This window comes from Coralloluteibacterium stylophorae, assembly GCF_018122625.2.
Lineage (GTDB): Bacteria > Pseudomonadota > Gammaproteobacteria > Xanthomonadales > Xanthomonadaceae > Coralloluteibacterium > Coralloluteibacterium stylophorae.
In genome coordinates, this window is record NZ_JAGQFT020000005.1 from 226,705 (window position 1) to 284,375 (window position 57,671).

At 73.4% G+C, this 57,671-nt stretch carries 42 protein-coding genes (2 of these 42 only partly in view); 31 read left to right on the forward strand and 11 right to left on the reverse strand.

Annotated features, from left to right (window positions below):
• Nucleotides 1-435: the 5' portion of a M13 family metallopeptidase gene (locus KB893_RS09520; protein WP_338026922.1), read on the reverse strand. 1,689 nt of this gene lie to the left of the window's left edge; the window shows 435 of its 2,124 coding nt (coding positions 1-435); it begins with the start codon at nucleotides 433-435; its stop codon lies off the left edge, out of view.
• Between the two features lie 347 nt (nucleotides 436-782).
• Here KB893_RS09520 and KB893_RS09525 point away from each other — a divergent pair, with 347 nt between their 5' ends.
• Nucleotides 783-1,274 carry an REP-associated tyrosine transposase gene (locus KB893_RS09525; RefSeq protein WP_213173634.1) on the forward strand — a complete coding sequence of 164 codons (492 nt, stop codon included), beginning with the start codon at nucleotides 783-785 and terminating at the stop codon, nucleotides 1,272-1,274.
• A gap of 78 nt (nucleotides 1,275-1,352) precedes the next feature.
• Here KB893_RS09525 and KB893_RS09530 read toward each other — a convergent pair whose 3' ends face one another.
• Together KB893_RS09530 and gltB are read right to left on the reverse strand one after the other, a co-directional pair.
• A complete protein-coding gene (locus KB893_RS09530) occupies nucleotides 1,353-2,750 on the reverse strand; it encodes an FAD-dependent oxidoreductase (protein WP_211925479.1) in 1,398 nt (465 codons plus the stop codon).
• Between the two features lie 1,220 nt (nucleotides 2,751-3,970).
• The gene (gene gltB / locus KB893_RS09535; protein ID WP_213173635.1) at nucleotides 3,971-8,458 is read right to left on the reverse strand and encodes a glutamate synthase large subunit; all 4,488 of its coding nucleotides are present in this window, start codon (nucleotides 8,456-8,458) and stop codon (nucleotides 3,971-3,973) included.
• Nucleotides 8,459-8,701: 243 nt separating this feature from the next.
• On the opposite strand from gltB, the gene KB893_RS09540 reads away from it, so the two are divergent.
• The 10 genes from KB893_RS09540 (at nucleotide 8,702) to KB893_RS09585 (ending at nucleotide 18,257) form a co-directional block, all read left to right on the forward strand.
• Nucleotides 8,702-9,337, forward strand: coding sequence for a ParA family protein (locus KB893_RS09540; protein ID WP_211925481.1), 636 nt, complete (start codon nucleotides 8,702-8,704; stop codon nucleotides 9,335-9,337).
• A gap of 73 nt (nucleotides 9,338-9,410) precedes the next feature.
• Complete coding sequence (locus tag KB893_RS09545) at nucleotides 9,411-9,887, forward strand: SixA phosphatase family protein (RefSeq protein ID WP_211925482.1); 477 nt, start codon at nucleotides 9,411-9,413, stop codon at nucleotides 9,885-9,887.
• A 3-nt stretch (nucleotides 9,888-9,890) separates the two neighbouring features.
• A complete protein-coding gene (locus KB893_RS09550; RefSeq protein WP_263858567.1) occupies nucleotides 9,891-10,472 on the forward strand; it encodes a YceI family protein in 582 nt (193 codons plus the stop codon).
• The gene (locus KB893_RS09555; protein WP_211925484.1) at nucleotides 10,469-12,412 is read left to right on the forward strand and encodes a phospholipase D family protein; all 1,944 of its coding nucleotides are present in this window, start codon (nucleotides 10,469-10,471) and stop codon (nucleotides 12,410-12,412) included. Before KB893_RS09550 ends, KB893_RS09555 begins: the two co-directional genes overlap by 4 nt.
• A 95-nt stretch (nucleotides 12,413-12,507) precedes the next feature.
• Nucleotides 12,508-13,119, forward strand: coding sequence for a YkvA family protein (locus tag KB893_RS09560; RefSeq protein ID WP_211925485.1), 612 nt, complete (start codon nucleotides 12,508-12,510; stop codon nucleotides 13,117-13,119).
• Nucleotides 13,120-13,125: 6 nt separating this feature from the next.
• On the forward strand, nucleotides 13,126-13,566 hold the full coding sequence (locus tag KB893_RS09565) for a hotdog fold thioesterase (protein WP_211925486.1): 441 nt from the start codon (nucleotides 13,126-13,128) through the stop codon (nucleotides 13,564-13,566).
• A gap of 29 nt (nucleotides 13,567-13,595) precedes the next feature.
• Complete coding sequence (locus KB893_RS09570; RefSeq protein WP_377730099.1) at nucleotides 13,596-14,426, forward strand: lysophospholipid acyltransferase family protein; 831 nt, start codon at nucleotides 13,596-13,598, stop codon at nucleotides 14,424-14,426.
• Nucleotides 14,423-15,415 carry a YheT family hydrolase gene (locus KB893_RS09575; protein ID WP_211925488.1) on the forward strand — a complete coding sequence of 331 codons (993 nt, stop codon included), beginning with the start codon at nucleotides 14,423-14,425 and terminating at the stop codon, nucleotides 15,413-15,415. Before KB893_RS09570 ends, KB893_RS09575 begins: the two co-directional genes overlap by 4 nt.
• Before the next feature lie 66 nt (nucleotides 15,416-15,481).
• Nucleotides 15,482-17,572 (forward strand): tetratricopeptide repeat protein, encoded by a 2,091-nt coding sequence (locus KB893_RS09580; protein WP_211925489.1) that lies wholly within the window; start codon nucleotides 15,482-15,484, stop codon nucleotides 17,570-17,572.
• Between the two features lie 67 nt (nucleotides 17,573-17,639).
• A complete protein-coding gene (locus KB893_RS09585; protein WP_211925490.1) occupies nucleotides 17,640-18,257 on the forward strand; it encodes a YbhB/YbcL family Raf kinase inhibitor-like protein in 618 nt (205 codons plus the stop codon).
• 8 nt (nucleotides 18,258-18,265) lie between these two features.
• Here the strand turns inward: KB893_RS09585 and KB893_RS09590 are convergent, their stop codons facing one another.
• A complete protein-coding gene (locus tag KB893_RS09590) occupies nucleotides 18,266-19,060 on the reverse strand; it encodes an undecaprenyl-diphosphate phosphatase (RefSeq protein WP_211925491.1) in 795 nt (264 codons plus the stop codon).
• Between the two features lie 209 nt (nucleotides 19,061-19,269).
• Between KB893_RS09590 and glnA the strand changes: the two genes are divergently transcribed.
• The 7 genes from glnA (at nucleotide 19,270) to KB893_RS09625 (ending at nucleotide 26,651) form a co-directional block, all read left to right on the forward strand.
• Entirely contained in the window at nucleotides 19,270-20,679 is a 1,410-nt protein-coding gene (gene glnA, locus KB893_RS09595) for a type I glutamate--ammonia ligase (RefSeq protein ID WP_211925492.1), read from the forward strand.
• A gap of 249 nt (nucleotides 20,680-20,928) precedes the next feature.
• Entirely contained in the window at nucleotides 20,929-21,267 is a 339-nt protein-coding gene (locus KB893_RS09600; protein ID WP_211925493.1) for a P-II family nitrogen regulator, read from the forward strand.
• A 95-nt stretch (nucleotides 21,268-21,362) separates the two neighbouring features.
• Nucleotides 21,363-22,646, forward strand: a complete 1,284-nt coding sequence (locus tag KB893_RS09605; protein WP_377730146.1) for an ammonium transporter — start codon at nucleotides 21,363-21,365, stop codon at nucleotides 22,644-22,646.
• 235 nt (nucleotides 22,647-22,881) lie between these two features.
• Nucleotides 22,882-23,934 carry a two-component system sensor histidine kinase NtrB gene (locus tag KB893_RS09610; protein WP_211925504.1) on the forward strand — a complete coding sequence of 351 codons (1,053 nt, stop codon included), beginning with the start codon at nucleotides 22,882-22,884 and terminating at the stop codon, nucleotides 23,932-23,934.
• A complete protein-coding gene (ntrC, locus tag KB893_RS09615; protein WP_211925495.1) occupies nucleotides 23,921-25,324 on the forward strand; it encodes a nitrogen regulation protein NR(I) in 1,404 nt (467 codons plus the stop codon). The genes KB893_RS09610 and ntrC overlap by 14 nt, the downstream gene beginning before the upstream one ends.
• 64 nt (nucleotides 25,325-25,388) lie before the next feature.
• Nucleotides 25,389-26,054 carry a superoxide dismutase family protein gene (locus tag KB893_RS09620; RefSeq protein WP_211925496.1) on the forward strand — a complete coding sequence of 222 codons (666 nt, stop codon included), beginning with the start codon at nucleotides 25,389-25,391 and terminating at the stop codon, nucleotides 26,052-26,054.
• A gap of 81 nt (nucleotides 26,055-26,135) precedes the next feature.
• Nucleotides 26,136-26,651, forward strand: a complete 516-nt coding sequence (locus tag KB893_RS09625; RefSeq protein WP_211925497.1) for a GNAT family N-acetyltransferase — start codon at nucleotides 26,136-26,138, stop codon at nucleotides 26,649-26,651.
• A gap of 148 nt (nucleotides 26,652-26,799) precedes the next feature.
• Here the strand turns inward: KB893_RS09625 and KB893_RS09630 are convergent, their stop codons facing one another.
• Nucleotides 26,800-27,681, reverse strand: coding sequence for a hypothetical protein (locus tag KB893_RS09630; protein ID WP_211925498.1), 882 nt, complete (start codon nucleotides 27,679-27,681; stop codon nucleotides 26,800-26,802).
• Nucleotides 27,682-27,849: 168 nt separating this feature from the next.
• On the opposite strand from KB893_RS09630, the gene KB893_RS09635 reads away from it, so the two are divergent.
• From KB893_RS09635 to KB893_RS09655, 5 genes are all read left to right on the forward strand, one after another.
• Nucleotides 27,850-29,127 (forward strand): acetyl-CoA C-acetyltransferase, encoded by a 1,278-nt coding sequence (locus KB893_RS09635; protein WP_211925499.1) that lies wholly within the window; start codon nucleotides 27,850-27,852, stop codon nucleotides 29,125-29,127.
• Nucleotides 29,128-29,863: 736 nt separating this feature from the next.
• Nucleotides 29,864-37,279, forward strand: coding sequence for an Ig-like domain-containing protein (locus tag KB893_RS09640; protein ID WP_211925500.1), 7,416 nt, complete (start codon nucleotides 29,864-29,866; stop codon nucleotides 37,277-37,279).
• 79 nt (nucleotides 37,280-37,358) lie between these two features.
• Entirely contained in the window at nucleotides 37,359-38,582 is a 1,224-nt protein-coding gene (locus KB893_RS09645; RefSeq protein ID WP_213173636.1) for a TolC family protein, read from the forward strand.
• On the forward strand, nucleotides 38,579-40,726 hold the full coding sequence (locus KB893_RS09650; RefSeq protein WP_211925502.1) for a type I secretion system permease/ATPase: 2,148 nt from the start codon (nucleotides 38,579-38,581) through the stop codon (nucleotides 40,724-40,726). Before KB893_RS09645 ends, KB893_RS09650 begins: the two co-directional genes overlap by 4 nt.
• Entirely contained in the window at nucleotides 40,713-41,903 is a 1,191-nt protein-coding gene (locus KB893_RS09655; protein ID WP_213173637.1) for a beta-barrel domain-containing protein, read from the forward strand. The genes KB893_RS09650 and KB893_RS09655 overlap by 14 nt, the downstream gene beginning before the upstream one ends.
• An 18-nt stretch (nucleotides 41,904-41,921) precedes the next feature.
• On the opposite strand, the gene ligD is transcribed toward KB893_RS09655, so the two are convergent.
• Nucleotides 41,922-44,489, reverse strand: coding sequence for a DNA ligase D (gene ligD, locus KB893_RS09660; protein WP_211926678.1), 2,568 nt, complete (start codon nucleotides 44,487-44,489; stop codon nucleotides 41,922-41,924).
• 3 nt (nucleotides 44,490-44,492) lie between these two features.
• A complete protein-coding gene (gene ku, locus KB893_RS09665; protein ID WP_211926679.1) occupies nucleotides 44,493-45,458 on the reverse strand; it encodes a non-homologous end joining protein Ku in 966 nt (321 codons plus the stop codon).
• A gap of 137 nt (nucleotides 45,459-45,595) precedes the next feature.
• Here ku and KB893_RS09670 point away from each other — a divergent pair, with 137 nt between their 5' ends.
• From KB893_RS09670 to KB893_RS09690, 5 genes are all read left to right on the forward strand, one after another.
• Nucleotides 45,596-46,480: an SDR family oxidoreductase gene (locus KB893_RS09670; protein WP_246505545.1), complete on the forward strand. Its 885-nt coding sequence runs from the start codon at nucleotides 45,596-45,598 to the stop codon at nucleotides 46,478-46,480.
• Nucleotides 46,477-46,713 carry a hypothetical protein gene (locus KB893_RS09675; RefSeq protein ID WP_211926681.1) on the forward strand — a complete coding sequence of 79 codons (237 nt, stop codon included), beginning with the start codon at nucleotides 46,477-46,479 and terminating at the stop codon, nucleotides 46,711-46,713. Before KB893_RS09670 ends, KB893_RS09675 begins: the two co-directional genes overlap by 4 nt.
• Before the next feature lie 140 nt (nucleotides 46,714-46,853).
• On the forward strand, nucleotides 46,854-48,191 hold the full coding sequence (gene egtB, locus KB893_RS09680) for an ergothioneine biosynthesis protein EgtB (protein WP_211926682.1): 1,338 nt from the start codon (nucleotides 46,854-46,856) through the stop codon (nucleotides 48,189-48,191).
• Entirely contained in the window at nucleotides 48,188-49,180 is a 993-nt protein-coding gene (gene egtD, locus KB893_RS09685) for an L-histidine N(alpha)-methyltransferase (RefSeq protein ID WP_211926683.1), read from the forward strand. Before egtB ends, egtD begins: the two co-directional genes overlap by 4 nt.
• Complete coding sequence (locus tag KB893_RS09690) at nucleotides 49,177-49,413, forward strand: hypothetical protein (RefSeq protein ID WP_211926684.1); 237 nt, start codon at nucleotides 49,177-49,179, stop codon at nucleotides 49,411-49,413. Before egtD ends, KB893_RS09690 begins: the two co-directional genes overlap by 4 nt.
• A 13-nt stretch (nucleotides 49,414-49,426) precedes the next feature.
• Here the strand turns inward: KB893_RS09690 and KB893_RS09695 are convergent, their stop codons facing one another.
• Both KB893_RS09695 and KB893_RS09700 read right to left on the reverse strand, forming a co-directional pair.
• Nucleotides 49,427-50,134: an RES family NAD+ phosphorylase gene (locus tag KB893_RS09695; RefSeq protein ID WP_211926685.1), complete on the reverse strand. Its 708-nt coding sequence runs from the start codon at nucleotides 50,132-50,134 to the stop codon at nucleotides 49,427-49,429.
• Between the two features lie 76 nt (nucleotides 50,135-50,210).
• A complete protein-coding gene (locus tag KB893_RS09700) occupies nucleotides 50,211-50,621 on the reverse strand; it encodes an MbcA/ParS/Xre antitoxin family protein (protein WP_211926686.1) in 411 nt (136 codons plus the stop codon).
• 125 nt (nucleotides 50,622-50,746) lie between these two features.
• On the opposite strand from KB893_RS09700, the gene KB893_RS09705 reads away from it, so the two are divergent.
• The 3 genes from KB893_RS09705 to KB893_RS09715 all read left to right on the forward strand — a co-directional run bounded on the left by KB893_RS09705 (nucleotide 50,747) and on the right by KB893_RS09715 (nucleotide 54,121).
• Nucleotides 50,747-51,853, forward strand: a complete 1,107-nt coding sequence (locus KB893_RS09705; RefSeq protein WP_213173638.1) for a L,D-transpeptidase family protein — start codon at nucleotides 50,747-50,749, stop codon at nucleotides 51,851-51,853.
• 224 nt (nucleotides 51,854-52,077) lie between these two features.
• Nucleotides 52,078-52,926, forward strand: a complete 849-nt coding sequence (locus KB893_RS09710) for a murein L,D-transpeptidase catalytic domain family protein (RefSeq protein WP_377730114.1) — start codon at nucleotides 52,078-52,080, stop codon at nucleotides 52,924-52,926.
• A gap of 67 nt (nucleotides 52,927-52,993) precedes the next feature.
• On the forward strand, nucleotides 52,994-54,121 hold the full coding sequence (locus tag KB893_RS09715; RefSeq protein ID WP_211926688.1) for a L,D-transpeptidase: 1,128 nt from the start codon (nucleotides 52,994-52,996) through the stop codon (nucleotides 54,119-54,121).
• Between the two features lie 159 nt (nucleotides 54,122-54,280).
• Here the strand turns inward: KB893_RS09715 and KB893_RS09720 are convergent, their stop codons facing one another.
• A complete protein-coding gene (locus KB893_RS09720) occupies nucleotides 54,281-55,330 on the reverse strand; it encodes a ribonuclease H-like domain-containing protein (protein ID WP_211926689.1) in 1,050 nt (349 codons plus the stop codon).
• A protein-coding gene (locus KB893_RS09725) for a DEAD/DEAH box helicase (RefSeq protein WP_213173639.1) crosses the window boundary here: on the reverse strand, nucleotides 55,327-57,671 show its 3' portion. It continues 76 nt past the right edge of the window; the window shows 2,345 of its 2,421 coding nt (coding positions 77-2,421); the start codon falls outside the window, past its right edge; it ends in the stop codon at nucleotides 55,327-55,329. The genes KB893_RS09720 and KB893_RS09725 overlap by 4 nt, the downstream gene beginning before the upstream one ends.

Below are 57,671 nucleotides of genomic sequence, written 5' to 3' on the forward strand. Positions count from 1 at the left end.
GGCCTGGTCCATGCCGGTGGCCCAGATGTCGCCGATCTTGGCCTCGATGCTGCCGGCCTCCGGCTCGGCGGCGGCGGTGGCCTTGACCAGCTCGTGCTGGATCTCGAGCGAACGGTCGCCGAGCAGCTCGAAGCTGCCCCAGGTGGTGCGGTCGGCCGGCACCGGATTGGCGGCCAGCCACTTGGCGTTGACGTAGCCGTTGAGGTCGGAGCAGGCGGCGATGGCGGGATCGACGTCGCCGGCGGCCAGCGCGGCGCTCGGCGTGGTCGGCTGGAACTCGCGCACCGCGTCGACCGCGGAAGGCGGTGCGGTGTCGGCGGCCGGCGTCCCGTCCGTGGACGCAGTCTGTGCGGGCTCGTCGCCACCGCAGGCGCCCAGCGAGAGGGCGACGGCGAGCGTCAGCGGCAGCAGGCGGAAGGATGCGTTGGGCTTCACTGGAACTCCTGGACGACAAATCGGGATGCCACGGCCGCGAGGGCCGACCGCCGACCTTAGCAGAGGGGCGGCGGCGGGGCGCAGAGCACGCCTGGACCGCGGTGCGGCGGTGCCGGATGGCGCTTCTTGCACCGGGGGCCGGATCGGGGCTGAAGCCCCTCCCACAGAAGCAGGTGACGGCAGGCGGTGCTCGTCTTTGGGAGGGGCTTCTGTGGGAAAGGCCCCCATGAGGGGCATCTGTGGGAGGGGCTTCAGCCCCGACGAAGCGCCTGGAGAGGCGCTTTCCTACCGGCCGGTGTTTCGCCCGTCCGGCGCCATCGGCCCGGAACTCGCCCAGGGTGCCGGGAATGAGCGTCGCATCCGCTCGCCGGGGCTACCGCCTCCTGCGCCGCGGGCGCTTGGGGGAAGCCGGGAGGATCTACCTCCTCACCACGGTCACGCATCGTCGCCAGCCGCTGTTCTCCAGGTGGCACCTCGCCGCTGCGGCGTCTCGCGCACTCGGCGGGCCGGGCAGCTGGTGCGACGCCCGCCTGCTGTGCTGGGTGCTGATGCCGGACCATTGGCACGGCCTGGTCGAACTGGGCGGCGGGGAATCGCTTGCCGCTTCGATGCAGCGTGCCAAGGGGCGCTCGGCACGCGCCGTCAACGCGGTGCGTGGAGGCTCGGGCCCGGTCTGGGCACCCGGTTTCCATGACCGCGCGTTACGCCGGGAGGAAGCACTGCTCGACGCCGCACGGTACATCGTCGCCAATCCGGTGCGCGCGGGGCTGGTGCGGCGGGTGGGCGATTACCCGTTCTGGGATGCGGTGTGGCTGCCCGGGGGTGGCAGTCGGGGCTGAAGCCCCTCCCACAGAATGCGACGCGACCGGAAGGACTGTGGGAGGGGCTTCAGCCCCGACTGCGGCAGGGCAGCGTGCTCATGCCAACGCCCGCGCGATCGCCTCGCCGGCCTCGCGGCCCTCGAACACGGCGGTGACCACGAGGTCGGCGCCGCGCACGGCGTCGCCGCCGGCGAAGATCTTCGCGTGGGCGGTGCCGAAGCGGCGCGACTGGTCGGTGTCGATGCGGCCGTCGGCGGTCAGGGCCACGCCGTGCTCGGCCAGCCACGCCGGCGGGCTGGCGCGGAAGCCGAAGGCGATGATCACCGCGTCCGCCGCCAGCACCGACTCGCTGCCCTCCATCGCCACCGTCGCGCTGCTGCGCCCGGCGCCGTGGCTGGTCTGGGTCTCGACCACGCGCACGCCGGTGACGCCGTCGGCGTCGCCCTCGATCGCCAGCGGCTGGCGGTTGAAGTGGAAGTGCACGCCCTCGTCGCGCGCGTTCTTCACCTCGCGCCGGGAGCCGGGCATCGCCGCCTCCTCGCGCCGGTAGACCAGGTGCACCTCGGCCGCGCCGAGGCGCACGGCGGTGCGCACGCAGTCCATCGAGGTGTCGCCGCCGCCGAGCACCACCACGCGCCGCCCGGCAAGTTCGGGCAGCGCCGCGGCGTCGGCGGTGCCGAGTACGCGGCGGCCGTTGGCGACGAGGAAGGGCAGGGCCGCATGCACGCCGGGACGGTCCTGGCCGGGCAGGCGGCCGTCGACCTCGGCGTAGGCGCCGGTGCCGACGAAGACCGCGTCGTGGTCGCGCATCAGCGCCGCGAACTCGACGTCGCGGCCGACCTCGGTGCCGAGGTGGAAGACCACGCCCATGTGCTCGAGCACGGCGCGGCGGGTGGCGATCACCGCCTTGTCGAGCTTGAACGGGGGGATGCCGAAGGTGAGCAGGCCGCCGATCTCCTCGTAGCGGTCGTAGACGTGCGCGGCGATGCCGGCGCGGGCGAGGCGGTCGGCGCAGGCCAGGCCCGCGGGGCCGGCGCCGATCACCGCGACGGTCTTGCCGGTCGGCGCCACGCCGGACAGATCCGGCCGCCAGCCCTGGCGGAAGGCCTCGTCGACGATGTACTTCTCGACCGCGCCGATGGTGACCGCGCCGAAGCCGTCCTCAAGCGTGCAGTCGCCTTCGCACAGCCGGTCCTGCGGGCACACCCGGCCGCAGACCTCGGGCAGCGGGTTGGTCTCGTGCGCGAGCGCGGCGGCCTCGAACAGGCGCCCCTCGCGGACCAGCTTCAGCCAGTTCGGGATGTAGTTGTGGACCGGGCACTTCCACTCGCAGTACGGATTGCCGCACTCGATGCAGCGCCCGGCCTGCTCGGCGGCCTGCGGCGGCTCGAAGCCGTCGTAGATCTCGCGCCAGCCGAGCACGCGCACCGCCACCGGCAGCTCACGCGGGGTCTGGCGGGGGATCTCGAGGAACTGGAAGGCGTTCTTCTGCATCGTGGTCTGGCTCGGGCGCCGGGGGCGCCGTTGGCGGGGTCAGGCGGCGATCGCACCGCCGCTTCGGCTGTTGCTTGGGCCGTTGCCCTCGGGGTCCCCGTGAGGCGCGGCAGGCGCGCGGAGGATCAGCCCCGAAGGGGTCGCGGACAGGGACGTCCGCGACGTTTTCCCCGCGGCAGGATGCCGCGTGGAAAACGCCCGCAGCGCGACTGCGGACCCGCAGCACCGAAGGTGCGGAGGGCGCGCCGCCCGGGGTGCCCTTCTCTTTTGCCTACTTTTCTCTTGGGCAAGCAAGAGAAAAGTAGGTCGGGCGCCGCAGGCGACCGAGAGCTCGTGCCGTTGCGTCCGCGCAGCGTCGGCTGCGGCCTGCCGCGTGCGCAAGGCGCCAGTCGCAGTGCGACGGTGGCGCGGCTTCCGCGCGCGGTTGCCTGCGGAGCAGGGGCAAGAGCTTCCGAAGCCCTGCGGGCTCCGGGTCACTTCTTCTTTGCTTGCCCAAAGAAGAAGTAACCAAGAAGAAAGGGCACCCCGGGCGGCACGCCCGCAGCGCTGTGCGCTGCGGGTGCGCGATCGCCTTCCGGGCGTTTTCCACGCGGCATCCTGCCGCGAGGAAAACGTCGCGGGCGTCCATGCCCGCGCCCGCTTCGCGGCTGATCCTCCAGGCGCTCGCCGTGCCTCACGGGGACCCGAAGAGCGAACGGCAACGGCAACAGCCGAAGCAACGGCGGACGCGGCGGCGCCTTCGCCGCAGAGCGCAGGGCTTCCGGAGCCCTGCAGGCTCCGGCGCGCAGCGTCGGCTGCGGCCTGCCGCGTGCGCAAGGCGCCGGTCGCAGTGCGACTGTGGCGCGGCTTCCGCGCGCGGTTGCCTGCGGAGCAGGGGCAAGAGCTTCCGAAGCCCTGCGGGCTCCGGGTCACTTCTTCTTTGCTTGCCCAAAGAAGAAGTAACCAAGAAGAAAGGGCACCCCGGGCGGCACGCCCGCAGCGCTGCGCGCTGCGGGTGCGCGATCGCCTTCCGGGCGTTTTCCACGCGGCATCCTGCCGCGAGGAAAACGTCGCGGGCGTCCATGCCCGCGCCCGCTTCGCGGCTGATCCTCCAGGCGCTCGCCGTGCCTCACGGGGACCCGAAGAGCGAACGGCAACGGCAACGGCACAAGCAACGGCAACGGCCGAAGCAACGGCAACGGCGACGGCCCGGGCCGACGCGTCGGGCGCGCCGTGCGGCGTCACGCCGCCTCCCTGAGCGTCTCGATCAGCGACTCGATCGACGCCGCCTTCGGCTTCACCAGCCAGAAGCGGCCGAGATAGTCGCGGAAGTCCTCGAGGATCTCGGTGCCGAAGCGGCTGCCGGTCAGGTCGACGTGGCGGCCGATCAGGCCGCGCAGGTGCTGGAGGTGGTTCTCCATGCCCGACTGCGAGATGCGGTGGATGTCGATGAGCTCGTGGTTGTAGCGGTCGACGAAGCCGCGGTCGGTGTCGAGCACGTAGGCGAAGCCGCCGGTGAAGCCGGCGCCGAAGTTGAGGCCGGTGCGGCCGAGCACGACCACGATGCCGCCGGTCATGTACTCGCAGCCGTGGTCGCCGACGCCTTCCACCACCGCCAGCGCGCCCGAGTTGCGTACCGCGAAGCGCTCGCCGGCCTGGCCCGCGGCGAACAGCTCGCCGCCGGTCGCGCCGTACAGGCAGGCGTTGCCCATGATCGCGGTGTCGCGGGCGGCGTAGCGCGCGGCGGCGGGCGGGCGGATGGCGATGCGGCCGCCGGCCATGCCCTTGCCGACGCCGTCGTTGGCCTCGCCCTCCAGCTCCAGGTGCAGGCCGCCGGCGTTCCACACGCCGAAGCTCTGCCCGGCCGCGCCGGTCAGGCGCACGCGCCAGGTCGCGTCGGCGTGGCCGGCGTTGCCCCAGCGCCGCGCGATCGCGCCGGAGACGCGGGCGCCGACCGCGCGGTCGCGGTTGGTGATCACGTGCGCGACCTCGGCGCTGCGGCCGGCCTCGACCGCGTCGGCGAGGTCGCCGAGCAGGCGCAGGTTGAGCGCGCCCTCGTCCCAGCACGGGTTGCGCGGCTGCGAGACCACGCGCGGGCCGCTGCCGACCGAAGCCAGCAGCGGGCCGAGGTCGATCGGCTCGCGCAGCGTCACGTCGCCGCGCGGGCGCAGGCGCTCGGGGCGGCCGATGATCTCCTCCAGCGCGCGCACGCCGAGCCGCGCCATCCAGCGGCGCACGTCCTCGGCGACGAAGCGGAAGTAGCGCATCGCGCGTTCGGGCAGGCCGACGAAGTGGTGCGCGCGCAGGTGCGCGTTCTGCGTGGCGACGCCGGTGGCGCAGTTGTTGAGGTGGCAGATGCGCAGGTACTTGCAGCCCAGCGCGATCATCGGCGCGGTGCCGAAGCCGAAGCTCTCCGCGCCGAGCATCGCCGCCTTGACCACGTCGAGCCCGGTCTTGAGCCCGCCGTCGGTCTGCAGGCGCACGCGGCCGCGCAGGTCGTTGAGGCGGAGCGTCTGCTGCGCCTCGGCCAGGCCCAGCTCCCACGGCACGCCGGCATAGCGGATCGAGGACACCGGCGAGGCGCCGGTGCCGCCGTCGTGGCCGGAGATGGTGATGAGGTCGGCATAGGCCTTGGCCACGCCGGCGGCGATGGTGCCGACGCCGGCGTGCGAGACCAGCTTCACCGAGACCAGGGCCTCGGGGTTGACCTGCTTGAGGTCGAAGATCAGCTGCGCCAGGTCCTCGATCGAGTAGATGTCGTGGTGCGGCGGCGGCGAGATCAGGCCGATGCCCGGCTTGGCGTAGCGCAGCCGGGCGATCAGCGCGTCGACCTTGTGCCCGGGCAGCTGGCCGCCCTCGCCGGGCTTGGCGCCCTGCGCGATCTTGATCTGCAGCACCTCGGCGCCGGCCAGGTATTCGGGGGTGACGCCGAAGCGGCCGGAGGCGACCTGGCGGATCTTCGAGCGCCGCTCGGTGCCGTAGCGCGCCGGGTCCTCGCCGCCCTCGCCGGAATTGCTGCGGCAGCCGAGCCGGTTCATGGCGATGGCCAGCGCCTCGTGCGCCTCGGGCGAGAGCGCACCGAGGCTCATGCCGGCGGAGTCGAAGCGGGCGAGGATCGCCTCCACCGGCTCGACCTCGTCCAGCGGGATCGGCCCGCCTTCGGCCGCGAGCGGCTCCAGCAGGTCGCGCAGCGCCGACGGCGGGCGCGTGTCGACCGCGGCGGCGAAGGCCTCCCAGTCGGCCGGCGCGTCGCTCACCACCGCGCGCTGCAGGCTGCGCACCACGCCGGGGTCGTACATGTGCGCCTCGCCGCCCTGCATGTACTTGAGCAGGCCCCCTGGCGCGAGCGGGGCCATGTCGTCGGCGGCGCGCGCGGCGAGTTCGCGCTGGTCGGCCTCCAGCCGGTCGAAGCCGGCGCCGCCGATGCGGCTGGGCGTGCCGGCGAAGCAGAGCCCGACCACCGCCGGGTCCAGCCCGAGGATCTCGAACAGCTGTGCGCCGCGGTAGCTGCCGACGGTTGCGATGCCCATCTTCGACAGGATCTTGAGCAGGCCCTTGCGCAGGCCGATGCGGTAGCTGCGCCCCACCTCCAGCCGCTCGCCGCGCTCGTCGCTGGCGCGCGCGGCGATCACGCCCTTGCGCTGCAGGTCGAAGAGCGTCTGGTAGGCCAGCCACGGGTACACCGCGGTCGCGCCGTAGCCGATCAGGCAGGCGATGTGGTGCGGGTCGCGCGCGGTCGCGGTCTCCACGATGAGGTTGCAGGCGCAGCGCTGGCCGCTCTCGACCAGGTGGCGGTGGATCGCGCCGGTGGCCAGCAGCGCATGCACCGGCAGGCGCGTGGAATCGGGCTCGAAGTCCGACAGCCACAGCACGCTGGCGCCGTTGCGCACCGCCTCTGCGGCGTTGCGGCACAGCCGGCGCAGCGCGGCCTCGAGGTCCTCCCCGGCCTCCTGGAACAGGGCGATGCGCTGGTGCGGCCCGGTCACCTCGGGCATCGCCAGGAGCTGCTTGAGCTTGCGCCGCGACAGCACCGGCGAGTTCAGCAGCGCCTGCCGGGCGGCGTCGGGCGAGAGCTCGAAGATGTTGCCCTCGCGTCCGATCTGGGTCGCCAGCGACATCACCACCGTCTCGCGCAGCGGGTCGATCGGCGGATTGGTGACCTGGGCGAAGGCCTGGCGGAAGCGGTCGTAGAGCGGGCGCACCTGCTGCGAGAGCGCGGCGATGGGGGTGTCGTCGCCCATCGAGCCGACGGCCTCGGTCTCGGTCTCGGCGAGCACGCGCAGGACCTGCTCGGCCTCCTCGCGCGACAGCCCGAAGCGCTTCTGCTGCACGCGCAGGGTGTCGGCGGCCAGCGGTTCGGCGGAGAGCGCGGGATCGATCAGGTCGGAGTGGAGGTAGCTGACGCCGGCCTTGAGCCACTTCTTGAACGGTGCGCGCGCGGTGTTGATCGCGTCGATCGCGGCGGAATCGAGCAGCCTGCCGGCGTCGAGGTCGACCGCGAGCATCTCGCCCGGCCCGAGCCGGCCCTGGGCGACGATCCTCTCCGCCGGGCAGTCGCGCACGCCGACCTCGGAGGCGACCACCAGCAGGCCGTCGTCGTCGAGCGTCCAGCGCGAGGGGCGCAGGCCGTTGCGGTCGAGCACGCAGCCGGCGTAGCGGCCCTCGCAGAACACCACCCCGGCGGGGCCGTCCCAGGGGTCGGTGTGCAGCGCGTAGTACTCGTAGAAGGCGGCGAGGTCGGGGTCGAGCTGGGCCAGCGAATGCGCCGCCGGCGGGATCAGCACGCGCAGCGCGGCCAGCGGGTCCATGCCGCCGACGGTCAGCACCTCCAGCATGTTGTCCAGGCTCTGCGAATCGGAGCCGTCGATCGACACCAGCGGGTCGAACTCGGACAGGTCCAGCAGCGGGCTCTTCCACATGTGCCGCCGCGCCTGCGCCCAGCGCCGGTTGCCCTGGATGGTGTTGATCTCGCCGTTGTGCGCAAGCATGCGGAACGGCTGCGCCAGCGCCCAGCGCGGCGCGGTGTTGGTCGAGAAGCGCTGGTGGAAGATCGCGGCGGCGCCGGCGAGGTCGTCGCGCCGGAGGTCCGGGAAGAAGTCCGGCAGCGCCTGCGGGCGCAGCATCGCCTTGTAGCCGAGGGTGTCGGCGGAGAGCCCGAGGAGGTAGGCGCCCGGCAGCTCCGGGCGCGGCGAGGCGAGGTCGCGCAGCGCGACCTCGGCGCGGCGCCGCGCGACGAAGAGGTCGCGGCGGAAGCCGGCATCGTCGGTGCGCCCGTCGGCGACCGCGAACACCTGGCGCACGCGCGGCGGGCGGACCTGCGGCCCGCAGGCGGCCGCGTCGATCGGCACTTCGCGCCAGCCGGCCGCGCGCAGCCCGCGCGAGGCGAGCGCCGCATCGAGCGCCTCGCGCACGCGCGCCTCGGCGGCATCGTCGTCGGGCACGAACACGGTGCCGGCGCCGAACTGGTCGGGCAGGGCGATGCCGGCCTCGACCGCGACGCTGCGCAGGAACGCGCGCGGGCGGTGGATCAGGATGCCCGCGCCGTCGCCGGTCACGCCGTCGGCGCTGACCGCGCCGCGGTGGGCGAGGCGGGCGAGCGCCTGCAGCGCGGCGGCCACGACCTCGCGCGAGGCCGCGCCGTCGGTGCGCGCGATCAGGCCGAAGCCACAGCTGTCGTGTTCGTAGTCCGGCGCGTACAGGCCGGTCCCGGATGCCCTGCTCGGTGCCATCGAACCTCCGCTGCACGCACCGGTTCGCGGCGCCGCCGCGCGACGCACTGCCCTTGCACCGGTGCGGCCGGTCAATAGAGCACAGTTTGTTGCGGAGCCGCAATTTCATTCCTGCACCGCCGGTGTGCCATGGATGCAACCCCGCCGCGGGCGGCGGCGCGACGTCCATCGCACCGCCGGATGCGAACGGCGGCGCGCGCACATCGGGTAGATTCCGGGCACGGCAACGGAGGGAGTGATTCGATGCGCACGATCCTGGTGGCCTCTTCCAAGGGCGGCGCCGGCAAGACCACGCTGGCGACGCACCTGGCCGGACACGCCGCCCTCCACGGCAGGAAGAGCGTGCTGGTGGACGCGGACCCGCAGGGCTCGTCGCAGCGCTGGTGCGAACGCCGCGCCGGACTCGAATCCGCCGTGCTGCCGGTGCCGGCCGTGCGCGGGCGCTGGCCGAAGCAGGTTCCCGCCGACGCCGACCAGGTGGTGGTCGACGGCGCCGCGGGCGCCTTCGCCGGCGACCTCGAGGGCGTCCTGGAGCGCGCCGACGCCGTGGTGGTGCCGGTCCTGCCGTCGATGATCGACGTCGAGGCGACGGTGCCGTTCCTGGATTCGCTGGCGGCCCATCCGCGCGTGCGCAGCGGGCAGCTGCCGGTCGGCCTGGTCGCCAACCGCCTGCGGCCGCACACCCGCGCCAGCCAGGACGCGCTCGGCTGGCTGGCGCAATGGCCGTATCCGGTGGTCGCCGAACTGCGCGACAGCCAGGCCTACGTGCTGCTGGTGGGCCTGGGCCGCACCCTGTTCGACTACCACTCCGAAGCGGTGCGCGGGCACCAGGCGGACTGGGCGCCGCTGCTGCGCTGGCTGCAGCGCGCGCGCGGCTGACGCGCATGCGCGCACTTCGCACACACATCACCACGGCGGATAATCCGTGGCCGCCGACGCGACGGAGTCCTCCGTGACCGACCTCATCCTGCTGCGACACGCCCACGCCGAGCCGGCCGCACCGGCCAAGCCCGACAGCGACCGACCGCTGTCCGAGGTCGGCTGGGCCGAGGCCGAGGCGGCGGCGCGCTGGCTCGCCGCACAGGGCGCGCGCCCGGCGCGGATCCTGTGCTCGCCGGCGCGGCGCACGCGCGAGACCTGCCGCCCGGTGGTCGCGGCGCTGGGTGAGGTCGAGGTGCGCGAGGAGCCCTCCATCTACGAGGCGATGCCCGGCACCCTGCTGGCGCTGGCCGAGGAACACGCCGATGCCGGCTGCCTGTTGCTGGTCGGCCACAATCCCGGCCTCGAACACCTCCTCGCGCTGCTGACCACCGGCCGCTCCGGGGACGCGCGCGGCATGGCCCCGGCGAGCGTGGCCTGGCTGCGCCTGGCCGACGGCACGCGCTGGGAGCCGGGCGCGGCGGAACTCGTGCGCTTCTGGTCGCCCTGACCGATGCGGTCGGCGGCCCTGCTGTGGCTGGCGCTTGCCGCCCCGGCAACGCCGCCCCCGCAGGTCCCTTCCGAGCCCGGTCCGGCGCACCTCCTCGCGGTGCGTAGCGAGGCCTCCAGCGTGCAGTTCCAGGTCCGGATGCGGCCGCGCCGCTACGTCAGCGGCCGTTTCGGCGAAATGGCAGGTAGTCTGCTGCGCCGCGACGACGGGCTGCTGGAAGTGCGCATGCGCCTGGCCGCCTCCAGCGTGGAGTTTCCCGGGCGCGCCAGCTATGGCCGGTTCGCCCGGTCCGGCGCCTTCTTCGATGCGGAGCACCACCCCTTGATCGAGTTCGACTCACGGCCCTTCCCTCAGGCCCTGCTGCAGCGGGGCGGCGAGCTGCAGGGCTCGCTCACGCTGCGCGGCGTGCGCCGGGAGGTGGCGTTCCGGCTCGCGCCCGGCGGCTGCACCCGGCCCGGCCTGGACTGCGATCTGGAGGTGGCGGGCTCGGTCGACCGCGACGACTTCGACATGGGCGCCCTCGGCCTGCTCCTCGACGACGAGGTGCGCTTCCACTTCCGCCTGCGCCTCGGCCTGCCCTCGTGACGCGCGGCTGGCTCCTCGCGCTGGCGCTCCTGGTGGGCGCGCCGGGCTGCGCCAGCCTGGGCGACGCCGAGCGCCGGCAGGCGGCGGTCCTGGCCGAAGCCGCGCGCCCGGCGACGCTGACCTGCGCGCGCGCCGACCACTGCCCGCATCCGTCGCCGCTGCGCGAGCTGGGCGACGCGGCCTGGCGCGAGACGCGCGGCGCCGATGCGCCGCGGCACTACGCGCTGCTGCTCGACCAGGGCCAGGACGCGCTGCTGGCGCGGATCAACCTGATCCGCGGCGCGCGCACCAGCATCTACATCCAGAGCTACATCTACGCCGAGGACGACACCGGCTACCTGGTGATGCGCGAACTGGTCGCCGCCGCGCGCCGCGGCGTGCGCGTGCGCGTGCTGCTCGACCAGATGTACAGCGTGGAGAACACGCGCCTGACCGCCGCGCTCGCCGCCGCGCACGTCAACTTCGAGCTGCGGCTGTACAACCCGACGTTCAACAACGCGCACACCAACTATCTGGAGTTCGTGGCCGGGGCGATCCTGCGCTTCCGCAGCTTCAACCAGCGCATGCACAACAAGCTGCTGCTGGTCGACGACGCGGTGGCGATCACCGGCGGTCGCAACTTCCAGGACCGCTATTTCGACTGGGACTCGGACTACAACTACCGCGACCGCGACGTGCTGGTCGCCGGCCCGGTTGCGGCGCAGGCGATGCGCGAGAGTTTCGAGGCCTTCTGGCGGCATGAGCGCGCGGTGCCGGCCTCGCACCTGGACGACGTGGCCCGGCAGATCCTGGCCGGGCGCGGGCCGCCGCGCACGCTCGACGAGATCGGTCTGGAGCCGCCGCTGATCAAGCGCCCCGATCGCGTCGCGCGCCTGCTGGCGGCCTCCGAGGACGTCGAGGGCGTGCGTGCGGTGCTCGCCGCGCGCGCGTTGGAGGTCGGCCGGGTGGAGTTCCTCGCCGACCCGCCGGGCAAGCACGAGGAGGAACGGCACGCCGAGCTGGATGCCTCGCACGGCCTGCGCGCGCTGATCGCCGGCGCGCGCGAGAAGGTGCTGCTGCAGACGCCGTACCTGGTGCTCTCGCGCGATGCGCGCGCGCTGTTCCGCGGTATGCACGAGCGGTCCGATGCGCCGACGGTGATCGTCTCCACCAACAGCCTCGCCGCGACCGATGCCTTCCCGGTGTACGCGCTGTCGCACAAGTACAAGCGCACCTATCTGCGCGAGCTCGGCTTCCGCATCTACGAATACAAGCCGTTCCCGCTGGATTCGCCGATCGACGTCGCCGCCACCGGCGCGCTGGAGCGCACGCCGGAGGAGCGCCAGCCGCCTGCGCCCGCGCCGGTGCGCCCGTTCGGCTCGGCGCGCGGCGACACCGACGAGCCCGGAAGCGCAGTGTCGGAGTCCACCTACGCGGCCTTCGGCTCCGGCGGCCGGCGCGGCCCGCTGCCGCTGCGCACCGCCGGGGTGCGCGTCGGCCTGCACGCCAAGTCGCTGGTGATCGACCGCCGCGTCGGCATCGTCGGCACCCACAATTTCGATCCGCGCTCGGACCACTACAACACCGAGAGCGCCGTGGCGATCTACGACGCGGCCTTCGTCGACGCGCTCACCGAGGAGATCGAGCGCGACATCGCGCCGGACAACGCCTGGGTGGTCGCGCGCCGCGCGCAGGACTGGACGCCGGTGGTGTCGGACATCAACTACAACCTCGGCAAGCTGTTCGAGGCGCTGCCGCTGTTCGACATCTGGCCGGTGCGCTATGCCACCAGCTACGAGTACGTGCCCGGACCCGACTGCGCGCCCGCGGCGCCGGACACCGAGATGTTCCGCAGGTGCTACCGGCCGGTCGGCGACTTCCCCGAGGTCAACGTCTCGGCCAAGGCCATCTACACCCGCATCTTCACCGCGTTCGGCGCGGGCCTGGCACCGATCCTCTGAAGCCGGTGGTCACGATGACCTTGGACACGATTGACGGCCGCGGCGCCCCGCGCCTAGCGTAGGCGCTCCTCAAGCATCCCATCCGGATCGACATCATGACGCTCTCGCTGTCCATCGAACTCTCCGACGCCGATCTGGAGCACTTCCGCAAGGCGCAGCGCGCCGCTGCCGAGAAGGCGCAGGGCCAGCCGGCCGAGCAGGCGATCGAGGCGGCGGCCCGGCTGCTGAAGGACGCGCGCGACGCGCAGCTGCCGGATTTCGTCGCGCAGCGCCTCGACCGCCTAGACGGCCTGGTCGCGATGCTCACCGACGAGGGCTGGGCGCTGCCCGAGGACGACCGCCGCAACGTGCTCGCCGCGCTGGTCTACTTCGCCGACCCGGCCGACGCGATCCCCGACAGCGTGCCGGTGCTGGGCTACCTCGACGACGCGATCATGATCGAGCTGTGCGTGCGCGACCTGCAGCACGAGATCGAGGCCTACGACGACTTCTGCGAGTTCCGCGCGGCCGAGGCCGGCCGCCGCGGCGAGGATCCGGCGACCATCGGTCGCGCCGACTGGCTGGCGCCGCGCCGCGAGGAGCTCATCTCGCGCATGCGCGGCCGCCGCGAGCGCGGCCCGGGCGTCGGTTACGGCGACAGCAGCGGCTATGGCGTGACCCGCACCTACACCCGGCCGTGGCGGCCGAGCGTGTTCCGCGTCGGCTGACGCCGGATGGATGCGCCCGCGGCGGAGCGTGTGTTCCGCAAGTCGTCGAGCGTAGAGGCGCTCAACCGCCAGGCGCAGGACACCGCGATCGCGACCCTCGGCATCGAGTTCACCGAGCTCGGCGCCGACTTCGTGCGCGGCCGGATGCCGGTCGATGCGCGCACCCGCCAGCCGTACGGCCTGCTGCACGGCGGCGCCTCGGTGCTGCTGGCCGAGACGCTGGGCAGCGTCGCCGGCGGCCTGGCCGCGGCCGAGGGCTTCGGCGTCGTCGGCCTGGAGATCAACGCCAACCACCTGCGCGCCGTGCGCGAAGGCTGGGTGGCCGGTGTCGCGCGACCGCTGCACATCGGCCGCTCGACCCAGGTGTGGGACGTCCGCATCGCCGACGAGGCCAGCGGCAAGCCGGTGTGCGTGTCGCGCCTGACCCTCGCGGTGATCCCCGGCTGAAGCCGCGCACCGCGGCAGGGCGTGGTGCGATGCAGCGCGCGCCGGTCGGTTTCGGCAGAATGCGTCCGATGCACGCCTCGACCTCCGCCTCGTCCTCGGCGCCCGACCGGCTCCGCCCGCTGCGCTACGTCCTGCGCACGCCGCTCCTGCTGGTGCACGTGCTGGTCGCGCTGCCGGTGACCCTGTTGCTGATCAATCCGCTGACCGCGCGCTGGCGGCTGCGCGGCGAGCGCATGGACCACCGCGTGATCCGGCTGTGGTCGGCGGGTCTGCTGCGGATCTTCGGCCTGCGCACCAGGCGCATCGGCACGCCGCTGCCCGGCGCCGCCCTGTTCGTCGCCAACCACGTCACCTGGATCGACATCACCCTGATGCACAGCCAGCGCGTGGTCGGCTTCGTGGCCAAGGACGAGATCAGCCGCTGGCCCCTGATCGGCTGGCTGGCGCGGCGCGGCGGGACGATCTACCACCGGCGCGGCGATACCGGGTCGCTGTCGGGGGTGATGGAGCAGATGGTCGCGCGCATGCAGGGCGGCGCGGCGGTGGGCGTGTTCCCCGAGGGCCGCACCCGCGACGGCAGCGCGGTGGGCGTGTTCCACGCGCGGATCTTCCAGCCGGCGGTGCTCGCCGCCGTGCCGGCGCAGCCGGTCGCGCTGAAGTACGGCCGCGGCGGCAGCGCGCAGACGGTGGTGGCGTTCCAGCCGGGCGAGAACTTCCTGCAGAACTTCCTGCGCCTGCTCGGCGAGCCGGTGCGCGATGCCGAGGTGCATTTCCTGGCTCCGGTGGCGGCGAGCGAGGACGGTCGCCGGCGCATGGCCGAAAGCTGCCGCGCCCGCATCGTCGAGGCGATGGAGGCGTGAGGGCCGAGCGCGCCGACTTCCGCCCGCCGCGCTGGCTGCGCAGCGCGCACCTGCAGTCGATCCTGTCCTCCAGCCGGCTGCGCAAGCGGCGCGCGCGGCTGGCCTTCGAGGCGCGCGGGGCGACGACCACCGAATACATTCTCGACTGCCGCGGCGTGCGCCTGCTCGGCATGCACAGCGCGGTGCCCGGGCGCACCGCCCGCGGGCTGGTGGTGCTGCTGCACGGCTGGGAAGGCAGCGTCGCCTCGGGCTACATGCTGGCGACCGCGGCGCAGCTGCTGGATGCCGGCTTCGAGGTGTTCCGCCTCAACTTCCGCGACCACGGCGACACCCACCACCTCAACGAGGACATGTTCCACTCCTGCCGCCTGGAAGAAGTGGTCGACGCGGTGGCGGAGATCCAGCGCCTGTTCCCGGACCGTCCGCTGCTGGCGGCGGGCTACTCGCTCGGCGGCAACTTCGCGCTGCGCGTGGCCAACGCGGCGCCGGCGGCCGGGATCGAGCTGGTGCATGCCGCGGCGGTGTGCCCGGTGCTGGATCCGGCGCGCGGCCTGATCGCGATGGAGCAGGGCCTGCCGCTGTACCACTGGCACTTCATGCGCAGCTGGCGCGCCTCGCTGCGTCGCAAGCGCGAGCTGTTCCCGGCCCGCTTCACCTGGGACGAGCGCACCCTGGCGCAGAACATGCGCGCGCTCACCGCCGAGCTGGCGGTGACCCATGCCGGGCTCGCCGGGCTGGAGGCCTACTTCGACGGCTACTGCATCGCCGGCGACCGCCTGGCCGGGCTGCAGGTGCCGGTGAGCATCCTGACCTCGGCCGACGATCCGGTGATCCCGGTCGAGGACTTCCACGCGCTCCAGCTGCCGGCGAGCGCGCACCTGGAGATCGCCGACTGGGGCGGGCACTGCGGCTTCCTCGAGAACGCCGAGCTGCGCGGCTACGGCGAACGCTGGGTGAGCCGCTGCCTGGCGGCCGCGGTTCCGGTCTGACGGCGTCCTGCGCCGCGGACGCCTGCGGCTAGAATCGAAGGTCGTCCCACGACCTCCGCACATCCGATGCTCGACACCGCAATCGACGCCCTGCGCCGCGGCGACGCCGCCGCCGCCCTCTCCGCCGCCGATGCGGCCGTCGCCGCCGAACCCGGCGACCACCGCGCCCTGCACCTGCAGGGCCTGGCCCGGCGCGCGGTCGGCGATGTCGCGGGCGCCCGCGAGGCGATCGAGCGCGCGGTCGCGATCGCGCCGGAGCAGGCCGACTACCAGCTCAGCCTGGCCACCCTCGCGCTCGCCGCCGGCGACACCGCGCAGGCGCGCAGCACCCTGGAGGGCGCCGTCGGCACCGACCCGAACCAGCTCGGCGCCTACGTGATGCTCGCGCACCTGGCGCTGGCGCGCGGCGACCGCGACGAGGCCGAGCGCCAGCTGCGCCTGGCCCAGCGCGTGGAGCCCGAGCATCCGCAGACGCGCGTGCTCGAAGGCCAGCTGCAGCTGGCCCGCGGCGACGCCGCCGCGGCCCTGGCCACGCTCAGCGGCGTCGCCCGCCAGCGGCCCGACGACCTCCTGGTGCAGGCCGCGCTGGCGACCGCCTACCTCGCCAACGACCACGCCGCGTTCGCCGAGCAGGCGCTGCGCAACGTGCTGGCGAAGAAGTCCGACCTGCACGCCCAGCGCCGCCTGCTGGTCGACGTCCTGCGCCGCCAGAAACGCCCGGACGAGGCCCTGGCCGAGACCGAGACGCTGCTGCGCGCGCTGCCCGGCGACGTCCCGGCCCTGATCGTGCACGGCCTGCTCTCGGCCCAGCTCGGCCGCGAGGAGCAGGCCATCGCCAGCCTCGCCGCCGCACTGCGGGCGGGCCCGCCGCAGGACACGGCGCTGTCGACCCTGATGACGCTGTGGCGCCGCCGCGGCGAGCTGGCGCAGGCGCGCGACTTCCTCGACGAACGGCTCGCCGCCGGGACCCCGGCGCAGGGCTGGCTGCAGGCGCGGGTGATGCTGGCGCGCACCATCGACGAAGACACCGCGGCGCTGACCTCGCGCTGGCACGCGCTGTACCCGGACAGCCTGGCGGCGATGGAGGCGCGGGCGCTGGACCTGGAACGGACCGAGCCCGATGCCGCCGCGGCCCTCGCCGGCGCGGTCCTCGCGCGCGCGCCGGGCGCGATCGGCGCGCGCCTGCTGCGCTACCGGGTCGACCTGGCCCGCGATCCCGAGGCGGCGATCGGTCATATCCAGGACCTCGCCGAGCAGGCGCAGCCGCGCGCCCGCGCCGAATTCCGCCGCGCGCGGGGCCATGCGCACGCCGCGGCGGGTCGTCACGGCGCCGCCCTGGCCGACTGGAGCGGCGCCCATGCCGACCTCGGCAGCGCCGCCTGGGCCGGCGGTCCGGTGGCGCCGGCGGAGGCGGCCGCCGACAAGGCGCCCGAGGCCGTCGCCGACGCGCCGATCCTGGTCTGGGGCCCGCCCGGCACCGGCACCCCGCAGCTGATCGAACTGCTGCGCAGGCAGCGCACCACGCCGCTGCTGGGCGACCGCCTGCTGCGCGGCGGCTCGCGCCGGCAGGACGGCTTCACCGCGCCGCAGGCGTGGCTGGATGCGCCGGAGCACGCCGGCCACGCCGTGGGCAGCTTCGGCGGCGCCTGGCGCCAGGGCATGGCCGCCGCCGGTGCCGGCGGTGCGCCCGGCATCGACTGGCTGGCGTTCTGGGACGCGCGCCTGGCCGCCAGGCTGCGTCGGGAGCTGCCGGGCACGCGCCTGCTGGCGACCGTGCGCGATCCGCGCGACGCCCTGCTGCACTGGATCGCCTTCGGCACCGCCGGCCACTTCCGCCCCGAGGCGCCGGTGGAGGCGGCGCGCCAGCTCGCGGCCGCCTGCGACCAGCTCGCGGCGACGGTCGAGCAGGGCCTGATCCCGGTGCACGTGGTGCGCTACGAGGCGATCGCCGAGGACCCGGCGGCGGTGGTGCCGGCGCTGGCCGACTTCAGCGGGCTCGCGCTCGAGGTCGACGCCGCCGCGGCGGCCGCCGTCCGCGGCTCGACCGAGCCGCCGCGCGCCTTCGCGCCGGGACGCTGGCGCGACTACGCCGACGTGCTGGGCGAGGCCTTCGCCGAGCTCGCGCCGCTGGCGTCGCGCATGGGCTATCCGGCCTGACCCGCCGACATCGCACCGACAGCCGCGGCGCCATCCTCGCGCTCCCCCTGCCCACTGGAGACCGGCCTTGAAACTGCGCAGCGACAGCTTCGACAACGGCGCCCGCCTGGATCCCCGCTTCGCCTTCGGCGCCCCGGGCGGCGGCGAGGGCGGCAACCGCAATCCGCACCTGGCCTGGGGGGATGCGCCGGCGGGCACGCGCAGCTACGCGCTGCTGTGCCTGGACCCGGACGCGCCGACCGACATGTCGCTGGCCGGCCGCGACGACGTGCAGATCCCGGTCGAGCACCCGCGCCGGGAATTCGTGCACTGGGCGATGGCCGACATCCCCGCCGCGGTGACCGGGATCGCCGAGGGCGCCGCCAGCGACGGCACCGCCGCCAAGGGCCGCACCTCGGTGCCCGGGCCGGAGGGCGCGCGCCAGGGCCTCAACGGCTACACCGCCTCGCCCGGCGGGCAGGGCGACCAGGACGGCGACCGCTGGGGCTACGACGGCCCGCAGCCGCCGCCGAACGACCTGCGCCCGCACCGCTACTTCTTCCGCGTGTTCGCGCTCGACGTCGAGCGCCTCGACCTGCCGGAGCGCTTCTCCGCCGCCGAGGTGCTGCGCATGGTCCAGGGCCACGTGCTGGCCGAGACCGCGATCTACGGCACCTACGCGCTCAACCCCGACGTCCGGGCCTGACCCGCGGCCTATTCGCCGCTCGGCAGCCACAGCAGCAGGGCCAGCCCCAGGGCGATGCGGTAGAAGGCGAACGCGGTGAAGCGGTGCGACTTGATGTAGCCCAGCAGCCAGCGCACCACGGCGAAGCCGGTCACCGCCGCGGCGACGAAGGCCAGCGCCGTCTCGCCCCAGGGGTCGGCGGGCATGCCACCGTCGCCGAGCTGCTCGAGCAGGGCGTAGCCGCTGGCGGCGAACATGGTCGGGATGCCGACCAGGAACACGAACTCGGTGGCGGCGGGACGCCGGCTCAGGCCGGCGAGCATGGCGATGAAGATCGCCGCGGCCGAGCGCGACGTGCCGGGGAACACACCCGCCACGACCTGCGCCAGGCCGACCAGCACCGCCACCGTCCAGGTCACCCGGTCGCGCTCTGGCAGCCGCTCCGACAGGCGCTCGGCGCCGAGCATCCATACGCCGCCGATGACCAGCGCCCAGGCCACCGGGGCCACCGTCTCGGGAAGCTCCCAGCCGGCCAGGCGCACCGGCAGCCCGACCAGGGCGGTCACCAGGAAGGCGCCGCCGACCTTGAGCAGGTAGTCGAAGTTCTCCGGCGCCCGCCAGTCGCGGGCCAGCGTCCACAGCTTCTGCCGCAGAGCCAGGGTGATGGCGAGGATGGCGCCGGCCTGGATGACGATGTTGAAGAAGTCCGAGCGCGCCCCGAGCCAGCGTTCGGCGATCAGCAGGTGGCCGGTGCTGGAGACCGGCAGGAACTCGGTCAGGCCTTCGAGGATGCCGAGCAGGAGGGCGGCGAGCAGATCGTTCATGGGCACGGGGCGGCGGGGGACCGCGCGAGCATAGCGGGCATTGCCACTGCACGCCGATGGTGCAATAGGCCAGGAATTGCACCGCCTTGGTGCGCAATGTTGACGCTGCCTCCACGCCGCCCGGCCTCCGGGCCCGTCGTTGCTGCCGCGGCCGGGCTGGCACGGTTGCTGCTGAGAAAGCGCACCGATCCATCAATCCGGAGTTCCATGTGAGCAGCAGCACCCCCGAGAAGCTGGTCAAGGACCACGACATCGAATTCGTCGACCTCAGGTTCGTCGACATCCGCGGTGTCCAGCACCACATGACCTACCCCGCGTCGATCGTCGAGCCCGGCCTGTTCGAGGACGGCAAGATGTTCGACGGCAGCTCGATCTCGGGCTGGAAGGGCATCAACGAGTCGGACATGGTCCTGCTGCCGGATCCGGAGACGGCCTTCGTCGACCCCTTCACCGCCGATCCGACCCTGGTGATGACCTGCGACGTCCTCGACCCGAAGACGATGCAGAGCTACTCGCGCGACCCGCGCGGCGTCGCCCGCCGCGCCGAGGCCTTCCTCAAGGCTTCCGGCATCGCCGACCAGGCCTTCTTCGGCCCTGAGCCCGAATTCTTCGTGTTCGACTCGGTGCGCTTCGCCAACGAGATGGGCCACACCTTCTTCGAGGTCGACTCCGAGGAAGCGCACTGGAACTCCAAGAAGGAGTACGAGGGCGGCAACTCCGGCTACCGCCCGGGCATCAAGGGCGGCTACGTGCCGGTCTCGCCGCAGGACACCCTGCACGACCTGCGCGCGGAGATGTGCAAGGTGCTGGTGAGCCTGGGGATTGAGGTCGAGGTCCACCACCACGAGGTCGCCAATGCCGGCCAGTGCGAGATCGGCACCAAGTTCAACTCGCTGGTGAAGAAGGCCGACGAGCTGCTGACCACCAAGTACGTGATCAAGAACGTCGCCTACCGCAACGGCAAGACCGCGACCTTCATGCCGAAGCCGATCGTCGGCGACAACGGCTCGGGCATGCACGTGCACCAGTCGCTGGCCAAGGGCGGCACCAACCTGTTCACCGGCGACGGCTACGGCGGCCTGTCGGAGACCGCGCTGTACTACATCGGCGGCATCTTCAAGCACGCCCGCGCGCTGAACGCCTTCACCAACTCCACCACCAACTCCTACAAGCGCCTGGTGCCGGGCTTCGAGGCGCCGGTGATGCTGGCCTACTCGGCGTCCAACCGCTCGGCGTCCTGCCGCATCCCGTTCGTGGCCAACCCCAAGGCGCGCCGCATCGAGATGCGTTTCCCGGACCCGATGCAGTCCGGCTATCTGACCTTCGCCGCGCTGCTGATGGCCGGCCTCGACGGCATCCGCAACAAGATCCATCCGGGCGAGCCGATGGACAAGGATCTCTACGACCTCCCGCCCGAGGAGGCCAAGGACATCCCGACCGTGTGCCACTCGCTCGACCAGGCGCTCGAGGCGCTGGACGCCGACCGCGAGTTCCTCAAGGCCGGCAACGTGTTCAGCGACGACCTGATCGACGGCTACATCGCGCTGAAGATGCAGGAGGTGACCAAGTTCCGCGCCGCCACGCATCCGCTCGAGTACCAGATGTACTACGGCATCTGATGCCGGCATCCGCGCCGGCTCCGACCGGTGCGGGCGTCGCGGCGCGCGAGGGGGCGCGCCGCGGCATGCGGGACCCGGCGCGGACCACGGCGGTCCGCGTCCGCCGGCACGGCCGGCACACGCACACGGCACAAGACGCGATCACGCGCGACGACCGGGAGGCATCGATGGGGAGCCTGTCATGAGGTCATCAGAGTCCGCAGTACCGGCCGGCGTGCGCGCCGGCGCCATGCGCGAAGGGGGGCGGCCATGAAGCTGATCGTCGCCATCATCCGCACCTTCAAGCTCGACGAGGTCCGCGACGCCCTCGGCGAGGCCGGCGTCTCCGGCATCACCGTCAGCGAGGTCAAGGGCTTCGGCCGCCAGAAGGGCCACACCGAGCTCTACCGCGGCGCCGAGTACGTCGTCGACTTCCTGCCCAAGATCAAGATCGAGTGCGCCGTGCCCGACGCCCTGCTCGAGCGGGCGCTGGAGGCGATCCAGGCCGCGGCCGCCACCGGCAAGGTCGGCGACGGCAAGATCCTGGTGCTGCCGATCGAGAAGACGATCCGCATCCGCACCGGCGAACTCGACGAGGACGCGCTGTGAACGGCGCGGCGGGAGACCCGATGAAGACCTTCCCCCTTCCGCGCTCGACCGAGCGCACCCTGCGGCTGCTGTGGGCGGCGTCCGTGCTGGTCCTGATGCTCGCGGCGAGCGCGCTCGCGCCGGCCCGGGCGCAGGAGGCCGCCGCGGCCACCGTCGACAAGGGCGACGTGGCCTGGATGCTGGTGTCCACGCTGCTGGTGCTGCTGATGGCGATGCCCGGGCTGGCGCTGTTCTACGGCGGCATGGTGCGCGCCAAGAACGTGCTCTCGGTGCTGACCCAGGTCATGACCGTGTTCAGCCTGCTGGTGGTGCTGTGGGCGATCTACGGCTACAGCCTGGCCTTCGCCGGCGGCGGCGCGTGGATCGGCAGCCTCGACAAGCTGTTCCTGGCGGGCGTCGGCGTCGACAGCCTCGCCGACACCTTCAGCGACGGCGTCAAGCTGCCCGAGTACGTGTTCTTCGCGTTCCAGGCGACCTTCGCCGGCATCACCGGCGCGATCATCGTCGGCGGCTTCGCCGAGCGCGCGCGGTTTGCCGCGGTGCTGCTGTTCTCGGTGATCTGGTTCACCCTGGGCTACCTGCCGATCGCGCACATGGTGTGGGCGCCGGGCGGCTTCCTGTTCGAGCTCGGCGCGCTGGACTTCGCCGGCGGCACGGTGGTGCACATCAACGCCGGCGTCGCCGGCCTGGTCGGCGCATGGATGGTCGGGCGCCGCATCGGCTTCCGCCGCGAGGCGATCAAGCCGCACAACCTGACCTTCACCTACGTCGGCGCCTGCCTGCTGTGGGTGGGCTGGTTCGGCTTCAACGCCGGCTCCAACCTCGAGGCCACCGCCGCCGCGGCACTCGCCTTCGTGAACACCATGCTCGCCACCGCCGCCGCGGTGCTGGCCTGGGGCGTGACCGAGCGCATCAGCAAGGGCAAGGCCTCGGTGTTGGGCGCGGCCTCGGGCGCGATCGCCGGCTTGGTCGGCATCACCCCGGCGGCGGGCCTGGTCGGGCCGATGGGCGCGATCGTCATCGGCCTGGTCGCCGGCGCGGTGTGCGTGTGGGGGGTCAACGGCCTCAAGCGCATGCTCGGCGCCGACGACAGCCTGGACGTGTTCGGCGTGCACGGGCTCGGCGGCATCGTCGGTGCACTGCTGACCGGCGTGTTCGCCGCGCCCGGCCTCGGCGGCACCGGTGGCGCCGACTTCAGCATCGCCGGCCAGGTGCTGATCCAGGCGCTCGGCGTCGGCGTCACCCTGGTCTGGATCGGCGCGGTCTCGGTGGTCGGTTTCCTCGTCGCCCGGGCGGTGTTCGGCCTGCGCGTGAGCGAGGAGGCCGAGCGCGCGGGTCTCGACATCAGCACCCACGGCGAATCCGCCTACGAAAGCTGAGCGACGGGCGTCGGCCGCGACCGCGGCCGACGTTCCGCGGCATCCGCCGGGTGCATCGGGCGGCGAGGAAGGAGGCGGCATGCAGATCCGCGACGTGCGTGGCGGACGGCAACGGGCGGAGGCGGCGCGTCGTGTGCGGCTGGCCGGCGCGTCGCGCGCCGGGCGCATGATGCGGCCGTTGTCGCCCGCCGAGGACGCCGCCGGCGGCGCGGCGGCGGCGTCCTACAATGCGGCGATGACGCCGCCGACCCTCGACACCCTGAGCCTGCCGGTCGCCTGGATCCACGCCGACGGCAGCATCGCCGGCTGCAATCCCGCCTTCGCGCGCTGGCTCGGGCTGAGCCTGCGCCGGCTCGAGCGCCTGCCCCTCGACGAGCTCGACGCCGAGGACGGACGCCTGGCCGCGCTGACCGCGCGCCTGCGCGACGACGGCGACACCCTGCGCGCGCACCGGCTGCGCCTGCGCGTGCCCGGCGGCGCCGAATATTTCGCCGATGCGCTGCTGGTGCGCGACGGCGAGGGCGTGCGGCTGGAGGCGATGCCGGTCGAGGAATTCCCCGGCGCCGATCCCGCCACCGCCATGCCTGCGGCGCTGCACGCCGCGCTGCGCGGCCTCGCGCACGAGATCCGCAACCCGCTGGCCGGGCTCCGGGGCGCCGCCCAGCTGCTGTCGCGGCGGGTCGAGGACGCCGAATCGCGCACCCTGGTCGAGCTGCTGCAGAGCGAGTGCGCACGGCTCGGCACCCTGCTCGACCGCCTGGTCGACCCGGCGCCGGCGCGCCCGCTCGAGCCGCTCAACATCCACAGCGTGCTCGAGCGCGTGCGCCTGCTGGCCGAGGCCGAGGCCGGCTGGGCGGTGCGCCTGCAGCGCGACTACGACCCCAGCCTGCCCGAGGTCGACGGCGATCCGGACCGCCTGGTGCAGGCGCTGTGGAACCTGGTGCGCAACGCGCTCGAATCCGGCGCCGGGACCGTGCTGCTGCGCACCCGCATCGAGCGCCAGGTGCTGATCGGCGCGACCACGCACCGCTTCGCGCTGCGGGTCGAGGTCGAGGACGACGGCCGCGGCGTGCCCGAGGACCTGGCCGAGCGCATCTTCCTGCCGCTGGTGTCCGGCCGCGCCGAGGGCTCGGGCCTGGGGCTGCCGCTGACCCAGCAGATCGCGCGCGAGCACGGCGGCGCGCTGAGCTACCGCTCGCGGCCAGGGCGCACGGTGTTCATCCTGCTGCTGCCGGCCGCGTCGGAGGCGGCGCCCGTCGAGGAGGCGCCCGTCGATGCCGGGGCCTGAGGCGGCGGTGTGGGTGGTCGACGACGACCGTGCGGTGCGCTTCGTGCTGGCCCAGGCGCTGCGCGAGGCCGGCTACCGGGTGCGCGAGTTCCAGCGCGCCGACGAGGCGATGGCGGCGCTCGACGCGAGCCAGCCGGACCTGGTGTTCACCGACGTGCGCATGCCCGGTCTCGACGGCCTGGGCTTCCTGGATGCACTGCGCGCGCGCCTGCCGGAGCTGCCGGTGGTGGTGATGAGCGCCTGGACCGACGTCAGCGCGACCGCCGGCGCGTTCCGCGGCGGCGCGCGCGAGTTCCTGTCCAAGCCGTTCGATCTCGACGACGCGGTGGCGCTGGCCGAACGCGCGCTGCCGCGCACGCAGGAGCCGGCGGTCGCCGCCGCGCCGGCCGACGCCGACAGCGTGCTGATCGGCGAGGCGCCGGCGATGCGTGCCCTGTTCCGCGCCATCGGCCGCCTTGCGCAGGCGCCGCTGTCGGTGCTGGTCACCGGCGAGACCGGCACCGGCAAGGAGCTGGTCGCGCGCGCCCTGCACCGCGAATCGCCGCGCGCGCGCGCGCCGTTCGTGGCGCTCAACACCGCCGCCATCCCCGCCGAGCTGCTGGAGTCCGAACTCTTCGGCCACGAGGCCGGCGCCTTCACCGGCGCGGCGCGGCGCCACGTCGGCCGCTTCGAGCAGGCCGACGGCGGCACCCTGTTCCTGGACGAGATCGGCGACATGCCGGCGGCGCTGCAGACCCGCCTGCTGCGGGTGCTGGCCGAGGGCGAGTTCTTCCGCGTCGGCGGCCGCGAGCTGATCCGCGTCGACGTGCGGGTGATCGCGGCGACCCACCAGGATCTCGAGCAGCGCGTGGCGGCCGGCCAGTTCCGCGCCGACCTGCTGCATCGCCTCGACGTGGTGCGCCTGCGCGTGCCGCCGCTGCGCGAGCGCAGCGAGGACATACCGGCGCTGGCCGCGGCCTTCCTGGCGCGGGCGGGCGAGGAGCTGGGCGGCTCCGCCCGACGCTTCGCGCCGGAGGCGGTCGCGCGCCTGCAGCGCCATGCCTGGCCGGGCAACGTGCGCGAGCTGCGCAACCTGTGCTGGCGCCTCGCCGCGCTGGCGCCCGGCCACACCGTCGGCCTGGCCGACCTCGCCGCGGCGCTCGGGGCGGATGCGGCGCCGGCCACGGCGCCGGAGTGGACCGAGGTCCTGCGGGCATGGGCGCGCGACGCGCTCGCCCGCGGCGAGACCGGCCTGCATGCGAGTGCCCTCCGGCGCTTCGACGCCGCCCTGCTGGACGCGGCGCTCGCGCACACCGGTGGACACCGGCAGCGCGCGGCGGCCAAGCTCGGCCTCGGCCGCAACACGGTCACCCGCAAGCTCGGCGCCGGGCGGCGTCCGCCGGAGCGCTGAGCGCTGACGCCAAATGAACGGGCGCCGCGCCAAGGTGACGGGCCCGCCCTCCGAGGACATCGACATGCGTACCGCACTGTTCGTCGCCATCACCGCCATCGCCGCCGCCGCCGGCTGCGCGCGCGAGCCCGAAGACACGGCCATGAACGACAACGCGCCGGCGGCGGACGCGCCCGCGGCACCGCCGGCCGCGACGCCGCCGACCGCTCCGGCCGCGGGCGATCTGCCGCCGACCACGACCATGGACGATTCCGCGATGACCGCCACCGCCACCCTGCGGTCCGCCGAGGGCCAGGACATCGGCGGCACGATCACCTTCACCTCGCGCGACGGCGAGATCCACGCCAGCGGCCAGGTCACCGGGCTGCCGGCGGACAGCGAGCACGGCTTCCACGTGCACGAGAACGGCGACTGCAGCGCGCCGGACTTCAGCAGCGCCGGCGGGCACTTCAATCCGACCGACGTCGCCCACGGCGGCCCCGAGGAGCAGCCGCACCACGTCGGCGACATGGGCAACATCAGCGCCGACGGCGAGGGCATGGCCGAGGTCGACGCGGAACTCGAGGGCGCCACCCTCGGCACCGGCGAGCCGACCGACATCGTCGGCAAGGCCGTGGTCGTGCACGAGAAGGCCGACGATCTCGACAGCCAGCCGAGCGGCGATGCCGGCGGGCGCTGGGCCTGCGGCGTGATCGAGCAGGGCGGCGAGGCCGACATGCGGACGATGTGACCGCGTCCGTCGCCTGACCCTGGCGCCGCTGCCGGCCCTGCCGCAGCGGCGCCGTCGTATCCGCCTCCCGCAGGAATCGCCATGAGCCAGATCCTCGTCCGCCCCGCAGAAGCCTCCGATGTCGACCTCCTCGCGCGCTGGGCCGTGGCCATGGCCGAGGAGACCGAGGGCAGGGCGCTGGCGGAGGAGACCGTGCGGCGCGGGATCGCCCTGGGCATCGCCGACCCGGCGCGGGCGCGCTATTTCGTGGCCCTGAGCAGCGATGCCTACGGCGGCGCCGAGGTGGTGCGGATCCCGGTCGGTACGCTGATGCTCACGCGCGAGTGGAGCGACTGGCGCTGCGGCGACTGGTGGTGGATCCAGAGCGTCTACGTGGCCCCCGACCACCGCCGCCGCGGCGTGTTCCGCGCGCTCTACGCCCACGTGGAGGATGCCGCCCGCGCCGATCCCCAGGTCTGCGGCCTCCGGCTCTACGTCGAGAAGCACAACGCCGCTGCGCAGGCGACCTATGCGTCGCTGGGGATGGGGGACGCGGGGTATGCGATGTACGAGGTGGAGATGAAGCGGGACTCGGGACTCGGGAACCGGGACCGGTGAAGTTCCACGCGAGTGCCGCGAGCGCCCCGTAGGAGCGGCTTCAGCCGCGACCGGAAGCGACCAGGGCCGGGCCGCTTTCCCTGCTGCCGGAACACCCTCGCCATTCCCGCTTCCCGCTTCCCGCTTCCCGATCCCCGCCTTACCCGCCCTACCCCCCGACCAACCGCCCCCGCGCCTCCTCGCCCGGCGCGATCGCCACCGTCTCCACGCCGATGCCGTGCGCGCCGAGCACGGCCAGCAGCTGGCGCTGGCGGCGCTGGAAATGGCCGAACGCCGCCCCGAACCGCTCCGGCCCGGTCTCTGCCGGCACCAGCCCCGCATCGGCCCAGGTGCCGATGTCGAAGCCGGCGGCGCGCACGCCGCCGTCGGCGTGGCGCAGCAGCGGCTCCGGCGGTGCGTCGAGCCAGACCTCCTCGCCCGGCGCGAGCAGGGCCGCCTCGATCAGCGGCCAGAGCCCGTCCAGCCCGGCATGCCCGTACTGCATCGCCGTCATCGCGACCAGGTCGTGCAGGGTGAGGTAGCGGGCGTGCTCGACCTGTGCGCCGAACGCGTCCTGCGCCAGCAGCGCGGTCGCGGGATCGGCCATGCCGGTGTCGAGCAGGGTCTCCTCCAGGCGCATGCCGACCGCCGCGGCAGTGGCGGCCTCGCCGACCAGGGCGAACGGCACCAGCCGCAGCGGCCCGCCGACGTAGTTCCCGTCCGGCGCGAGCGCCGCGGGCAGGCGGCCGTCGTCGCTGCCGAAGGCGATGATGCGGCCCTGGTCGGCGCGTCCCGGCGCGCGCGCAGCCAGATCGGCGAGCGTCGCGTGCACCGGCCAGCGCGGGCGCAGCAGCTCGACCGGGTCGAAATGCGCCGCCACCAGTGCGAGGTCGAGCGCGGGCGCCTCCGGCGCATGCCGGGCGAGGTCGCGGGCGATGCGCTCGCCGAGCGCGCCGGCCGACTCCTGGTCCAGTGCCAGCCGGTCGGCGAGGGTGGAGGGGACCAGCTCCAGCGCAAGCGCGCCGAAGCAGCGGTCGGTGGACATCGGCATCACGGACTCCTCGAAGACGGTCGCGGACCGCGCTCACCGGCGTGAACGGCGGCGGACTTCATGCATACGCCACCGTTTGGCGCGGGCGGCCGCAGTCACTAAGCTATGGCGGACACGCATTATGCCCGGGCGGCGCACGCGGCCCGGGCCGCGCAACGAGGCCACGCCATGCGTCAATCCCGTCCCGTCGCCGTGCTCGGCGGCGTCCGTATCCCCTTCTGCCGCAGCAATACCGCGTATTCGGACGTCGGCAACCTCGGGATGTCGATCCGTACCCTGGGCGCCCTGGTGGAGCGCTACCGGCTGCACGGCGAGATCCTCGGCGAAGTGGCGATGGGTGCGGTGCTCAAGCACGCCTCGGACTGGAACATCGGCCGCGAGGCGACGCTGTCGTCGGGCCTGCATCCGCACACGCCCGGCATCACCATGCAGCGCGCCTGCGGCACCAGCCTCGACACCATCGTGGCGGTGGCCAACAAGGTCGCCCTCGGCCAGATCGAGGCCGGCATCGGCGGCGGCTCCGACACCACCTCCGATCCGCCGATCGCGGTCAGCCGCGCGCTGCGCCGGCGCCTGCTCGACCTCAACCGCGCGAAGGACCTCAAGGGCCGTCTCGCCGCGCTGAGCGGCTTCTCGCTGCGCGACCTGGCGCCGGAGTTCCCCGGCGTGGGCGAGCCGCGCACCGGCAAGTCGATGGGCGAGCACTGCGAGATGATGGCCAAGGAGTGGGCGATCCCGCGCGAGTCGCAGGACGAACTCGCGGTCGCCTCGCACCACAAGGCCGCCGCCGCCTACGAGCGCGGCTTCTACGACGACCTCGTGGTCAGCTTCCGCGGCGTGCAGCGCGACAACATCCTGCGCCCGGACACCTCGCTGGAGAAGCTCGCCACCCTGAAGCCGGCCTTCGACCGCACCTCCGGGCAGGGCACGCTGACCGCGGGCAACTCCACGCCGCTCACCGACGGCGCCGCCGCCTGCCTGATCGCCTCCGACGAGTGGGCGCAGGCGCACGGCCACGAGCCGCTCGCCTGGATCCGCGACACCCAGGTCGCGGCGGTGGACTTCGTCCACGGCGAGGGCCTGCTGATGGCGCCGGCCTGGGCGGTGGCCCAGCTCCTGGCCCGCAACGGCCTGACCCTGCAGGACTTCGACTTCTACGAGATCCACGAGGCCTTCGCCGCGCAGGTGCTGTGCACCCTGCGCGCCTGGGAGAGTGCCGAGTTCTGCAGGACCAAGCTCGGACTCGACGCGCCGCTCGGCTCGATCGACCGCAGCCGGCTCAACGTGGTCGGCTCCTCGCTGGCGCTCGGCCATCCCTTCGCCGCGACCGGCGCACGCATCGTCGCCACCACCGCCAAGCTCCTCAAGGAGAAGGGGTCCGGCCGCGCGCTGATCTCGATCTGCACCGCCGGCGGCATGGGCGTGGTTGCGATCATGGAGCGCTGAAGCCCGCTTCGTCTCCCCGCACGGGCCGTTCCCCGGCCTGATCCCGGCTCCTCCGGCCGGCGGTGCAACGCCGCCGTGCCCGGACATACGCGCACGGGCGTCCACGAGCGGGGCCGCGGGGCCCCTGCGTCGCTCGACGCCTGGCGGCTGGTCCCTGCACGGGCGCGTGCGTGAACATCCCCATCGGCCGCGCGCCGCGCTGGCGCTGATGCGCTGCGGCACCCTTTCGGCCTGACGCCGTGGCGCCCCGCGCGCGGCTCATCTACCGCCATCGTCGGCGATCTGCTCGGCATCATCACCGAGCTTTCACGTTCGTACCGCCCGCCTCCGCTGCGGCGGCCGCTTTCAGAACGTTCTCATTCCGCCGCTCGATGTTCCGCCGTTAGATCGATGCGTCGCGTCACGCCACGCGAATCCGTATCGCCCGGAGCGCCGCCGCCTGTCCATGGACATCCGTCCCCGCCTCCCGGCATGTGCCAGCTCATGGCACGCGCCCCGCCGCCAGGTCCGCCACATCGGATGCGACGGCAGCGCCTGTGCGCGGGGCGTCGCGGCCATGGCAGGCGACGCCGGCACGGCGTTCTCCAGCCGCGGCTTCCGGCGCGCACATGCCGGTCGCGCCCGACCGCCGGGCGACCGCGTCCCTCCCACATCCCGAGTCCGTCCCGCCGCCGCTACGTGCAGGCGGTGCGGACGGTCCTAGCGCAGCCACCACGAACCAGGGGAGCAGCCACCCATGCCCACCGTCATCGCCTCCGTCTCAGGTCCAGATCGCGACGTTCTCGAGGTCGAATTCCCGCAGGCCGGCTCGGGCGCGGTGCCCATGGCGGACGTCGACGACATCCAGATCCCGGTCGGGCCGGAGGAGGTCGAGCAGCTGGTCCGCGACGGGGACGATCTGCTGATCACCCTGCGCGGCATGGGCACGCTGCGGGTGCCGCGGTTCTTCGAGGAGGACGAGGACGGGCGCCTGTTCCTGGACGACGACGGCGAGCTGCTGCAGGTGCAGTCCGTCGCCGTCGAGCAGGGCGTGCTTCCCTACACCACCGTCGCCTGGGAGGGACCGGCGCCGCTGGTGGCTGCCGGCGAGGGACTGGGGGCAGCAGCGATCGCGCTGCCGATCCTCGGCGCGGTCGGCCTGGCCGCCGCCGCCGGTGGAGGCGGCGGTGGCGGCGGGGATGACGATGACGACGATGGCGGCGTCGATCCCTCCCCGCCGGTCAGCGACACGACCGCGCCCACGCCGCCCACCGATCTGGCCGTCAGCGATGACGGCGAGGTGGTGACGGGCAGCGGCGAGCCCGGCGCCATCGTGCGCGTGGTCGACGAGAACGGCGACGTCATCGGCGAAGGCACCGTCGGCGCCGGCGGCGAATTCGAAGTCGAGCTCGACCCGCCGCAGCGTGACGGCCAGGAGCTGGCAGTCGACCTGACCGATCCCGCCGGGAACACGTCCGACCCCGCCACCGTCGACGCGCCCGACACGACCGCGCCCGCCGCGCCGACCGATCTCGCCGTCGGCGGCGATGGCGACGTGGTGAGCGGTGCCGGCGAGCCGGGCGCCAGCGTGCGCGTGATCGACGAGAGCGGCGAGGTGATCGGCGAAGGCACGGTCGGCGCCGACGGCCGCTTCGAAGTCGAGCTCGATCCGCCGCAGCTCGAGAGCCAGAACCTGACAGTCGACCTGACCGATGCGGCCGGCAACACGTCGCCTCCCGCCGCGGTCGCGGCTCCCGACGGTACTCCGCCGGCCGCGCCGAGCGATCTTGCCGTCGCCGACGAGGGCGATGTGGTCACCGGCGCGGGCGAGCCGGGCAGCAGCGTGCGCGTGCTCGACGAGGACGGCGATGTCATCGGCGAGGGCACGGTGGGCGACGACGGACGCTTCGCCGTGGCCGTCGCTCCGCCGCAGCTCGACGGCCAGGAACTGGCGGTCGATCTCACCGATGCCGCCGGCAACACGTCTGCGCCGGCGAGCGTGGTTGCGCCCGATGCCGTCGCGCCCGGCCCAGACACCACGGCCGTCGCGATCGATCCGGTGGCCGGCGACGACGCGCTGGATCTCGGGGAATCGACCGGCGACGTGACGGTCAGCGGCCGGGTCACCGGTGTGTTTTCCGACGGCGACGCGGTCACCGTCATCGTCGACGGCGACGCCTACATCACGGCGGTGGACGCGACGGGGGCTTGGTCGGTCACCGTGCCCGGCAGCGCGCTGGCGGACGACGTGGACCGGCAGGTCGAGGTGAGCGTGACGGCGTCGGACGCTGCGGGCAACGTCGGCACCGTCACCGCGACGCGCGCCTACATCGTCGACACCACCAGCCCCGGCGGCATCGACGGCGACGAGGCGCCGACGGTCGCCGTTCCGGAGGCCGTGGACGGGATCAATGCCGCCGAGCTCGACGACGGCGTCCAGGTCGAGGTCGGCCTGACGCCCGGGACCCAGGCCGGCGACACGGTGACGGTCACGGTCGCCAACGGCGACGGCAGCGTCACCAACGTCGGCACGTATGCGGTGACCGACGCCGACGTCGCGGCCGGCAGCGTGCAGGTCACCGTGCCCGGCACCGGGCTCGTCGACGGCAGCTACGAGGCCGAGGCGATCATCACCGACGCCGCCGGCAACAGCTCGGCGCCCGGCCGCAGCGCGCCCTTCGGCATCGACACCACCAGCCCGGGCGGCCCGGACGGCAGCGACGCGCCGGTGGTGACGGTGCCCGAGGCCGCCGACGGCGGCGTCAATGCCGACGAGCTGGCAGACGGCGTGCAGGTCGGCGTCGCGCTCACGGCGGGCGCGCAGGCCGGCGACACGGTGGCGGTGAGCATCCTCGACGACGGCGGCGGCGTCGTGGGCTCCGCCGACTACACGCTGACCGCCGCCGACATCGCCGCCGGCAGCGTCGAGGTCACCGTGGCCGGCGCGGGCCTGGCCGACGGCAGCTACAGCGCCGCAGCCACGATCACCGACGCCGCCGGCAACGGCTCGGCCACCGGCACGAGCGACGACTTCGCGGTCGATACGACCGGTCCGGGCGGCATCGACGGCAGCCAGATTCCGCTCGTTGCGGTGCCGGAGGCCGAGGGCGGCATCAATGCCGCCGAGGCCGCCGATGGCGTACGCGTCTTCGTCGACCTCACCGATGCCACCGCCAGCGGTGACAGCGTCCAGATCCAGCTGCGCAACGATGCGGGAACCGTCGTGGCCACGCAGACCGTCGTGGTCACCGAGGCCGATGTCGGGCTCGGCGTCGTGTCGGCCCTCCTGTCGACGGCCGACCTGGTGGACGGCGCCTACAGCGCCGAGGCGGTGATCCGCGACCCGGCCGGGAATGCATCCGGTGTCGGTGCCACCTCCGTCACCGTAGACACCACGGTGGAGGTCTCGCAGCTCGAGGCGGGCGGCAGCTGGGAGTATTCCCTGGATGCCGGCGAGACATGGACAGCCGGCTCCGGCACCTCCTTCGAGGTGCCCGAGGGCAGCTACGCCGAAGGCGAAGTGCGGGTGCGCCAGCGCGACGCGGCCGGCAACCTCAGCGACAGCGGCACGCTCGATGCGGTCGTCGTCGACAACTCGGACCCCGGTGGCGACGACGGCACCGACGCGCCCGTCGTCGGGGTACCGGAAGCCGCGGACGGCTTCGTCAACGCGGCCGAGGCGGCGGATGGCGTCGGCATCGCCGTCACGCTGACCGCCGGCACCCGCGCGGGCGACACAATCACCGTCTCGCTGCTGGATGACGGCGGTACGCTCGTGGCCACCGCGACCCATGTGGTCACCGCCGCGGAGGGCGAAGCCGGCAGCGCCCTGGTGCCGGTGGGCGGCGCAACCCTGGAGAGCGGCACCTACACCGCCGAGGCGGTGATCGTCGACGCGGCCGGCAACAGCTCGGCTCCGGGCGTGTCGGCCGGCTTCGATCTGGACGTGGATGCGCCCCCGCCCCCGGCTCCGGCCCTGGAGGCCGACACCGGCGAGGCCGGTGACCGCATCACCGCCGACGGCACCGTGCTGGTGGATGATCTCGAGGCCGGCGGCAGCTGGGAGTACTCGCTCGACGGTGGCGACAGCTGGAGCGCGGGCAGCGGCGGTTCCTTCGAACTGCCCGAGGGCGACTACGGCACGGACCAGATCCTGGTGCGCCAGCGCGATGCCGCGGGCAACCCCAGCCCCGCGGCCGCGCTGGCACCGGTGACGGTGGATACGACCTCTCCCGGCGGCGCCGGCGGGCAGGGCGCTCCGGCCATCGCCGTCGTCGAGGCCGCCGACGGCAGCGTCGGTGCCGCCGAGGTCGCCGACGGCATCGACGTCGCCGTGACGCTTACCCCGGGCACGGAGGCAGGCGACGTCATTGTCCTCACCGTCACCGGCCCGGATGGCGCGGCGACCACCTCCTACGCGGTCACCGCCGCGGACATCGGCGCAGGCGTGGCGACCGTGGCCGGCGTGGGGCTGGGTGCCGACGGTCCCTACACGGTGCAGGCCGTGATCGAGGACGCTGCCGGACAATCCTCGCAGCCGTCCAACAGCGTCGGCTTCGACCTGGACACGGATGCGCCATCGGCACCGTTGTCGCTGGCGATTCCCGAAGCCGCGGACGGTGCGGTCGTCGCCGGCGAACTCGCCGACGGGCTGCAGGCGGTGGTCGGTCTTCCGGCCGACGCCGTGGCGGGCGACAGGGTGACGGTCACCGTCACCGACGGTGCGGTGAGCCTCAGCGGCCAGCAGACCTTGACGGCCGCGGACATCGCGGCAGGCTCGGTCACCGTCACCGTGCCCGGCGGCGGCTTCGTCAGCGGGTCCTACGAGGCCATCGCGGCGGTGACCGACGCCGCCGGCAACAGCGGTCCCGACTCGGCGCCCGTGGCATTCGACGTCGATGTCGAGATTCCGGCGACGCCGTCGCTGGCGATCGCGGAGGCCGCAGACGGCCTCGTCGACGAGGTCGAACTGGGCGACGGGGTGCTGGCCGAGGTGATTCTTCCCGAGGGCGGCGGCGCCGGCGAGCGCGTGGAAGTGACCTTCAGCGACGGCGGCCAGACCTACGTCGCCTCGGTGACGCTGGCGACGGACGTCGCCGCCGGCGACAGCGTCGACATCGCCTATGGCGGGCCGCTGCCCGATGGCGACTACACCGCGACCGCGATCCACTACGGCATCGCAGGCACGCCCTCGGCACCGTCGAACGCGGTCGAGCTGACCGTCGACGCGGTGCCATTGGCGGCCGGCGCGACGGGCGCAACGGTCGACGAGTCGGCGCTGGACGGCGGGGCTGCCGTGGCCACCGGGGTGTTCTCGGTCGCCGGCGCCAACGGGGGGCTGAGCTGGAGCCTCGCCGAGCCCACGGCGCCGCTCACCAGCGGCGGCGTCGCACTGGCCTGGAGCGGTGTCGGCACCGACACCCTGGTCGGAAGCGCGGGCGGGGTGGAGGTCCTGCGGGTGAGCGTGGCCGCCGATGGCAGCTACACGGTGATGCTGTCGGCTCCGCTCGACCATCCCGCGGCCGGCGCCGATGTCCTCGACGTGGCCCTGCTGGCGACTGCGACCGACGCGACCGGCGATACCGCGACGGCCGGTCTCGGCCTGCAGGTCGCCGACGGTGTCCCGCAGCTGGCAGCACCGGCCACGGTGGTGCTCACCAGCGCCGGCTCCGTGAGCGGCAACGTGGTCGACGACTTCGGCGCCGACGGCGGCACGCTGACCGCGCTGGTCGTCGACGGCGTCACCTTCTCGGTGGACGAGGCGACCGGCACCGTCAGCACGAGCGGCGATGCCAGCGTCTTCGCCGGCTACTCCTACAGTGCGGGTCAGCTCACGATCGACACCTACCGCGGCGAGAGCATCGCCGTGGACGTGGAGACCGGTGCGTACACCTACAGCGCCACCGGCGTGGCGGCCACGCCCGACAGCAATTCGGCACCCGTGGCCAACATCGCCTCGCCCGGCGCCCTGCTCGGCCTCGTCGACGCCAACGTCCTGGGGCTGATCGACCTGAGTTCGCAGCAGTTCTTCACCGCCCGCGACGACGACGGCGAGGTGAGCCGGGTCGAGCTGACCTTCCAGGCCGGCCTCGATCTCGCCGCACGGCGCCTCGGCTTCTCGCAGGCGCTGGCGGACGAGCTGGGGCTCGACGTGACGCTGACCACCACGAACACGCTGGTCTACACGCGCTCCAGGATCGTCATCACCGGCGAGGACGGCGGCCCCGTCGATACGCTCGCGCTCAACGAGTTCCTGGCGTCGATCACCGTCACCGGCGGCCTCAGCAGCCTGCTCACCCTGGGCCTGGCGCCGACGTTCACGATGACCGTGTCCGACGGCACCGCGAGCGACACCGCCTCCAGCACCGAGCTGCTGGACCTCAGCCTCGTCAGCGGCCTGCTCGGCGCGACGCCGCCGCAGAACGTGCGCACCGGCACCGGCGCCGGCGACACCCTCAACGGCGACACCAATCCGGCGGACACCGCCGACCGTCTCTACGGCCTGGCGGGCAACGACACCCTCAACGGCGGGCTCGGATCCGACCTGCTGCGCGGCGGTGCCGGCAGCGACATCCTCCGTGGCGGCGCCGGCAACGACATCCTGATCGGCGGCACCGGCGCCGATGTGCTCACCGGCGGCGCCGGCAGCGACGTGTTCCTGTGGGAAGACGGCGACGGCGGCGGCGCGGTGAGCGACCGCATCACCGACTTCTCCGGCGCCGGCGTGGCCGCCGGTGGGGACGTGCTCGACCTCTCGCGCCTGCTCACCGGCGAGGGTGCCGTGGGCGCCAACCCGGGCAACCTGGTGCGCTACCTCCACTTCGCGGTGGTCGACGGCAACACCGTGGTCTCGATCAGCAGCTCCGGCGGCTACGCCGGCGGCTGGAATGCGGGCAATGCGGCGGCCACCGACCAGCAGATCGTCCTGGAAGGTGTCGACCTGGTCTCCGGCCTCGGTTCCGACCATGCGGTGATCGCCGACCTGCTGGCCAACGGCACGCTGGTCGTGGACCAGGCCGAGGTCGAGGGCGAGGCCGGCGACGGCACCACGACGGTCGATTTCGTCGCCACCGACGGCGACGGCGACACCAGCTCCACCACGGTCGAATTCGACTCCAGCGGCGTCCCGCAGAACGGCTTCGATCCCGCCAACGTGGCGCCGCAGACCCAGGTCTCGGCGACGTCGCTGCTGGGGCTGGTCGGTGTCGAGGCGCTGGGGCTGGTCGACCTCGACCACCAGGATCTGGTCGCGGTCGACGCCGACAACAACCTCAGCCGTGTGCAGGTCCGCTACGAGCCCCTGCTGGGCCTGAACCTGACGCCGCTGGGCTTCGGCTATTCGGAGGCGATGGCCGAAGCCTTCGGCTACACCGTGGAGGTCGCGAGCGACGGCGGCGTGCTGGGGCTGCTGGCGCCCAGCGCCACGATCACGATCTCCGCCGCGCCGGGCGGGACGCTCGACAACGTCGAGATCAACGAGCTGCTGGCCACCGTCCACCTCACCAACGGGGACGGCGGCCTGCTCGACGGCTCCCTGCTCAGCCTGGACCTGCTCAACGCGCTCACGATCGAAGCCACCGACGCGCAGGGCCTCCAGTCCTCGTCGGCGGTCGGCAGCCTGCTCGACGTCAGCCTGCTCAATACCCTGGACGGCGGCGCCGGGTTCCTGCTCGAAGGCAGCGTCGAGGCCGATCTCCTGACCGGGGACGCCGGCGAGGACCGCCTGTACGGCTATGTAGGCGTCGACACGCTCATCGGCGGCGGCGGTGCCGACCTGCTGCGCGGTGGCGACGGCGACGACCGTCTGGTCGTGGGCGACGACGGCTTCGTCCTCGCCGACGGTGGCCTGGGCGTGGACGTGCTCGAGCTGGCCGATGGCATCGTCCTCGACCTGAGCGGCGAGACCGATCGCGTGGCCGGCATCGAGACGATCGATCTCGGCGCGAATCTCGGGGTCGGCGTGGAGCTGACACTGGACGAGGTCGCCGCCGAGGCGCTGACCGACGAGTTCGATGCGCTCAGGATCGACGGCGACGCCGCCGACGCGGTGACGCTGACCGGCGCCACGGCCACCGGCGCGAGCGCCACCATCGGCGGCGAGGTCTACGCCGAGTACAGCCTCGGCAACGTGAGCCTGCTGGTCGACGAGGACATCGGGGTCGCGGTTGGCTGAGCAGGATCGGTCGCATCCGGCCGCGCGCCCGCGCGGCCGGCACAGGCTCCGCCGCAGCAGGCTGTGGCGGTCGTCCATCGTGCTGGTGGCCCTGCTGCTGGCGCTGCCTGCCGGCGCGCTGCCGCTGGAGGAGGCCGTGAGGATCGGCGTCGCACGCGATCCGCGGGTGCAGGGCGCGGTGGCCGAGGTGCAGCAGAGCGAAGGCGAACTCTCCGTCTCCCGCACCGGCTACTGGCCGACGGTCAGCGCCTGGACCGGCCCGCAGTCCGGCGGCACCGCCTACGAGGTCACGATCGCGCAGATGCTCTACGACTTCGGCCGCGTGCGCAGCCGCGTCGACGCCGGCTCGGCGCGCGTGCGCGAGGCGCTGGCGTCGCTGGCCGTCACCCGCGAGGAGGTCGCGCTGGAGGTCGCCGAGGTGTGGCTCGGCCTGCGCGAGGCCGCGGCGCTGGTCGCGGCGATCGAGAGCCACCTCGGCCGGCTCGACGAGCTGGAGGCGCTGGGCCGCCAGCGCGGCGAGGGCGGCTACGCCGACCGCTCGGAGCTGGCGCGCATCCGCTCGCGGCTCGGCGCGGTCGAGGCCGAGCTGGCCCTGGCGCAGAGCGAGCAGGGCGACCTCCAGGCGCAGTTCCTCGAGCTCGTCGGTCGCCTGCCGCAGGGCCCGATGCCGGAGCCGCGCGCGTTCGACCTGCTCGGGCCGCTGCAGGGCCCGGCGGCCCTGGATGCGGCCGTCGCCGCGGCGCCGGCGGTGGTGCGCGACCGCGCGGCCGAGGACGCCGCGGAGGCCGGCATCGCCGAGGCCGAGGCATCGCGCTGGCCGCAGCTCAACCTGGAGGGCTCGGTGCTCCGCCGCGAGATCGGCGGACGCCTGACCAACGACAGCACCATCGCCCTGCGCCTGCGCATGGACGCCTTCCAGGGGCCGTCGACCTGGCGCCGGGTCGGCGTGGAGCGCTCGCGTCGCGAGGTGGCGCAGTTCCAGGTCCAGCGCAGCCGCCGCGAGATCCGCCGCGCGGTCGGCGTGCTGGCCGCGACGCTGCCGCCGCTGCGGGCGCGCCGGCGCGCGCTCGAGGAGCAGGTGGTGGAGCTCGAGCGCACCCGCGAGGTCTACATGGACCAGTTCCTGGTCGGCATGCGCGGCGTTGCGGACCTGCTGACCGTCGAGAGCGAATGGCTGCAGGCCACGCGCGAACGCATCACCCTCGACGCCGAACCGCTGCGGCTGCAGTACCGGGCCGCGGCGCACCTGGGACGCCTGGCCGATCACCTGCAGGCGGCGTCCCTCCACGGAGACGCCGGATGAACCTGATGCATGCCGTGCCGGCGGAGGATCCGCTGCGCGAGGGGCTGTGCCTGCTGGCCGCACGCCTCGGGCGGCCGGCCAGTCCGGACCTGCTGGCCGACGGCGTCGCCCTCGAGCAGGGGCGCCTGCCGCTGTCGATGGTGCCGCGGGTGATGCGCCGCGCCGGCCTGGTGGCGCGGGTGGTGCGCCAGCGCGCCGCCGACGTTCCGGAGGACCTGCTGCCCGCGCTGGTGCTGCGCGCGGACGGCCGCAGCCTGCTGCTGCTGTCGCGGCGCGGCGGCGACTGCGTCGTCGCCCGTCCCGAGCTCGGCGGCGGCGAGGAGGTCATGGACGCCGCCGCGCTGGATGCCGCCGGCAGCGGCGAGGTGGTGCTGGCACGGGTCGCGGCCGCGGACGACGGCCGCGCCGGCGACTACGCCGAGGCGCGGCGCGGCCACTGGTTCTACCGCACCCTGCGCCCGCTCTGGCCGATCTACGTCGAGGTCGGCGTGGCGGCCCTGGTCGCCAACCTGCTGGCGGTCGCCAGCGCGCTGTTCGCGATGCAGGTCTACGACCGGGTGGTGCCGAACTTCGCCTTCGACACGCTGTGGATCCTCGCCAGCGGCGTGGTCCTGGCGGTCGGGATGGAGGCCCTGCTGCGGGTGCTGCGCGCGCATCTGCTGGACGCGGCCGGACGCTCGCTGGACGTCAAGCTGTCGCAGCGCCTGTTCGAGCAGGTGCTGCGCATGCGCCTGGATGCGCGGCCCGGGTCGCCGGGCGCGTTCAGCGCGCAGGTGCGGGAGTTCGAGGCGGTGCGCGAGTTCTTCACCTCGTCCACCGCCGCGGCGGTGTCGGACCTGCCCTTCGTGCTGCTGTTCATCGCGATCATCGCCGTCATCAGCGGCCCGGTCGCGCTGGTGCCGGCGGCGGCCGTGGTGCTGATCCTGGCGCCGGGCCTGCTGCTGCAGCGCTACCTGGCGGCGATGTCGCGGCGCAACCTGCGCGAGGGCGCAGTGCGCAACGGTGTGCTGCTCGAGGCGATCGAGCACCTGGAGACGGTCAAGGCCGCGCAGGCGGAAGGCCGCAGTCTGCGGCAGTGGGAGATGCTGTCCGAGCGGCTTTCCAGCGCCGGCGTGCAGTCGCGTTCCGTGTTCTCGATGCTGGCCTCCGCGGCCGCCGGAACCCAGCAGCTGACCTACGCGGCGATCGTGGTGGTGGGCGTGTACCAGATCGCCGCCGGCGAACTGACCGTCGGCGGCCTCATCGCCTGTTCCATCCTCGGTTCGCGGGCGACCGCGCCGATGGCCGGCGTGGCCGGGCTCCTGTCGCGCTGGCAGCACACGAAGGTGGCGCTGGAGGGCCTGGACGGGCTGATGGCCGCGCCGGTCGAGCGCCCCGAGGGGCGCCGGTTCACGCGCCTGCCGCAGGTCGAGGGCCGCTACGAGGTGCGCGAGCTGCGCGTGCAGCACGCGCCGGACGCACCGCGGGTGCTGGAGATCGACACGCTCGACATCGCGCCCGGCGAGCGGGTGGCGCTGCTCGGCGGCAACGGCGCCGGCAAGTCGACCCTGCTGCGGCTGCTGTCGGGCTTCGCCGCGCCCACCGAAGGCGGGATCCGCCTCGACGGCGTGGCCCTGGAACAGCTCGACCCGGCCGACCGCCGCCGCGCGATCGGCTATCTGCCGCAGGACGTGGCGCTGTTCCACGGCAGCCTGCGCGAGAACCTGCTGCTCGACCGCCACGCGCTCGAGGATGCGGAGCTGCTCGAGGTGCTGGACGCGGTCGGCCTCGGCGCCTTCGTGCGCTCGCATCCGCAGGGCCTGGACCTGGCCATCGCCGGCAACCGCTCGCTGTCCGGCGGCCAGCGGCAGGCGGTCGGGCTGGCGCGGCTGATCCTGCAGGACCCCCGCGTGGTGCTGATGGACGAACCGACCGCGGCCTTCGACCAGGCCAGCGAGCAGAAGGTGGTCGCCTTCCTGCAGCGCTGGCTCGGTGGCCGCACCCTGGTGCTGGCCACGCACAAGCGGGCCCTGCTGGCGGTCACCGGCCGGGTGGTGGTGCTGCGCAACGGCCGCGTCGTCGGTGACGGCGCGCCGGGAGCGCTGGTGCGCGGCAACCGGGTGGCCGCGGATGCGGTGGCGGAGGCGAACCATGGCGACGGCTAGGCGGCAGCGGACGCGGCTGCGCGGCCGCTTCGGCCACGGCGACACGCCCCTGGTGAGCCCGCTGGCGCGTCCGGTGCTGTGGGCGAGCCTGTTCGCCGTGGTGATCGCGGTGGCCTGGGCCGCCTGGGCCGAGCTCGACGAGGTGACCCGCGGCGACGGCCAGGTCGTGCCTTTCAGCCGGGTGCAGATCATCCAGAGCCTGGAGGGCGGCATCCTCGACCGGCTGCTGGTGGCCGAGGGCGACGTGGTCACCGCGGGCCAGCCGCTGGTGCAGCTCGACGCGGTGCGCTTCCGCACCGGCTTCGGCGAGGCGCGCGCGCGGGCCCGCGCGCTGCAGGCGGCGGTCGCGCGCCTGGAGGCGGAGGTGCGCGGTGCCGAAGCGATCGAGTTTCCCGGGACCATCGAGGAAGACGACCCGGTGATCGCGTCGGAAACCTCGCTGTTCCGCGCGCGGCGCGCGCGCCTGAACGAGGCGGTGGCCGCGCTGGAGCAGGAAATCGCGCTCGCCCGGCGCCAGCTGGCGCTGATCGAGCCGCTGGTGGCGCGGCGTTCGGTGAGCGAGGTCGAGCAGCTCAAGCTGCGCCAGCAGATCGCGGCCAAGACCGGCGAGCTGACCGAGATGCGCAACGCCTACATGCAGGAGGCCTACGGCGAGCTGGTGCAGCGCCAGAGCGAGCTGGCCGCCGAACTGCAGGTGCTGGAGCAGCGTCGCGACCAGCTCGACCGCACCCGCCTCATCTCGCCGGTGAACGGCCGGGTCAACGCCGTGCACATCAGCACCCGCGGCGGCGTGGTGCAGCCGGGCGAGGCGATCATGGAGATCACCCCGGGCGACGACCAGCTCCTGGTCGAGGCCAGGATCAGGCCGAAGGACGTCGCCTTCATTGCGCCCGGCATGCCCGCGCGGGTCAAGATCACCGCCTACGACTACACCATCTACGGCGACCTGCCGGCGACGGTGGAGCAGATCAGCGCCGACACCATCGAGGAGGAGACGCCGCGCGGCAAGGAGGCCTTCTACCGGATCCTGGTGCGCACCGAGCGCGCGCACCTCGTCAGGGGCGGCAACGAGCTGCCGATCCGCCCGGGCATGGTCGCCGAGGTCGACGTGATCAGCGGCCAGCGCAGCGTGCTGAGCTATCTCCTGCGGCCGCTGCTGCGTGCGCGGCTGAACTGAAGCCGCGCCGCGGCTGGCTCAGTCCAGCGCCGGCAGCGCCTGGCGCATGGCGTCGATGCCGGCCCAGGCGTCGGCCTTGTCCGAACGCGCGCGGCGCAGGGCGCGCTGCATGTCGTAGTCGGCGCCGGACCTGGTGCGGCCCAGCTCCTCCCAGCGCAGCGGCACGGCGACCGGCGCGCCGGGCCGCGCGCGCAGCGACCAGTTGGTGACGCTGGTCGCGCCGCGGCCGTTGCGCAGCCAGTCGATGAAGATCCGCCCCGGCCGCTTGGCCTTGCTCGCCACTGCCAGGTAGCGCTCCGGCGCCTGCGCCGCCATGGCCCTGGCGAAGGCCTCGCAGAAGGCCTTGGCCTCGTCCCAGGCGGCGCTGCGGTCCAGCGGCACGACCACGTGCAGCCCTTTGCCGCCGGACAGGCGCACGAAGCTCTCCAGCCCGACCTCCTGCAGCCGCGCGCGGATCTCGCGCGCCGCGGCGACGATGGCCTTCCACTCGACGCCGTCGCCGGGATCGAGGTCGAACACGATGCGGTCCGGATGCTCCGGATCGTCGATGCGCGCGCCCCAGGGATGGAATTCGAGCGTGTTCATCTGCACCAGCTGCATCAGCGCGGCGCGGTCGCCGACGTAGAGGTAGTCCTCGCGGTCGCCGCCCTTCTCCCGGATCGGGATCGCGCCGACGCGGTCGCCGAGCTTGGCGGCGTGGTGCTTCTGGAAGAAGCAGGTGCCCTCCGCGCCGTCCGGGCAGCGGATCAGGGACAGCGGGCGGTCGACGAGCTCCGGCATGAGCAGCGGCGCCACGGCGCGGTAGTAGTCGGCGACCTGGCCCTTGGTGATGCCGTCGGCCGGGAACACCACGCGTTCGGGATGGGTGATCTCCACGTCCTCCTCCGCCTCGCTGCGCAGGCCGAGATCGGCCGGGCCCTTGTCCTCGCGCACGCGCTGGAAGCTGGCCTGGCGCAGCAGGCCTTCCTTGGCCCAGCCGCGGAAGGCGACCTCGACCACCAGCTCCGGCCGCACCCAGGTCACGCCGCGCTTCGCCGCCGGCAGGTGCGCGGGCAGGGCGAGGGTCGGCGTGTCCTGTTCGAGCGGCGCCAGCCGGCGCATCAGCGCCTTGATCGTCCTGTCGTCGTAGCCGGTACCGACGCGGCCGACGTAGCGCAGCGCGCCGTCGACCACCTGCGCCATCAGCAGCGCGCCGAAGCCCTGGCGCGCGCCCTTCGGCGCGGACCAGCCGACCACGACGAACTCGTCGCTGTGGGCGTGCTTGACCTTGACCCAGCCGCCGCCGCGCCCCTGCGCGTAGCCGGCGTCCACGCGCTTGCAGACGATGCCCTCCAGCCCCTGTCCGGCGCTGGCGGCGAAGACCTTCTCGCCCTGGCCGACGATGTGCTGGCTGAAGGCCAGTGCCGCGCTGGCGTCGTGCGCGAGCAGCGCCTCCAGCAGGCGCTTGCGCTCGACGAGCGGTGCGTCGCCGAGGTCGACGCCCTCCAGCGCCGGCATGTCGAACATCAGGTAGCGCAGCGGCGCACGCGCGCTGCCCTCGATGGTGCGCTGGAGCGCGGAAAAGTCGCTGCGGCCCTGTGCGTCCAGCGCCACCAGTTCGCCGTCGAAGCGACCCGACGCCACCGGCAGCGCCTCGATCGCCTGGCGGATGTCGGGAAAGTCCTCCGACCAGTCCAGGTCGTTGCGCGAGCGCAGCCGCGCGCGGCCGTCGTCGAGATCGACCAGCAGCCGGTAGCCGTCCCACTTCACCTCGTGCAGCCAGTCCTCGCCGCGCGGCGGCGCCTCGCGCAGCGCGCACAGCTGCGGCCTGAAGCCGGCGGCGAGCGGGCGGTCGCGGGCGCCTTCCAGCGCCAGCGCCTGCGCGCGCCAGTCGCACGCGCGGCGGCTGGGCTTCTTCGTGGCCTTCTTCGCCGCTGCGCGCGCGCCGGTGCCGCCCGACCGCGCCGCCGGCGCGCCCGCGCGGGCCTGCTTCGCAGCCTTCGTCGTCGTCTTCGTCGCCTTCTTCGTCTTCGCCGCGGCGGCCGGCACCGTGCCGAGTTCGCGGCCGGTGCCGCCGAGCTCGGTCGGCACGAAGTCGTCCGCATCCGCATCGCGGGCGAAGGCGTCGCTGCGCTTGATCAGCAGCCAGCTCGGCTTGCTGCCGCGCATGTGCGTGCGCACCAGCTTGAACGCGCCCTCCATCCTGCCGCCGTGCAGTTCGAAGTCGAGCTTGCCGGCGGCGATCGCCTCCAGCGGGTCGCCGTCGCAGGCCCACACGCCGTGGTCGAACACGACCACGTGGCCGGCGCCGTAGTTGCCCTCCGGGATGTCGCCCTCGAAGCTCGCGTAGGACAGCGGATGGTCCTCGACCTGCATCGCCAGGCGCTTCTCGCCCGCGCGCAGCGACGGCCCTTTGGGCACCGCCCAGCTCTTGAGCACGCCGTCGGCCTCGAGCCGGAAGTCGAAGTGCCGGGCGCGCGCATGGTGCAGCTGGATCACGAAGATCGGCCGCCGGCCGCCGCGCGGATTGCGCCGCGCCTGCGCCTCGTCGGAGGGTTCGGGCGTGTCGCCGAAGCGGCGCTTGCGCACGTACTCCTGCAGGCTCATCGATCAGCCCGCCTTGCGCAGCGGCGCCTTCTTCGCCGCCTTCTTGGCCGTCGCCTTCTTCGTCGCGGCCTTGGCCGCCTTCTTCGCGGCGGACTTGGCGGCGGTCTTCTTCGTCGCCTTCTTCGCCGGCGCGCCGGCGTCCCTGGAGACCGGCGCGCTGCGTGCGGGCGTGCGCTTGTTGGTGTCCAGGCTCTGCTTCAGCAGCGCCATGAAGTCGACCACGTTGGTGCTGGCGTCCTCCGGCACCTGCGGCTCCTCCTCGCGCGAGACCACGCCCTCGGACTTCAGCCGCTTCTCGATCACCGCCTGCAGGCGTTCGCGGAACTCGTCGCGGTAGTCCTGCGGCTTCCAGTCCGTCGACATCGATTCGATGAGCTGCTGCGCCATCTCCAGTTCGCGGTCGGAGATGCGGTAGTCGGCGGGCTTTCCTTCCGGGATCCTGTAGTCCTCGAGATCGACCAGTTCCTGCGGGTAGCGCAGCAGCACCAGGATCAGCGCGTCGCCCTGCGGCATCACCGCGGAGAGGTATTCGCGGGTGCGGATCACCACCCGCGCGATGCCGACCTTGCCGGTGCGCGCCAGCGTCTCGCGCAGCAGCACGTAGCCCTTCTCGGCCTTCTTGCCGGGCACCAGCACGTAGGGCTTCTCGTAGAACTGCGGCACGATCGCGCTGCCGTCGACGAAGGCCTCGACCTCCACCGCCTCGCGGCCTTCCGGCGAGGCCGACTTGAAGTCCTCCGGCTGCAGCACGACGTAGTTGCCCTTGTCGTACTCGTAGGCCTTGACGATTTCCTTCCAGGGCACTTCCTCGCCGGTCTCGGCGTTGACCCGCTCGTAGCGCACCGGCTGGTTGTTGCGCGCGTCGAGCATGCGGAAGTGCAGGTCGATCTTGCGCTCGCCGGTCATCAGCGAGACCGGCACGTTGAGCAGTCCGAAAGAAAGCGTTCCGGTCCAGATCGGGCGGGCCATGGCGTCATCCGGCGGGCCGCGGCGGCGGCGGGCGTTCGATTGCAGCAGCGCCGCGATGAAGACGGCATGGTCTTTCGCGTCGGCTTTGCACGGTGCATGCGGCAATGCGCTTCCCCCCGACGTCGCGACCCATCGCCATGAGCCAGAGCAACCAGGAACCCACCGCACGCCAGACCAACGGGCAGCCGCCGCAGCAGCAGGCCCACCAGCCGGGCAGCGAGGCCGCGATGGACCCGCGCCCGATCACGATCCGCGACGACTACCGCGGCAGCGGCAAGCTCGACGGCAGGGTCGCGCTGATCACCGGCGGCGACAGCGGCATCGGCCGCGCGGTGGCGGTGCATTTCGCGCGCGAGGGCGCGGACGTGGCCATCGTCTACCTGGACGAGACCGAGGACGCGCGCGAGACCCGCCGCCTGGTAGAGGCCGAGGGCCGCCGCTGCCACGCCATCGCCGGCGACCTGGGCGATCCCGATGTCTGCCGCCGCGCCGTCGCCGAGACCGTGCAGACGCTCGGCCAGCTCGACATCCTGGTCAACAACGCCGCCGAGCAGCACGAGGTGGACTCGCCGGAGGAGCTCACGCCCGAGCAGATCGAGCGCACCTTCCGCACCAACATCTTCGCCTACATGAATCTCGCCGCCGCGGCGCTCAAGCACCTGCCCGACGACGGCTGCATCATCGCCTCGGGTTCGGTGACCGGCGAGCGCGGCAAGGCCTCGCTGCCCGACTACGCTTCGACCAAGGGCGCGATCCACGCCTTCAGCTTCTCGCTGGCGCAGCGGCTCGCCAAGCGCGGCATCCGCGTGAACGTGGTGGCGCCGGGACCGATCTGGACGCCGCTGATCCCCGCGAGCTTCGACGCCGACAAGGTCAAGGAGTTCGGCACGCAGACCCCGATGGGACGTCCCGGCCAGCCGGCGGAAGTGGCGCCGGCCTTCGTGTTCCTGGCGTCGAAGGACGCCTCCTACATCACCGGGCAGATCATCGACGTCAACGGCGGCGGACACATCAGCGCATGAAACCGGGCGAGGCACGCGGCGCGGACGAGGCCTCCGCGGACATGGCCGCCGGGGAGCGCCGCGGCGCGCTGCCGGATGCGCGGGTGCGGCGCGACAACGTGCCCCACGGCGCGGTGCAGCGCGAGGACGGCAGCGCGATCGCCGGCTCCGACTACCATGCCGGCGAGGAGCGGGGCCGGCCGAACGACTACCACCCGGACGACGCGCCCGAGGCGTCGCCCGATCGCGATTAAGCGATACGAATCATGAGCTTGAGCGCGCCCGATGCTGCGTGCGCAGCATCGGCCGTCACACCGATTCAATGCTTGCGGCCGCATCCTGTGCGTCCCGGACCGGCCCGCGACCGGTCCCGCCGCGAGATCCCCCTCGAGCCATGTCCTCCGCAACGGCTTCCGCCGCCGCTCCACGCACGCCCGTCTCCGTCGCGCCTGCGGACCTGCTGGCCAGGCACTTCCAGCGCGTGCGTGCGCGCACGCTGGCGCTCGCCGCGCCGCTCGCGCCCGAGGACTGCGTCGCGCAGTCGATGCCCGACGCCAGCCCCACCAAGTGGCACCTCGCGCACACGACCTGGTTCTTCGAGGCCTTCGTGCTCGGCCGCGACGGCGGCTATGCACCGCCGCACCCGGACTGGCACTACCTCTTCAACTCCTACTACCAGACCGTCGGCCCGATGCACGCGCGGCCGCAGCGCGGCCTGCTGACGCGGCCCACGCTCGACGAGGTCCGCGCCTGGCGCCACGAGGTCGACGGCCGCGTGCTCGACCTGCTCGCCGGCGGCGTCGACGACGACATGCGCGTGCGCATCCGCCTCGGGCTCGAGCACGAGCAGCAGCACCAGGAACTGCTGCTGACCGACATCAAGCACCTGTTCTCGGTCCACCCGCTGCGCCCGGCCTACGACGCGTCGCTGGCGCAGGCGCCCGCGGCAGCGGCGCGTCCGCTGCGCTTCCGCGCCGGCCTGCAGGGCGTGCACGAGATCGGCCGCGGTGCGGCCGCCGACGCCGGGGACTTCGCCTTCGACTGCGAAACGCCGCGCCACCGGGTGCTGCTGCAGCCGCATGCCCTGGCCGAGCGCCCGACCAGCAACGCCGAGTTCCTCGAGTTCATCCGCGACGGCGGCTACCGCACGCCGACGCTGTGGATGGCCGAGGGCTGGGACCTGGCCTGCCGCGAGGGCTGGCAGCGCCCGATCTACTGGATGGACGACGACGCCAGCGAGTTCACCCTCGGCGGCGTGCGCGCGCTGGATCCGCATGCGCCGGTGTGCCACGTCAGCTTCTTCGAGGCAGACGCCTTCGCGCGCTGGGCCGGCCTGCGCCTGCCGACCGAGGCCGAATGGGAGACGCGTGCGGCGCGCCTGCCGTCGGCGGACGGGAACTTCGCCGATGCCGGGCTGCTCCATCCCCGGGGCCCGCAGGACGACGATGCCGGCGCGACGCAGCTGTTCGGCGACGTCTGGGAGTGGACCTCCAGCCCCTACGTCGCCTATCCGGGCTTCCGCCCGCTGCCGGGCGCGCTCGGCGAATACAACGGCAAGTTCATGTGCGGCCAGTGGATCCTGCGGGGCGGTTCCTGCGCGACCCCGGCCGGCCACGTGCGCGGCACCTATCGCAATTTCTTCCATCCCGCCGCGCGCTGGCAGTTCTCGGGCATCCGTCTCGCCCGCGACGAGGCGCCCGGCGGACACGCGGCCATGCAGGAGGGCCGATGAACGCACAGCTCGATCCCAATTCGCTCACCGCGCCGGCAGTGGCGCTGCACGATCTGCATCCGGCGACGGACGACATCGCCGCCGACGTGCGCAGCGGCCTGTCGCGGCGGCCCAAGCATCTGCCGTCGAAGTACTTCTACGACGCGCGCGGCTCCGAGCTGTTCGAGTCGATCTGCGTCCAGCCGGAGTACTACCTGACCCGCACCGAGCTGCGCATCCTGCGCGACCGCGCCGGCGAGATCGCGCAGGCGCTGGGTCCGCGCGTGCGCCTGGTCGAATACGGCAGCGGCGCCGGCATCAAGACCCGCCTGATGCTGGAGGCGCTGGAGGATCCGGTGGCCTACCTGCCGGTCGAGATCTCGCGCAGCGCGTTGCTGGAGAGCGTCGCCGAGCTGGCCGAGCGCTATCCGGGCGTGGAGATGCTGCCGGTCTGCGCCGACTTCACCCGGCCGCTGACGCTGCCGCGCGTGCGCCGCGAGCCGGCGCGCACGGCGATCTTCTTTCCCGGCTCCACGCTCGGCAATTTCGACCACCGCGACGCCTGCCGGCTGCTGGCGCAGATGCGCGCGGAGATGGGGCGCGACGGCGCCGCCATCGTCGGCATCGACCTGGTCAAGGACCGCGCCGAGCTGGAGGCCGCCTACAACGATGCGGCGGGCGTCACCGCCGAGTTCACCCTGAACCTGCTCGCGCGCATCAACCGCGAGCTCGGCGCCGACTTCGACCTGTCGAAGTTCCGCCACCGCGCGCTCTACAACCCGATGGCCATGCGCATCGAGACGCACATCGTGAGCCTGCAGGACCAGACGGTGACGGTCGGCGACCAGCGCGTGCACTTCGCGATCGGCGAGCCGATGCTGGTCGAGTACAGCTGCAAGTACACCCCGGACCGGTTCGCCGCGCTGGCGCGCCGCGCCGGCCTGGCGGTGAGCCGGCTGTGGACCGACGCCGACGCCCGCTTCGGCATCGCCCTGCTGGAGCGCGCATGAGCGCCGGCGCCGCCATGCACGCGCCCGGCCGCGAGGTGCCGGATCCGGCACCGAAGGAGATCCCTGATCCGACGCCGCCCGAGAAGGCGCCGCCGACGCCGCGCGAGATCCCGGACGGTCCCGACGAGTCGCCGCAGCCGCCGGGTGCGCCCGAGTCGCCGCCGGCGCCGCCGACCGAGGTGCCGGATTCGCCCGGCACCGGCGATCCGCCGCATGGGCCGGAAACGCCGTGATCGCGCGCCCGCGTCAGTCGCGGGCGTCGCCGGGGGCCGAGCGCAGGCTGGCGACGGCGTAGTCCTCGGCGATGCGGGCGCCGTCCCAGCTGTAGATCAGGTGCCGGCCCTGCCGGCAGCGCGCGACGAGGTCCGGGTAGAACACCGCCACGCACTCGCCGCCGGCATGGCGCACGCTGGGGTAGACGATGCCGTCGGCGCCCCCGGCGCGCAGGCGCCCGGCCAGCGCCTGCGAGGCGCGGTAGTCGTCGGGATCCAGTTCCGCCGGCCACGCCCCGGCGCGCAGGTCGTGCAGCTGCCCGCGGATCGCCGTGCGGTAGGCGCGCATCTCGATCTTCATCGCCGGCTCCCGCGTCGCCGCCATGAAGCGGGCGCGGTGGTACATGGTCTCGCGCACCGCGGTGTCGAGGCTGCGCGCCGCGTAGAAGACGCCGACGCCGGGATCGGCGAAGCGGCTGCCGCCGGGATTGGGATGGGTGAACGCGGCCATGACCGGCGTGCTGCCGGGGCCGGCGATGCGGCGCGCCGCAGGCACCAGGGCGAGGTCGCCGACCTCCTGGCGCAGGCGCGGATTGGTCATCGCCTCGATCGCGAACAGCGCGTCCAGGTCGGCGGGATCGGCGATGCGGTCGAACGGTCCCACCGGCGGGAAGCGGCTCGGCACGATGCGCCAGGCCTCGGGCCAGTCGACGGCGGTCAGCGGCGGAGTCGGGCGGGCCATCGCGTTGGGCTGCGGCGGGGGGAAGTCGCAGTCTCGCCGCCGCGCGTCGCAGTGCCTGCGATGGGGCCGGCGTCCCTCACCAGCCGCGCTGGGCGTCGAGGTAGCTGCGCACGACGTAGAGGTCGGCGACGTTGCCCGACAGCATGCGCTCCAGCGCCGACTGGCCGTTGAAGGGCGGCGCTGCGTTCGGCCGGTGCACCCAGGCGTCGGCGCGGGTGGGGTCGGGGAACAGGATCTCCAGGGCCTTGAAGATGCCCAGCACGTAGCTGATCCGCTCGAGCGTATCGCGGCCCAGGCTCGCGTCGCGGGTCTTCTTCCACTTGAAGAACGTCGACTCGGGCGGGTCGCCCAGCAGGCGGCGCACCTGCTGGCTCTTCAGTCCCCAGCGTTCGGCGATGGCGAACAGCGCACGCAGGCCCGCCGGACCCAACGGATCGGGGCGGGCCGTCGCGGTCGCGGTCGCGGTCGCGGTCGTGCGGGCAGCCATGGTCTTGCTCCACACAGAGAGAACAGCAGAAATCTACTCTTCGACGAGAGGTCGCGCAAACGGCTCACGCTGGGCTCACCGGCGTTTCATGCACCGGGCACGCCGCGGCCGCTAGCGTCGAGGTCATGAACATCCGCACCCCGCAGCTCCTCACGCTCGCCGCCGGCCTCGCGCTGGCGCTGGGCACCGGTTCCGTATCCGCCTATGCATCGCCATCGCTCGCCGGCGACGCCACGCCCTCCGCGGCCCGTCCGCCGTCGGATGCGCCGGCCGCCCGGGCCGATGCCGACGCACTGGTGCCGAATGCGCCGCTGCACGGCGAGGTGACCTTCCAGCCCGGCGACTGGCTGTGGGAGCCGGAGCTTGCGCCGGACGGCCCGGTGGTGATGGTCGTGAGCCTTCCGGAGCAACGCATCTACGTCTACCGCAATGGCGTGCGCATCGGCGTGTCCACGGTGAGCACGGGCGAGGACGGCTACGAGACGCCTACCGGCGAGTTCGTGATCCTGCAGAAGGAGCGCATGCATCACTCCAACCTGTACAACGACGCGCCGATGCCCTTCATGCAGCGCCTGACCTGGGACGGCATCGCCCTGCACGCCGGACGCATCCCCGGCCATCCGGCCTCGCACGGCTGCGTGCGGCTGCCGGAGGACTTCGCGCGGCGGCTGTTCGAGGTGACGGACTTCGGCGGCGCGGTCGTGGTCGCCGACGAGGGCTCGCATCCGAAGGCGGTGGTGCATCCGGGCCTGATCGCGCCGATCGAGCCGAAGACCGCCTTCATGCGCGTCGGCAGCGGCGTCGATCCCGCCGACGAACTGTGGGCGACGGAGCGGGTGACCGAGGGTCCGCTGGTCGCGGTGCTGAGCGAGGCCGAGCGCCGCGTGGTCGTGATGCGCAACGGCATCGAGATCGCCAGCGCGCCGCTGCGCCGCGGCGGCGTGCGCGGACTGTTCGACCGCGTCGACGCGATGGTGGACGCCGTGCCTGCCGCGCAGGCGGAAGAGGGCGCGCCGACGGTCGCCCCGCCGCAGGAGGCGGAACGGGTGTTCGCCGAGTCGAGCCTCGATGCCTTGCCCGACACCGTGCCGGACAACATCCGCGCCCTGCTCGGGCCGGACAGCCGCATCCTCGTGGCGGCGCTGCCGCTGGATGGACCGAACACGGCCGCGACCGCCGCTCCGGACCTGCCGCCGGGCACTGCGGAAGAGCGGGCGGCGGCTGCGCCCTGAGCGGCCTCACCTGACTGAATCACCGTTGCGGACGCCGGCTTATTCGCCGCCGGTCGCGCCGCGTGTTGCGCTTGCGCAACGCCGGTGCTCACCAAGCTGCACTCGCCTTTAATCCGCGGTTCGGATCCCGCTGAGGAAGGTGGACGCGATGTGGAGGATCGCTACTCTGGCGCGGCCTTCCGCTCCGTCCTCCTCACGCCGTGAAGACATCCCGTTCCCGTGCCGTGGCAATTCTCGCCGCGGCCGTCGGTCTCGCCGCCGCCTCGTCCCACGCCGTCCAGCACGCCAGCCGCACGCCGCGGCTCGAGCAGCCGCTCCCCGCCGTCACGCCGGAGCGCCCGTTGGCCGAGCTCGCTCCGGCCACCGCGCCCGCCGCCGCGGAGACGGCGCCGGCCTTCGCCTTGTTCGAGACCCTGCGCCCGCTCGCACCGGGGCTCGATGCCGATGTGCTGGGCATGGCGCTCGGCGCGCGCGAGTGCGCGCTCGCCTCCGGCGAGGTCGCCGACGTCTCGCGCCTGGCGGTGATCGACTACTCGCTGCCGTCGACCGAGAAGCGGATGTGGGTGTTCGACCTCGACGCGCGCACGCTGCTGTTCGCCGAGCACGTCGCGCACGGCAAGAACACCGGCGCCAACATGGCCACCCGGTTCTCCAACGTCGAAGGCAGCCTGCAGACGAGCCTGGGCCTGTTCACCACCGCCGAGACCTACCAGGGCGGCAACGGCTACTCGATGCGCATGGACGGCCTGGAGCCGGGCTTCAACGACCTCGCGCGCCAGCGCGCGATCGTCGTGCACGGCGCGTCCTACGTGAATCCCGACGGCGCGCGCAGCATGGGGCGCCTGGGCCGCAGCTTCGGCTGCCCGGCGGTCCGCACCGCGGTGGCGCGGCAGATCATCGACACGCTCAAGGGCGGACAGATGCTGTTCTCCTACTATCCGGACGACGCCTGGCTCGCGTCCTCGCCCTTCCTCAACTGCAAGGCGGCCACCTCGGGCCTGGCGGCGATGTCCAAAGCTTCGATGCTGCAGGCGCGCGCCGTCGCCGACGCCGGCACCCGCGCCCGCCGCTGACGCGGGCACATCGCAGTGCGCGCCGCCTGATACCGTCGTCGCCGGTCCGACGACGAGACGAGGCGGCATGATCCGGCGAGTTCCTTCTTCCTGTTCCGCGCGCATCGCGGGCCGGCTGCTGCTGGCCCTGGGCCTGCTGGCGATGGCGGGCGTCGCACCGGCGCAGAGCGATGCCATTCCCACCGGCGCGATGCCGCTGGCGACGCCGGTCTCCGCGCTGCGCCCGGGCCAGTACGTGTGGACGCCCGAGGTGGCGCCCGACGGCCCGGTCCTGGTGGTGGTGAGCCTGCCCGAGCAGCTCGCCTTCGTGTACCGCAACGGCGTGCGCATCGGCACCAGCACGGTCAGCACCGGCAAGGCCGGGCACGCCACGCCGACCGGTGTGTTCTCGATCCTGCAGAAGCGCCGCGAGCACTACTCCAACCTCTACAACAACGCGCCGATGCCGTTCATGCAGCGGCTGACCTGGGACGGCATCGCCCTGCACGCCGGCAACCTACCCGGCTATCCCGCCTCGCACGGCTGCGTACGCCTGCCAATCGCCTTCGCCCAGGCCCTGTTCGGCGCGACGAAGACCGGCATGACCGTGGTCGTGGCCGACGATGCCGCGGTGACGCCGCGGCTTGCGCACCCGGGCCTGTTCGCGCCGGCCGACGCCGCCGGCAGCGTGCGTCCGGATCCCGCGCTGGCGACCGGAATCACCTGGACGCCCGAGGTGGCCGGCGCCGGGCCGCTCACCATCGTGGTCAGTACCGCGGACGCACGCGTGGTGGTGCTGCGCGACGGCACGGTGATCGGCAACGCGCCGGTGCGGGTGGACGACGGCCCGGCGCTCGGCACCCGCGCCTACGTGCTGATGGAGGGGCCGGTGGAGGGACCGAGCCGCATCGTGCCGGGACGCGACGCCCTGCGCTGGCTCGGCGTGGCCATGCCCGGCGACGTCGAGGGTGCCGGCGGCGGCATCGCCAGCGACGCGATCGCGCGCCTGCACGCCGACCCCGTGTTCCTGCAGAACGTCTACGACCAGCTCGTTCCCGGCACCACCCTGGTGGTCACCGACGCCCCGGCACGCGCGCGCGCCACCGGCACCGAGCTGACCGTGCTGCGCGGCGACGCCCTGCCCGAGGACATCCGCCCGCTGCCGACCCCGGCGGGGGAGGCGGTGGAGGTGAGGGATGTGGTGGGGGGTGGGTGAGGCGGTGAGGTGGGAAGCGGGAGTCGGGAATCGGGACCTGCCGCGTGCGTGGGTGAGCCGACCCATCACGGATCCGGGCCGAGCCGGGCGCCTGCCGTGCGTGCAGGGCCCACGAACATTCGGCGTAACCTTCCCGATTCCCGATTCCCGATTCCCACCTCACCCCGCTTCCGCCCCCAACCGCTCCAGCAACCCGCCCAGGCTCCGCAGATCCTGGGCGTTGTGGGCGCCGACGCGGCGGAGGTCGCGGGCGTCGCCGCCGCGGAGGTAGTCGAGCCAGGCGCGCGGGGCTTCCGCGCCGGGGAGGTCGTCCTCGCGCAGCACGCCCAGAAGCTCGCGCTCGGCAGTCGCGAGCCGGCAGTTCGGCCAGATCCCGCGCCAGCGCCGGCGGACCGGATGCAGCAGGTCGAGGTGGGCGAGGCCGGCGAGCGGGTTGGCCAGGCGCGCGAGGCGGTAGCGGGTGGCCAGCAGCGGCGCGTCGTAGCTGCGGCCGTTGTAGCTGACCAGCACCGTGTCGGCGCGCAGCCAGGTGGCGAAGGTGCGCAGCATCGCGGCCTCGGCGCCGAGCGTGGTGATGGTGAGCTGGCGCAGGCGCAGGGCGCCCTCGTGCCAGTCGGCGGCGCCGATCATGAAGGCGCGGGTGCCGGTGCCGCCGGCGAGGCCCGTGGTTTCGGTGTCGAAGGCGAGGAAGCGTGCGCCGGCCACCGCGCCGACCGGATGCGGCGCGCTGTTGGCCCCCAGCGGCGGCGGCCGCGGCGTGCCGCGCACGCGGCAGCAGTCGATGGCGTGCGGGATCCTGGCCCAGGCGAAGCGCTGCTCGAGGTAGCGCAGGCCCGGCGCGATCTCCTCGCCGTCGACGCGCCGATCCGGCGCCGCGCGCGACCGCGGCGCCGGCATGCCGGTGCGGTTGCGCACGCCGAGCAGGCGGCGCAGTTCCTCGGGCACCGGCGGGCGCCGCGCCGGCGTCGGGGCCTGCGTGGGCGCTGCGAGCAGGCGGGCGCCGGTGGGGCCGGGCGCCAGTTCATCCAGCGCACGCCCGTCGCGCGGAACCGCATCGACGTCGGGCCCGCCGCCCGCACGCGGGGCGCGCGGCTCGACGCCCGCTGCCGGCAGCGGTCGCGCCGACGGCACCGTCGCCGCACCGGCCCCGAGCGTCGCGCCGCCGGCCTGCTGCCGCAGCGCGCGCAGGCGTCGCGCGAGTCCGCTCATGCCGACAGCAGCGCCAGCACGCGCGCGGCCAGCGCCTTGGGCGTACGCGTGCAGTCGGCGTTGTCCTCGTCGGCGGCGAGCACCGGACCGACGCAGCCCGGGCAGCCGGCGCGGCAGTCGCAGCGCTCCACCAGTTCGCGCGCGCGCTGCAGGATCTCGTCGCGGCGCACGAACAGCGGCTCCGACAGGCCGACGCCCCCGGGGAAGTTGTCGTAGAGGTAGGCGGTCGGCACGAAGCGGGCGTCCTCGTCGAGCGCCAGCGGCTGGCCGTCGGCGCCGCGGAGCGTGCCGCGGCCGAGGCCGTCGCGGTCGGCGAACCAGGCGCCGTCGCCGCTGCCCACCGCCTTCTGCAGGTCGCGCGCCTCGGCCATCACCGAGACGGTGGCCACCACGTGCAGCGCGTAGGCCGCGCCGAGGAAGCCGTCGAGCGCGAGCTGCTTCGAGGCGAAGGCCTCTTCCAGCACGTCCTGCGGCAGCGCCCACCACACCGAGGTCGTGTGCAGCTCCTGGTCGGGCAGGTTGACCGGGCCGTAGCCGATGTTCTCGTGGGTGTAGTAGCGGATCTTCTTGTAGCCCGAGACGCGCCGGACCACGTGCACCTCGCCGTGGTGGGTGGTGCCGTGGCCGGACCTGGCGCCGTCGAACTGCTCGAGCACCTTGAGCTTGGTGTAGTCGATGGCGTCGGTGTAGTAGTCGACTGTGGTGCGGGTGACGTAGGCCTTGCGGCCTTCCCAGTCCAGTCGCTCCACCTGGAACGGCGCGCTCTGCACCATGTGGATGGCGCCCTCGTAGAGGGTCAGCGCGGCGGCCGAGTAGTCGACCTCGGCGATGATCGTCTGCCGTCCCTCGGTGCGGTCGACGACGACGAAATTGCCGTCGGCCACCGAGCGCAGCGACACCGCCTGCGCCGGATAGCTGTCGGCGATCCACTCCCAGCGGTCGCCCTCCTGGTGCAGCACGCCGGATTCGCCCAGCACCTCGAGGAAGTCCTGCGGGTCGATCGGGCCGAAGCGCTCGCCGGCCAGGAACGGCAGCTCGAACGCGGCGCAGCGGATGTGGTCGAGCAGGATCAGCGCCTGGTCGGCGTGGATGCGCGCGTGCTCGGGCGGTGCGCCCTGGAAGAACTCCGGGTGGCGGACGAGGTACTGGTCCATCGGGTCGCTGGAGGCCACCAGCACGCCGAGCGCCGGCTGCTGGCGGCGGCCGGCGCGGCCGAAGCGCTGCCAGGTCGCGGCGATCGAGCCGGGATAGCCGTTGAGCACCACCACGTCGAGGCTGCCGATGTCGACGCCGAGCTCGAGCGCCGAGGTGCTGACGATGCCGTCGATGTGGCCGGCGCGCATGTCGCGCTCGGCGGCGCGGCGCTCGGTCGGCAGGTAGCCGCCGCGGTAGGCGCGGATCCGAGGCAGCCGCCGCGGGTCGTGGTCGAACACGTCCTTGAGGTACTTGGTCAGCACCTCGACCATCAGCCGCGTCTGCGCGAACACCAGCGTCTTCAGCCCCGCCTTGATCGCCAGCCGGGCGATGCGGTTGGACTGCGAGCGCGCCGAGGCGCGCAGGCCGAGGTCCGGGTTGACCACCGGCGGGTTCCACAGCAGCACGTGCTTGTCGCCGGTGGGCGCGCCGCTCTCGGTGACGGCTTCGCACTCGTCCTCGATCAGCGCCTCGGCGTGCGCCTTCGGGTTGCCGATGGTCGCCGAGCACAGGATGAACTGCGGGTTCGAGCCATAGAACGCGCACACGCGCCTGAGCCGGCGGATCACGTTGGCCACGTGCGAGCCGAACACGCCGCGGTAGGTATGCACCTCGTCGATGACCACGTACTTCAGGTTCTCGAAGAACTGCGCCCACTTGGTGTGATGCGGCAGGATCGCCTGGTGCAGCATGTCCGGGTTGCTGACCACGATGTCGCCGTGCAGGCGGATCGCCGCGCGCGCGTCGCCGGGGGTGTCGCCGTCGAAGGTGAAGGCCTTGAGGCCGAGGTCGCCGGCGCGGTTGAGTTCCAGCAGCTCGGCGACCTGGTCCTGCGACAGCGCCTTGGTCGGGAACAGGTACAGCGCCTTGCCCTCGCGTCGCAGCGCGGCGGTGGCGACGGGCAGCGTGTAGCACAGCGACTTGCCCGAGGCGGTCGGGGTGACCACGACCACGTGCTTGCCGGCACGCACCGCATCCCAGGCCTCGGCCTGGTGGCTGTAGAGCCGCTCCACCCCGCGGGCGCGCAGCGCCTCGGCGAGCGGTGCGGGCAGCGCCTCGGGCAGCGGCGCGTAGCGCCCCTCGCGGCCGGGGATCGAGATCGCGCCGGTAATGCGCTCGGCGTACTTGCCCTGCAGGCGCAGGGCGA

What these genes read in the sequence shown, in the direction of transcription:
- KB893_RS09525 (WP_213173634.1), top strand. Translation starts at nt 783, where the DNA reads ATGAGCGTCGCATCCGCTCGCCGGGGCTACCGCCTCCTGCGCCGCGGG.
- KB893_RS09530 (WP_211925479.1), bottom strand. Translation starts at nt 2,750, where the DNA reads ATGCAGAAGAACGCCTTCCAGTTCCTCGAGATCCCCCGCCAGACCCCG.
- gltB (WP_213173635.1), bottom strand. Translation starts at nt 8,458, where the DNA reads ATGGCACCGAGCAGGGCATCCGGGACCGGCCTGTACGCGCCGGACTAC.
- KB893_RS09540 (WP_211925481.1), top strand. Translation starts at nt 8,702, where the DNA reads ATGCGCACGATCCTGGTGGCCTCTTCCAAGGGCGGCGCCGGCAAGACC.
- KB893_RS09550 (WP_263858567.1), top strand. Translation starts at nt 9,891, where the DNA reads ATGCGGTCGGCGGCCCTGCTGTGGCTGGCGCTTGCCGCCCCGGCAACG.
- KB893_RS09560 (WP_211925485.1), top strand. Translation starts at nt 12,508, where the DNA reads ATGACGCTCTCGCTGTCCATCGAACTCTCCGACGCCGATCTGGAGCAC.
- KB893_RS09565 (WP_211925486.1), top strand. Translation starts at nt 13,126, where the DNA reads ATGGATGCGCCCGCGGCGGAGCGTGTGTTCCGCAAGTCGTCGAGCGTA.
- KB893_RS09570 (WP_377730099.1), top strand. Translation starts at nt 13,596, where the DNA reads ATGCAGCGCGCGCCGGTCGGTTTCGGCAGAATGCGTCCGATGCACGCC.
- KB893_RS09580 (WP_211925489.1), top strand. Translation starts at nt 15,482, where the DNA reads ATGCTCGACACCGCAATCGACGCCCTGCGCCGCGGCGACGCCGCCGCC.
- KB893_RS09590 (WP_211925491.1), bottom strand. Translation starts at nt 19,060, where the DNA reads ATGAACGATCTGCTCGCCGCCCTCCTGCTCGGCATCCTCGAAGGCCTG.
- KB893_RS09600 (WP_211925493.1), top strand. Translation starts at nt 20,929, where the DNA reads ATGAAGCTGATCGTCGCCATCATCCGCACCTTCAAGCTCGACGAGGTC.
- KB893_RS09605 (WP_377730146.1), top strand. Translation starts at nt 21,363, where the DNA reads ATGCTCGCGGCGAGCGCGCTCGCGCCGGCCCGGGCGCAGGAGGCCGCC.
- KB893_RS09610 (WP_211925504.1), top strand. Translation starts at nt 22,882, where the DNA reads ATGACGCCGCCGACCCTCGACACCCTGAGCCTGCCGGTCGCCTGGATC.
- ntrC (WP_211925495.1), top strand. Translation starts at nt 23,921, where the DNA reads ATGCCGGGGCCTGAGGCGGCGGTGTGGGTGGTCGACGACGACCGTGCG.
- KB893_RS09620 (WP_211925496.1), top strand. Translation starts at nt 25,389, where the DNA reads ATGCGTACCGCACTGTTCGTCGCCATCACCGCCATCGCCGCCGCCGCC.
- KB893_RS09625 (WP_211925497.1), top strand. Translation starts at nt 26,136, where the DNA reads ATGAGCCAGATCCTCGTCCGCCCCGCAGAAGCCTCCGATGTCGACCTC.
- KB893_RS09630 (WP_211925498.1), bottom strand. Translation starts at nt 27,681, where the DNA reads ATGCCGATGTCCACCGACCGCTGCTTCGGCGCGCTTGCGCTGGAGCTG.
- KB893_RS09635 (WP_211925499.1), top strand. Translation starts at nt 27,850, where the DNA reads ATGCGTCAATCCCGTCCCGTCGCCGTGCTCGGCGGCGTCCGTATCCCC.
- KB893_RS09640 (WP_211925500.1), top strand. Translation starts at nt 29,864, where the DNA reads ATGCCCACCGTCATCGCCTCCGTCTCAGGTCCAGATCGCGACGTTCTC.
- KB893_RS09650 (WP_211925502.1), top strand. Translation starts at nt 38,579, where the DNA reads ATGAACCTGATGCATGCCGTGCCGGCGGAGGATCCGCTGCGCGAGGGG.
- KB893_RS09655 (WP_213173637.1), top strand. Translation starts at nt 40,713, where the DNA reads ATGGCGACGGCTAGGCGGCAGCGGACGCGGCTGCGCGGCCGCTTCGGC.
- ligD (WP_211926678.1), bottom strand. Translation starts at nt 44,489, where the DNA reads ATGAGCCTGCAGGAGTACGTGCGCAAGCGCCGCTTCGGCGACACGCCC.
- ku (WP_211926679.1), bottom strand. Translation starts at nt 45,458, where the DNA reads ATGGCCCGCCCGATCTGGACCGGAACGCTTTCTTTCGGACTGCTCAAC.
- KB893_RS09670 (WP_246505545.1), top strand. Translation starts at nt 45,596, where the DNA reads ATGAGCCAGAGCAACCAGGAACCCACCGCACGCCAGACCAACGGGCAG.
- KB893_RS09675 (WP_211926681.1), top strand. Translation starts at nt 46,477, where the DNA reads ATGAAACCGGGCGAGGCACGCGGCGCGGACGAGGCCTCCGCGGACATG.
- egtB (WP_211926682.1), top strand. Translation starts at nt 46,854, where the DNA reads ATGTCCTCCGCAACGGCTTCCGCCGCCGCTCCACGCACGCCCGTCTCC.
- egtD (WP_211926683.1), top strand. Translation starts at nt 48,188, where the DNA reads ATGAACGCACAGCTCGATCCCAATTCGCTCACCGCGCCGGCAGTGGCG.
- KB893_RS09690 (WP_211926684.1), top strand. Translation starts at nt 49,177, where the DNA reads ATGAGCGCCGGCGCCGCCATGCACGCGCCCGGCCGCGAGGTGCCGGAT.
- KB893_RS09695 (WP_211926685.1), bottom strand. Translation starts at nt 50,134, where the DNA reads ATGGCCCGCCCGACTCCGCCGCTGACCGCCGTCGACTGGCCCGAGGCC.
- KB893_RS09700 (WP_211926686.1), bottom strand. Translation starts at nt 50,621, where the DNA reads ATGGCTGCCCGCACGACCGCGACCGCGACCGCGACCGCGACGGCCCGC.
- KB893_RS09705 (WP_213173638.1), top strand. Translation starts at nt 50,747, where the DNA reads ATGAACATCCGCACCCCGCAGCTCCTCACGCTCGCCGCCGGCCTCGCG.
- KB893_RS09715 (WP_211926688.1), top strand. Translation starts at nt 52,994, where the DNA reads ATGATCCGGCGAGTTCCTTCTTCCTGTTCCGCGCGCATCGCGGGCCGG.
- KB893_RS09720 (WP_211926689.1), bottom strand. Translation starts at nt 55,330, where the DNA reads ATGAGCGGACTCGCGCGACGCCTGCGCGCGCTGCGGCAGCAGGCCGGC.